Here is a 57,671-nt window from a genome sequence, read left to right as displayed (position 1 = left end):
CGTAACTTCTTAGATACAGAAGAGTTCTTAGAAGTAGAAACACCAATTTTAACGAAAAGCACGCCAGAAGGAGCTCGTGACTATTTAGTGCCAAGTCGTGTACATGATGGTGAATTCTATGCATTACCACAGTCACCACAGTTATTTAAACAGCTTCTTATGGTCGGCGGATTTGAGCGTTACTATCAAGTAGCACGTTGTTTCCGTGATGAAGATTTACGTGCGGATCGTCAACCAGAATTCACGCAAATCGATATCGAAGCTTCATTCTTAACACAAGATGAAATTTTAGATATGATGGAGCGTATGATGACGAAAGTTATGAAGGATGCAAAAGGTGTAGAAGTGAGTGCACCATTCCCTCGTATGAAATATGCTGATGCAATGGCTCGCTACGGTTCTGATAAGCCAGATACACGCTTTGAAATGGAACTAACAGACTTATCTGAGTTTGCTGCAGGTTGTGGCTTTAAAGTATTTACAAGTGCTGTAGAAAGCGGCGGACAAGTAAAAGCAATTAATGCAAAAGGTGCTGCAAGTAAATATTCTCGTAAAGACATCGATGCATTAACTGAATTCGTGAAAGTATACGGTGCAAAAGGTCTAGCTTGGCTTAAAGTTGAAGAAGACGGACTAAAAGGACCGATTGCGAAATTCTTCGGTGAAGAAGATGCAAATGTGTTAATGAGCACATTAGAAGCTACTGCTGGCGACTTATTACTATTCGTAGCAGATAAGAAGAGCGTTGTTGCAGATAGCTTAGGCGCACTTCGTTTACGTCTAGGTAAAGAGCTTGAGTTAATTGATGAAAGTAAATTTAACTTCCTATGGGTAACTGATTGGCCACTTCTTGAGTACGATGAAGATGCAGATCGTTACTTCGCAGCTCACCACCCATTCACAATGCCATTCCGTGAAGACGTTGAGTTACTAGAAACAGCACCAGAAAAAGCACGTGCACAAGCATATGACCTTGTATTAAACGGTTATGAGCTTGGTGGTGGATCACTTCGTATTTACGAGCGTGACGTACAAGAAAAAATGTTCAAAGCACTTGGATTCTCACAAGAAGAAGCGCAAGAGCAATTCGGATTCTTATTAGAAGCATTCGAATACGGTACACCACCACACGGCGGAATCGCATTAGGTTTAGATCGTCTTGTTATGTTACTTGCAGGCCGTACGAACCTTCGTGATACAATTGCATTCCCGAAAACAGCAAGCGCAAGCTGCTTATTAACAGAAGCTCCAAGCCCAGTTGCAGAAGCGCAGCTTGAAGAACTGAACTTAAAATTAAGCTTGAAAGAAGAGAAGTAAGAATAGGGTCTAGATGGTTATACTATAACCGTCTAGACTTTTTTTGAGAGGTTGTTTAAAAAGTCCGGTTTAGATAACTGTCGCATCCCATCGTTGCTTCGCCAGTCCGGTGCTCGAGTAGTATTTCTACACTGCGCTCCTCCTGGCTTCAGCGCCTCAATCTGCTCGGTTCTCTAAATCCTCCTTTTTAAACGTGTATTTAGGAAGAAATAAAATTCTGGTCTATGTTTTCATTCTCGAAATATGTATTTTTAGGAATTCTATAACTTTTTCTATACAAATAGTCGGAAAAACGCTAGAATACATGGTAGACCATTTTTGTAATAGGAGTGTAGAGCTGAATGTTACATCAATTTTCACGTAATGAATTAGCCTTTGGTAAAGAAGGACTTGAAATATTAAAAAATAGTACAGTCGGTATTTTAGGAATTGGCGGCGTAGGTTCTTTTGCAGCTGAAGCGTTAGCACGTTCTGGCGTAGGACGTCTCGTATTAGTTGATAAAGACGTTGTAGATATTACAAACGTAAACCGTCAAATTCACGCTTTAGTATCTACTGTAGGACGTTCAAAAGTAGAATTAATGAAAGAGCGTATCGCGGACATTAACCCAGAGTGTGAAGTAATTGGACTAGAAATGTTTTATACAGATGAAACATATGAAGAGTTCTTTAAGTACGGTTTAGACTTCGTAGTGGATGCATCTGATACGATTACGTTCAAAATTCATTTAATTAAACAATGTTTACGTCGTAAAATTAAAATTATCTCAAGTATGGGTGCAGCAAATAAAATGGACCCAACTCGTTTCCGTATTGCGGACATCTCTAAAACACATACAGATCCAATTGCGAAAGTCATTCGTACGAAGCTTCGTAAAGAGGGTATTAAAAAAGGTGTAAAAGTTGTCTTCTCTGACGAAAACCCAATCGTAATTCGTGAAGAAGTACGTAAAGAAATTGTACCAGACGAGAATGCAAAAATTCGTAAGGCGAAACTACCGCCTTCATCAAATGCATTCGTACCATCTGTGGCAGGCTTAATTATGGCAAGTCACGTTGTACGTGAACGCATTAAAAACGTAGAAGTGAAACGTGTAGGGCAAGAATAAAAGAAAAGCATATATCCATTTTGGATATATGCTTTTTTATATGTATTAAAGAAATATGAATATTTGCATCACTACTAGTTCAAATGTAAGTAAGGTTAGTAAGCAATAATCATATTTATCTGATTTATAGGCGGATGTCTTTTTTAGACTGTTAATGGTGAAAAGAGCTAAAGTTAGGACGAGAAGGCCAAGAGTTATTTTGAAGATTATTAATGAAATAGCAACCATCTCCCTTTAAAGGTATATGTTTATAATAACATTTTAGTAAAAAATATCTAATCTGTTGTAGGAGTTTCCTTGTATGACAAGGAGGAATGTTATTGTCAATCTTTGTCGTTAAATCGATATCCTTTATTGAATCGTTGATATATTGTAAGTTGTGATAGATAAATTTGAAAAATCGTTGATATATTGTAAGTTGTGATAGATAAATTTGAAAAATCGTTGATATATTGTAAGTTGTGATAGATAAATTTGAAAAATCGTTGATATATTGTAAGTTGTGATAGATAAATTTGAAAAATCGTTGATATATTGCAAGTTGTGATAGATAAATTTGAAAAATCGTTGATATATTGTAAGTTGTGATAGATAAATTTGAAAAATCGTTGATATATTGCAAGTTGTGATAGATATATTCGAAAAACCGTTAATATAATTTCATTTACCGATATCTATATATGGTTCACCGAAAACAAACAGGGATGTCACTCGGTTAAAAAAGTGACATCCCTGTTTTTAATTCTCTGCAGAATAAATAATATCTAAATTCCCATTTTGATCGGTTTTGAAAATTGGGGCAATTTGCTCTTCTTGCTCTTCGACTGAAACAAGTTTTCGAGCACGATCCATAATTCGAACAAGCATCGCGTAATCTTCTTCGATTGCTTGTTGTTTTTTTGTGAGTACTGCTAATTTCGTTTCAAGTTCATGATTCGTTTTTTGCAGAGAGGTGAGTTGAGCTTGTAATACATCATTTTCAGTTTGCAACTTTGCAAGTGAAGGATTGTTATGTTCTAAATTTTGTAAAAATGAAATGACATTTTGCATTGTAAGATCTTGTTTACTTGACGTAATATCTTCTGAAAAATCGGCGTCAATTACGAGTTGTTTCGTTTTCGTGAACCGATCTTTTTCTATATTAGCTTCAGAACGTTTTAATTCTTTACGTTGTTTTTTTGCAAGCTGCACCGCATCTTCGTAATTCGGTCTTACTTCAGCATTCCATCTAAAACCACAAGCTGCGGAAGTGCGGTTTAAAGCGTCGCCAACTTCATCAAACGCTTTTATTTGTGTACTTCCGCTGCGAATATGTCGCAAAACAGTTTCTGCTAAAAGGAGATCATCTTCTTTTGTCCATGCATCTTGACGTGTTTTCATAAGCGAAGCCTCCATAATGGTGACGTTTTCGTTTATGTTACCCTTTATTTTTCGTTTTATTCGAAGTTTGTAATCTTTCATAAACAGTAGAAAGTGCTTGCTCAAATTTTCCTGTCGTTTTCGGTTTATAATATTGCTTGCTTTTTATTTTATCAGGTAAGTATTGTTGCCTTACCCAGCCGTTTGGATGGTCGTGCGGATATAAATATGCAATACCTCTTCCAAGTGATTCTGCGCCTTTGTAATGACTATCTTTTAAATGGCTTGGAATGTCACCTGTTTGACCGTTGCGTAAATCGTGTAATGCAGCATCAAGTGCTTTATAAGCTGAATTTGATTTTGGTGATAAGCATAGCTCGATAACGGCATTTGCAAGTGGGATGCGTGCTTCTGGGAATCCAACTCGTTCAGCTGATTCAATTGCAGCTAGTGTACGTGGTCCAGCTTGTGGGCTAGCAAGTCCAATATCTTCATAAGCCATAATAAGAAGGCGTCTGCCAATACTTTGTAAATCACCTGCTTCAATAAGGCGTGCTAAATAATGGAGCGCTGCATTTACATCACTTCCGCGCACTGATTTTTGAAATGCTGATAATACGTCATAATGAGCATCGCCGCCTTTGTCGTGAACGAAGCTCTTTTTTTGTAAGCATTCTTCTGCAATCTCGAGTGTGATTTCAGCCGCTTGATCGTCTGTAGTAAAGCTAGATAATACAGCAAGCTCAAGTGCGTTATAAGTAGAACGCATATCACCACCAGAGGCGTTTGCAAAGTGATGTAGTGCTTCATCTGTTACCGTTACAGCATATTCTCCAAGGCCTTTTTCTTTATCTTCTAAAGCTCTTTTTAACCCAATTAAAATATCATCTTCTGTTAGTGCGTGTAATTCGAAAATTTGACACCTGCTTCGAATAGCGGAGTTTATTGCATGGAATGGATTACTTGTCGTTGCGCCAATTAAAGTAAGAAGTCCGCTTTCTAAGTGAGGTAATAGAAAGTCTTGCTTTGCTTTATCTAGACGGTGAACTTCATCTAAAATTAAAACGAGGTGTCGATGCATCTTCGCTTCTTGTACGACAACTTCCATATCTTTTTTATTGTGAGTAACAGCATTCAATAGACGAAACGGGGTACCGGTACTTCCAGCAATTGCACTGGCAATGGATGTTTTTCCTGTACCTGGAGGACCGTATAAAATCATAGATTGAAAATGATTGGCTTGGACCATTCGCCATAAAATCTTTCCTTCACCAACTAAATGTTGTTGCCCAATAATTTCTTGAATATTTGTAGGGCGCATTCGATGTGCGAGTGGTTGTTTCATTTGGACCGTCTCCCTTAATATATAATCTCGTTCTATCGTATCATTTTTTTCTACGAAATTTGAAATAGGATGCTGTTTTATGGGAAAAATAAAGGGTAATATTTTCATTTTTCTTTCAATTGTAATAATTCCCGAGTTTTTCAATGTGATTTTATGTTATCATTTTGATACACAAGTTGAAATTTCTTATAATACTATATTATGCTATAATTTCATAGGATTTTAAATTGTGTTCTTTTTATAAATAAGATATAACCAATAGAAGTGAAAATTTGAAAAGAGGTGCAAAATAGATGAAAATTTCAACGAAAGGCCGCTATGGCTTAACAATTATGATTGATCTTGCAAAAAAGTTTGGTGAAGGTCCGATTTCATTAAAATCAATTGCGCAGGCGCATGACTTATCCGAGCATTACTTAGAGCAATTAATTTCACCACTTCGTAACGCTCGTCTTGTAAAGAGTACGCGCGGGGCATATGGCGGATATGTATTATCTGATCAACCGGCTAACATTACAGCTGGGGATGTAATCCGTGTATTAGAGGGACCGATTAGTGTTGTAGAAATGATAGAAGAAGAAGAGCCAGCGCAGCGCCAGTTATGGATGCGTGTTCGTGATGCGGTGCAAGAAGTGTTAGATAGTACAACGTTAGAAGATTTAGTACGTTATGAGGAAGAAAATCACGGGGGCTATATGTTTTACATTTAATTCCTTGTGAAACGATTTGGAAAGAAGGAGATTTAATGGAACGCATTTACTTAGATCATGCTGCGACATCTCCGACTCACCCAGAAGTGGTCGAAAAGATGATTCCATATATGACAGAAATATTCGGGAACCCGTCTAGTATTCACTTTTATGGACGTCAAACTCGTCACACAGTAGATGAGGCGAGAAGAGTGTGTGCACGCAGCATTCATGCGAATCCGAATGAAATTATATTTACGAGCGGTGGTACAGAAGCTGATAATTTAGCGCTTATCGGTGTAGCACGTGCGAACCTTCATAAAGGTAACCACATTATAACGACGCAAATTGAACATCATGCGATTTTGCATACGTGCGAATTGTTAGAGCGTGAAGGGTTTGAAGTGACATATTTACCTGTCGATGAAACAGGGCGCATTCAAGTTTCTGACATACAAAAGGCATTAACAGAAGAGACGATTCTTGTATCTGTTATGTTTGGGAATAATGAAGTAGGGACGATGCAACCGATTGTGGAAATAGGAAAGCTGTTAAAAGAGCATCAAGCGTATTTCCATACAGATGCGGTACAAGCTTACGGTTTAGTAGAAATTAATGTGAAAGAGTTTGGTATTGATTTATTATCAATTTCAGCTCATAAAATTAACGGGCCAAAAGGTGTAGGTTTCTTATACGCTGGTGCAAATGTGAAATTTGAACCGTTATTAATAGGCGGAGAGCAAGAAAGAAAACGCCGTGCTGGTACGGAAAATGTGCCTAGTATTGCTGGGCTTCAGTATGCAATTCTTATAGCTGAAAAAACTCGTGAGCAAAAAAATGCCCAATATGAAGAGTTTAAAGATATAATGGTATCTGTCTTCAAAAATGAAGGCATTACTTTCGAGGTAAACGGAAACTTAGAACATCGCTTACCGCATGTACTTAATGTAAGTTTTACAGGAATGAACATTGAACCTTTCCTTGTGAACTTAGACTTAGCTGGCATTGCAGTATCAAGTGGTTCTGCTTGTACAGCTGGTTCGATTGATCCATCACATGTATTAGTAGCGATGTTTGGAAAAGACTCCGATCAAATACGTTCATCCGTACGCTTTAGTTTTGGACTTGGAAATACGAAAGAGCAAATTGAAAAAGCGGCGTACGAAACAGTGAAAATCGTGAAGCGATTAACACAAAATTAGCATGGGAGGTGACATGATGAACAAACTACCTCACGAAACACGCGTTGTCATCGGAATGTCCGGTGGCGTCGATTCATCTGTAGCAGCACTTTTATTAAAAGAGCAAGGTTATGATGTAATCGGAATTTTTATGAAAAACTGGGATGATACAGATGAGAATGGTGTCTGCACAGCAACAGAAGATTACAATGATGTAATTGAAGTGTGTAACCAAATTGGTATTCCGTATTATGCAGTAAACTTTGAAAAACAATACTGGGATAAAGTATTTACGTACTTCTTAGATGAGTACCGAGCTGGTCGTACACCAAACCCAGATGTAATGTGTAATAAAGAAATTAAATTTAAAGCATTTTTAGAGCATGCAATTGCGCTTGGTGCGGATTATGTGGCAACAGGCCATTATGCACGCGTTGCTTATATGGACGGCGAATATAAAATGCTTCGCGGTGTTGATGACAATAAAGATCAAACATATTTCTTAAATCAATTAAGCCAAGAGCAATTATCAAAAACAATGTTCCCATTAGGTGAATTAAAGAAACCGCAAATTCGTGAAATGGCGAAAGAAGCTGGCTTAGCGACAGCGGCGAAAAAAGATAGTACAGGTATTTGCTTCATTGGTGAGCGTAACTTTAAAGATTTCTTAAGTAACTACTTACCGGCACAACCAGGTGTAATGCAAACATTATCTGGTGAAGTGAAAGGGAAGCATGACGGTTTAATGTATTATACAATTGGACAACGTCATGGCCTTGGAATTGGTGGTAATGGTGATCCATGGTTTGCTGTTGGGAAAAATCTAAAAGAAAACATTTTATATGTTGATCAAGGATTCCATAACGAACTTCTATATGGTGATGAAGTTATTGCTACGAATGTAGGATGGGTAAGTAACAAAGAAAAAGAAACAGAATTTAAGTGCACGGCGAAATTCCGTTATCGTCAAGAAGACAATAAAGTAACGGTTCAAATCGTTGATGAAAATACAGTTCGTATTCTTTGTGATGAGCCAATTCGTGCAATTACACCAGGACAAGCAGTCGTTTTCTATGATGGAGATGAGTGCTTAGGCGGTGCTACAATTGATGAAGTGTACCGTAGTGGTAAGAAATTGGATTATTTAGGATAAATGAGAAGCCTCTGCCGATTAGCGGTTAGAGGTTTCTTTTACATAAAGCGAATTTTCGTTCGCTTGGAAAATACATTCTTTGTTATAATTTGTTGTAGAGGTGAAGGACATGTCAAACAAACTTGAAACAGGTATTCAATATATGCAAGAAGGAAACTGGGAAGAAGCAGCTAAAAATTTTACAGAAGCAATCGAAGAAAATCCGAAAGATGCGCTTGGGTACATTAATTTTGCAAATTTATTAGACGTATTAGGTGATAGCGAGCGAGCGATTTTATTTTATAAACGTGCACTAGAGTTAGATGATAAATCTGCAGCAGCCTATTATGGTTTAGGAAATGTATATTATGGCCAAGAGCAATTTACTGAAGCGAAAGCTGTATTTGAACAAGCAATGCAAGCTGGATTACAATCAGCTGATGTAACATTTATGTTAGGTATCACACATGTACAGCTTGGAAATGATCGTCTTGCACTACCATTCTTACAAAGAGCAACAGAATTAGATGAAAACGATGTAGAAGCTGTATTCCAGTGCGGACTTTGCTTCGCGCGATTAGAACACGTTCAAGAGGCGAAACCTTATTTTGAAAAGGTATTAGAAATGGATGAGGAGCATGCAGATGCGTATTACAATTTAGGTGTTGCGTACGTATTTGAGGAAAATAATGCGAAGGCTCTCGCTTTATTTAAGAAAGCAACTGAAATTCAGCCAGATCACTTTTTAGCGGGTAATGGCGTTCGTTTATTAGAGCAAGAAGCTGAATAAGATAAAAATATAGTTTAATGGGTAGTTATCCCTCATCTAAAAAGGTGGGGGATGTACTGCTCATTAAAGTGAAAATACCGGAAAGGAGAGGAAAAATGGGAAATCAACATGCAATGGATTTGTTTGAGGAAGAGAAAAAGTTTATAAAAGCGCAAGTTCTTCATACCATTTTCCACAACGAAGAAAACCTCTATTCCGTTGTCAGTATGAAAGTCATTGAAACGAATGAAACGTATGACGAAAAGAAAGTAATGATAAACGGTCATTTTCCCCGCATGCATGAAGATGAAGTGTTTACATTGACAGGTCATTTTAAGGACCATCCAAAGTATGGAAAACAATATATGGTTGAAACATTTAAAAAAGAATTGCCGCAAACAAAAGCAGGTATGGTGCAATATTTAGCGAGTGATTTATTTAAAGGGATAGGAAAGCGTACAGCTGAAAAAATTGTGGACCATCTCGGAGAACATGCTATTTCTAAAATTATGGATGACCCTGAGGCATTAAATGGTGTTGTTAATAAACAAAAGGCTCAGGAAATATATGAGACAATTGTTGAACATCAAGGGCTAGAGAAAGTAATGAGCTTTTTAAATGGCTACGGTTTTGGAACGAAACTTTCTATTAAGATTTACCAGCAATATAAAGAGATGACATTAGAAGTGATTCGTAATAATCCGTATCAACTTATCGAAGAAGTGGACGGGATTGGTTTTGGAAGAGCGGATGATATAGGGCGTGCGTTAGGGATATCGGGTAATCATGACGACCGTGTACGCGCAGGATGTTTTTACACATTAGAGAATGTCTCATTACAACTTGGTCACGTTTATATGAGGAAAGATCAACTTGTAAGAGAAACGATGTCACTTTTAAACAATCAAGAAGGAAGAGTGACTGAGGAAGATATTATAGGTTGTATTGAAACGATGCAAAGTGAAGGGAAAGTCATCATAGAAGAAGAACGAGTGTATTTAGCAACGTTATTCTACTCTGAGAAAGGTGTTGTAAAGTCTATTCGCAGGCTTATGAATCAAGAAGAAACACCTTCATTTCCAGAAGCAGAAGTGTTAAAAACGTTAGGTGAAATTGAAGAACAACTGAACGTACAATATGCACCGTTTCAGCAAGAAGCAATTCAAACGGCACTTCATAAACCGATGATGTTATTGACAGGTGGACCAGGAACAGGGAAAACAACAGTTATTAAAGGGATTGTTGAAATGTATGCATCACTACACGGATTATCGTTAAATCCGAATGAATACAGTGATGATAATCCATTTCCAATACTATTAACAGCTCCAACAGGAAGAGCGGCGAAGCGGATGAGTGAATCGACAGGACTTCCAGCTTGCACAATTCACCGTTTACTTGGTTGGACGCCAGAAGGATCTTTCCAGCGTAATGAAACGGATCCTGTCCAAGGTAAGCTCCTTATTATCGATGAATTTTCAATGGTTGATATTTGGCTTGCAAATCAGCTATTTAAGTCGTTGCCGACGAACATTCAAGTTATCGTTGTAGGTGATGAAGATCAGTTGCCATCTGTAGGACCTGGACAAGTATTAAAAGATTTATTAAATGCAGGCGCAGTTCCGACAGTGAAGCTTACTGAAATTTATCGTCAAGCGGAAGGCTCATCAGTGATTCAACTTGCCCATGCGATAAAAAATGGAACTCTACCACCAGATTTAGCACAAAATCAAAAAGATCGTTCATTTATCGGCTGTACAGGAGCTCAAATTGTTGAGGTTGTGAAAAAAGTTTGTGAAAATGCTAAAACAAAAGGCTTTAGCGCAAGAGATGTACAAGTATTAGCACCGATGTACCGCGGGCCTGCTGGTATTAATGTATTAAACGAAGCGCTGCAACAAGTATTTAATCCGAAGAGGGAAAAGAGTAAAGAAATTGCTTACGGTGATGTTGTGTACCGAAGAGGCGATAAAGTACTGCAACTCGTGAATCAGCCGGAGAGCCAAGTGTTTAATGGTGATATTGGGGAAATTGTTTCGGTGTTTTATGCGAAAGAAAACGTTGAGCAACAAGATATGATTATCGTTTCATTTGATGGAATTGAGGTAACGTATACGAAGCCCGATTTAAATCAAATTACGCATGCATATTGTTGTTCCATTCATAAATCACAAGGTAGTGAATTTCCGATTGTTATTATGCCAATCGTGAAAAGTTACAACCGTATGTTACGTCGTAATTTAATTTACACGGGCATTACAAGAAGTAAGAAGTTCCTTATTATTTGCGGAGAGGAAGCAGCTTTCCAATCTGGTGTAAATCGCCTTGATGATGCAATGCGTCAAACAACCTTAGCTAGTCGCTTGCAAGAATCACAAGGAGAAGTACAGATGGTCACAGTTAATGGCGAGGAAATGGACGTGGAAAACATTTCACCGTATGATTTCATGTAACAAGGTGAAATTATATAGTGAAACTTTCAAACGCATAGCGTTGAAAGGCTCCAGTAAAATGTATAAATGAATGCAGTTTGGACATAATGGCGAATAGAATCTGGGAGACTGTAAGGAGATGAAAGCCATATGTTTATTTGTCCAAATTGCAAAGGGAAAGACATTGGAAAAATAGGTGTCAACCAATTTTATTGCTGGAATTGTTATATCGAATTATCGGTTTCAAAGGGGAAAATCCATACGCATCAAGTTGAGGAAGATGGTTCACTAAGCTCTCTTGATGATTTATTTGATGAGAATGAAAGAACGATCGGATAACGAAAAGGGGGATTTACTTTGAATCTACGCAATTCATTAATCGCATTAGGTGTTGGAGCTGCAGCATATCAATATGCTCGTAAGCAAGATGTATTTTCAAAACGCAATATGAAAAAAGCACGTAAGATGATTAAGTCTTACTTATAATCATTTCGATAAAGTGAAAAACTCCCTTGTAGACAAGGGAGTTTTTTTATGCACCCATATGCAAATAAAAAAGTCCGATCTCTGAGAAAAGATAAGATAGACCGTAGCAGCCAACGCCAAGTATTCCATACTGCCATAATTGCTTCGCTTTTTCTTTACGTGAGGAATGAATAAAGAACCCCTTCCAAATACCGAACCCGATACAAATCCATTCAAGAATCATAAAAAGTGCTGATAATCCAAGCATAAATAAAACCATAATTAGCCCTCCTGATTATATTAATTCATGCTGTATTCTCAGGGGTGGTTGTCCTTGTTATGTTATTTATATGTACGTCTTTAAAAAACAGTATGGTCCGTATGAAAAGATTTTAAAAGTTTCGCACATAACCTACCCCATTTATTTTCAAAATAAAGGTGGAGGAGGTTTTTCATGTGAAGAATCTTAAAATCATTTGGATATATCGTTTAGGATTATTGTTACTTGTTTTTCTTTGTCTGCTCGTCTTTTTAAAAATTAAGCCGCTATGGGCACCGATTATTTTTGTATTTAAAGTAGCAATCACGCCGTTTCTTATCGCGTGTTTTATTGCGTATTTATTGCACCCTTTAATTGAAAAAATTCATAAGGAAGGGATGCCTCGTACACTTGCCATTTTGCTCATTTATATCCTTTTCTTTGGCGGAATTGGTTATGGGATTTATAAAGGAACACCAGTCGTTATTAAACAGTTACAAGAGATTAATGAACAATTTCCCCAGTTTACAAAGATGTACGATTCGTGGATGGATGGCGTTACAGAACAAACAGCGAATTTCCCTTCGTTCATTCATGAAAAGGTGAAGCAACTTTTTGTGGGTGTGGAAACGAAGATTCAAGCGCTTTTAAATAAAGTGATGAGTACAGCTCGTGGTGTACTCGATTCATTGCTCATTATTTTCTTAATACCGTTCATTGTATTTTACATATTAAAAGATTATGGTGAGTTTTATCATATCTTTTGGAAACTAGTCCCAAGTAAATGGCGAGGTACGGGGCAAATGCTTGCGAAAGAAATTGATAAGTCACTTGGAAGCTATATTCGAGGACAGTTATTTGTTTGTTTAGTATTAGGGGGAGTATCAGCTCTTTCTTTTTGGTTTATCGGTATGAAATATCCATTATTGCTTGGCATTATTATTGGGGTAACGGATATAATCCCATACTTCGGTCCTATTTTAGGAGCGATCCCGACGTTAATGATTGCAGCAACAGTATCAACGAGTTTACTTATTAAGGCGGGGATCACGATTGCGATTTTGCAATTTGTGGAGAGTAACATTTTATCGCCTTACATCGTTGGTAAGTCACTTCGTATGCATCCCGTTATTATTATGCTTGCCTTACTAGTTGGGGGAGAGGTAGCTGGGATTGTAGGGTTACTAATATCTGTTCCGATTTTAGCAGTTATTCGCACTGTCATTGTTCATGTGAGACCGCTCTTGAAAAAAGAAGATGTGTAAGTATAGAAGCCCTCTATGTAAGAAATAGAGGGCTAATCATATATTTATTTAGAAAGCTGCTCGTGTATCTTTTGAACGAGGGAGCTCACATCATTTGTTTGAATATGTTTTATTTTTTTCCATTCGTTATCATACATAAATATAATTTGATTGTTGAAAAGACGCTTTTGTTCTTTTAGATTAGAAATTTTTGCGAAAGAGTACTCTTCAAATATTGGACTCTTACTTACATCTGGCCCATAAAAGAATAGTCTTTTGTTCGTTAAAATTAGCAATCCTGGCCTTGCGACGGAACGATAAATAAATATGTCTAATGAACATGCTGCGTAAAATAATATCGTTTCGTCAGTCGCTAATATGTTTTTAGCTTTGCTAAGTAAGGTTGTCATTGTGATCGCTCCTTTATTTTATTAACAATAATTTAATTATAGCGAAAAAAGTAATATTTAGAAATTTTTATAAATCATTCTTATAAGGAGATTCCGATTTGTTAATAAATGCATACTATATGAAAAGGCTGTTAAGAATGAATAGTAGAATACCTATGATAAATAAGCAATTAATACAATATAAATGATTATCTACATTGACAAACTTAAGAGAATTCTATTATATTTAGTCATATAATACATTAAATCAATGACGGAACAAGTACGTTACAGTCCATTTCTAGAGAGAAGCTTCCATATGGCTGAAAGAAGCTTTAGATGAAGGGTAACAGAAAGCTAATCCTGAGAGCAGCTAATCACTGCCGTCTTGCCACGTTACGGCACCATGAGGTGATGAATTGATTGTTATTGTAATCAATTCATAATTAGGGTGGTATCGCGAGTTAACTCTCGTCCCTTTTATAGGGACGGGAGTTTTTTATATTTAAGGAGGAAAATACAATGAAACAACTAACAGGCGCACAAATTCGTCAAATGTTTTTAGACTTTTTCCAAGAAAAAGGACATGCAGTAGAACCTAGTGCATCACTAGTTCCGCATGAAGATCCATCTCTTCTATGGATTAATAGTGGTGTAGCTACATTAAAAAAATATTTTGATGGACGTGTAATCCCACAAAATCCACGTATTACAAATGCTCAAAAATCAATTCGTACAAACGATATTGAAAACGTAGGGAAAACAGCTCGTCACCATACATTCTTTGAAATGTTAGGAAATTTCTCAATTGGTGATTACTTCAAAGAAGAAGCAATTACATGGGCTTGGGAATTCTTAACGAGCGACAAATGGATCGGATTCGATAAAGAATTACTATCAGTTACAATCCATCCAGAAGATGAAGAAGCATTCACAATTTGGAATGAGAAAATGGGCGTTCCAAAAGAGCGTATTATTCGCTTAGAAGAAAACTTCTGGGATATCGGTGAAGGACCAAGTGGACCGAATACAGAGATTTTCTATGACCGTGGAGAAGCTTACGGTAATGACTTTAGTGACCCAGAATTATATCCAGGCGGAGAAAACGAGCGTTACTTAGAAGTATGGAACCTTGTATTCTCTCAATTTAACCATAATCCAGACGGTTCATATACACCACTTCCTAAGAAAAACATCGATACAGGGATGGGTCTAGAGCGTATGACATCTATCGTTCAAGATGTGCCTACAAACTTCGATACAGACCTATTCATGCCGATGATTGGTGCAACAGAAACAATTTCTGGTGAAAAATATCGTAATGGCGATTTAGAAAAAGATATGGCATTCAAAGTAATTGCTGACCATATCCGTACAGTAACATTCGCTGTTGGTGACGGTGCTCTTCCATCTAACGAAGGCCGTGGTTATGTATTACGTCGTTTATTACGCCGCGCTGTTCGTTATTCGAAGAAATTAAACATCAATCGTCCATTTATGTTTGAATTAGTACCGGTTGTTGGAGAAGTAATGAAAGACTTCTATCCAGAAGTACTTGAAAAGAAAGATTTCATTGCGAAAGTTGTGAAGAACGAAGAAGAGCGTTTCCATGAAACACTTCATGATGGTGAAGCGATTTTAGCTGAAGTAATTGCAAAAGCAAAAGAAGAAAAAACAACTGTTATTTCTGGAGTAGATGCGTTCCGTCTATATGACACATACGGTTTCCCAATTGAATTAACAGAAGAATATGCAGAAGAAGCTGGCATGACAGTTGATCATGAAGGCTTTGAAAATGAAATGGAAAAACAACGTGAGCGTGCACGTGCTGCTCGTCAAGACGTTGATTCTATGCAAGTTCAAGGTGGTGTCCTTGGAGAAATTAAAGTAGCGAGCGAATTCGTTGGTTACGGTACAGTTGCAACAGAAAGTAACGTTGTTGCACTTGTGAAAAATGGCGAATACACAGACAGCTTACAAGCTGGTGAAGAAGGACAGTTAATTCTTGATGTAACACCATTCTATGCTGAGAGCGGTGGACAAATTGCAGACCGTGGTTACCTTCTTGCTGATGGCGTGAAAGTTCTTGTAAAAGACGTACAAAAAGCACCAAACGGCCAAAACTTGCATAAAGTTGTTGTTGAAGAAGGAACATTAACGAAAGATGCGGCTGTAAAAGCTATTATCGATACGAAAAATCGTAGTAGCGTTGTAAAAAATCACACAGCAACTCATTTACTACATCAAGCATTAAAAGACGTACTTGGAACACACGTTAACCAAGCAGGTTCTCTTGTAACTTCTGAACGTCTACGCTTTGACTTCTCTCACTTCGGTCAAGTACAAGCTGACGAATTAGAAAAAATTGAGCGTATGGTAAACGAGAAAATTTGGGAAAGTATTGATGTTGAGATTTCTCAAAAAGCAATCGAAGAAGCGAAAGAAATGGGTGCAATGGCATTATTCGGTGAAAAATACGGTGATGTTGTACGCGTTGTACAAGTTGGCGATTACAGCTTAGAGCTTTGCGGCGGTTGTCACGTTGATAACACAGCTTCTATCGGTATTTTCAAAATCGTTGCTGAGTCTGGTATCGGTGCAGGAACTCGTCGTATTGAAGCAGTAACTGGTAAGTCTGCATACGAATTAATGAACGATCAAGTAGGTTTATTAAAAGAAGCAGCAGGAAAAATGAAAACAAATCCGAAAGATATTTTAACAAGAGTTGATGGTCTATTTGCTGAAGTGAAACAACTGCAAAAAGAAAATGAATCTCTTGCTGCGAAATTAAGCAATATCGAAGCTGGAAACTTAACTGATTCTGTAATGACAGTTGATGGTGTGAATGTATTAGCAGTGAAAGTAAATGTTGCAGATATGAATAACTTACGTACGATGATGGATGATCTGAAAAATAAATTAGAGTCAGCAGTTGTTGTATTAGCGTCTGTTAATGACGATAAAGTAAACATCCTAGCAGGTGTAACGAAAGACTTAATTAGCCAAGGTTACCATGCTGGTAAACTTGTGAAAGAAGTAGCTTCTCGTTGCGGCGGTGGCGGTGGCGGCCGTCCTGATATGGCACAAGCAGGCGGTAAAAACCCAGCTCAAGTCGAAGAAGCTTTAGCATTTGTACAAGAGTACGTTAAATCTGTTTCAAAATAAAGAGATAGTAGTGTACAATGGTAGGGAGAGGAGAAGTTCTTCTCCCTATACTTACTATATAAGTGAGGTGCTTGAAATGGACGGTTTTGATAAAACAATGAAGTTTAGCATTCAAGATGAAAAACAGAGTGTCCATGTAAATGATGTACTTTTAACTGTGTATGATGCACTTCAAGAAAAAGGCTATAATCCGATTAACCAAATCGTCGGTTATTTATTAAGTGGAGACCCAGCATACATACCTCGCCATAAAGATGCACGTAGCATCATTCGCAAGCTTGAACGTGATGAGTTAATTGAAGAGCTTGTGAAGTCTTACTTGAAACATCATCGTGAGGAGTAGTTTATGCGGATATTAGGTTTAGATGTAGGTACAAAAACAGTCGGAGTTGCAATTAGCGACGAAATGGGCTGGACAGCACAAGGATTAGAAACAATTAAGATTAACGAAGAACGAGGTCACTTTGGTTTTGATCGTATTTCTGAGTTAGTAAAGCAGTACAATGTGGACAAAATAGTAGTAGGTTTACCTAAAAATATGAATGGTACAATTGGCCCACGTGGCGAAGCGTGCCAACAATTTGCAGAAAACCTACGAGAGCTGTTACAATTAGACGTTGTAATGTGGGACGAGCGTTTGTCAACAATGGCAGCGGAACGTCTACTCATTTCAGCTGATGTAAGTCGTAAGAAGCGAAAACAAGTAATCGACAAGATGGCTGCAGTCGTAATCTTACAAGGATTTTTAGATAGAAAATAAGAGGTGACCAAAATGGAAGAACGTCAAATTACAATTGTAGACGAAAAAGGTAACGAACATTTATGTGAAATTATTTTCACTTTTGATGCTGACAAATTTGGTAAAAAATCATACGTAATCTTCTCTCCAATCGGTGAAGTAGATGAAGATGGAGACCCAATTTATGATGCAATGGCTTATGAGCAAAATGAAGAAGAGGGCGGAGTTTTACTTCCAATCGAATCAGAAGAAGAGTGGGAAATGGTACAAGAAACGTTTAACACTATTGCTGATGAGCAAGAAGCTGAATAATAAGTACTGAAAAGATGGACGACATACAGTCCATCTTTTTTTGTATTTATATGTAAAATGAAAGATTTTTTGTCGAAACTGTGTAAGTCTTTGTAGTATAATGAGACGGATTGTAGAAAAATAAAGTGTCAATTAAAAAAGATAAGTGAATTTGTTGCGTTTTTACATCGTGCTGTATAGAAAGGTGTACATACGGTCTACAATTAAGTAAGGAGGAAATGTTTTGATAGAGAATCAAGTGAAAAAGAAGCGTAGACGCATCTTTTTATTTTCGATTATTGCACTGCTTTTAGTTTGTGGTTCAGTCTATGCGTATATTTCATCCGCATTAGGACCAGTTGATAGCGGGAATAAAAAAGAGATTGAAGTAGAAATTCCGAAAGGATCATCTACAAGTAAAATTGGAGAAATTTTAGAAGAAAAAGGCGCTGTAAAAAACGGTACAGTTTTTAGTTTTTATACAAAGGCTAAATCGAAAAGTTTACAAGCAGGTACATATTTATTAAATCCTTCAATGAATGCTGAAGATGTGATCGAACAAATGTCAGCTGGCAACGTGCATCGTCCAGCTCTTTATAAAGTGACGATTAAAGAAGGGGCGCAAGTAACTGAAATTGCAGAAACGATTGCGACAGAACTAAAGTGGAATAAAGATGATGTTACGCGTCAATTAAACGATAAAGCATTTATTCAAAAAATGCAGCAAAAGTATCCGAAGTTATTAACGGATAAAATCTTTGATAGTAATATTAAATACCCATTAGAAGGTTATTTATATCCTGCAACGTATTCGTTTTATAAGAAAGATACAACGTTAGAAGAAATTGTAATTCCAATGCTTGAGAAAACAAATGCAATCATTGTTCAAAATGAGGCGAAAATGAAAGCGAAGAATTGGGATGTTCATCAGCTTTTAACATTATCTTCACTTATTGAAGAAGAGGCAACTGGTTTTACAGATCGTCAAAAGATCTCTAGTGTCTTTTATAATCGTTTAGCAAAAGGTATGCCGCTTCAAACGGATCCAACGGTATTATATGCACTTGGAAAGCATAAACAACGTGTATTATACGAAGATTTAAAGGTCAACTCACCGTACAATACGTATGTTGTAAAAGGATTGCCGGTAGGGCCAATCGCAAACTCTGGTAAACATTCAGTAGAAGCTGCGTTAGAACCTGCGCAAACAGATTATTATTATTTCTTAGCTGCACCAAGTGGTGAAGTGTACTATGCGAAAACATTAGAAGAGCATAATGCATTAAAGCAAAAATACATTACGAAAAAACAGTGAAATGGGGAGGGATAGCGAAAAAAGTCGCACATCCCTCTTTTTTGTGGTAAAATATATCGGGTTAAAAACTGGCAGAAGAATCGTTTTTAATATCAAAACGGGACGTACAAGCTAAGGATAAAGCTGGCTTGTATTTTTATTGCATTCTATGTGTGAAAAGACGTCATAGAGGCACTTCTCCATGTAAATAAGGAGGACCATTTATGGAGGATGCAGTTAACGAGTACCTATTATCATTTATTGATCCGAAAGATAAATTAATTCTTGAAATGGAAGAATATGCAACAGAAAATCATGTGCCGATTATGGATCGACTTGGGATGGAATTTATGCTGCAATTTTTACGTTTAATTGGACCGAAAAGCATTTTAGAACTTGGAACAGCAATCGGTTATTCTAGTATTCGTATGATGCAAGCTATTCCAAATTCACGTATTGTGACAGTTGAGCGCAATCGTGAGCGATATGAAAAAGCACTTGAATATATAGAACGTTCCCCAGTAACAGATCGTATTTCAGTTATTTACGGTGATGCGTTAGAGACAGGTGAACAAGTAAAAGAACACGGGACATTTGACGTTATTTTTATTGATGCAGCAAAAGGACAGTATCGTCGTTTTTTTGACTTATATGAACCGTTATTAAATCCTGGTGGCGTAATTATTTCAGATAATGTTATGTACCACGGTCTTGTAACGACAAAAGAGAAAATTGAAAACAGACGTACACGTGGTTTAATCCGTCGTATTAAGACGTACAATGAGTGGCTTATGAACCATGAAGGATATGATACAACGATTTTCCCAATTGGTGATGGAGTAGCTGTTAGTAAAAAGAGAGGGTGACCAAGGTATGAAGAAACCTGAATTGTTAGTAACGCCAAGAGCGGTGGCGGATATCGAACAACTTGCGAAAGCAGGAGCAGATGCGGTAATGATCGGTGAGCAAAAGTTTGGTTTACGTTTAGCAGGAGAGTTTTCACGTGAAGATGTAAAACAAGCTGTGAAGATTGCACATGAAAATGGTGTGAAAGTATACGTAGCCATGAACGCTATGTTCCACAACGATAAAGTAGAAGAATTAACAGATTACGTTTCATTTTTAAACGAAGTAAATGTAGATGCAATTGTTTTCGGAGATCCAGCGGTATTAATGGCTGTTCGCGAAGTAGCACCAAATATGCAGTTGCACTGGAATACAGAAACGACAGCAACAAACTGGTTCACTTGTAACTACTGGGGACAAAGAGGAGCGAAGCGCGCTGTATTAGCTCGTGAGCTGAGCTTAGATGAAATTGTTGATTTAAAAGAAAATGCTGAAGTGGAACTAGAAGTACAAATTCACGGTATGACTTGTATGTTCCAATCGAAGCGTTCATTAGTAGGAAACTACTTTGAGTATCAAGGACGTAATCTTGACATTGAAAAGAAAAAATATGAAGAGAATATGTTCTTATATGACCCAGAGCGTAACAATAAATATCCAATTTATGAAGATGAAAATGGTACTCACATTATGAGTCCCAACGATATTTGTTTCATCGATGAATTAGAGGAACTAATCGAAGCTGAAGTTGATAGCTTAAAAATCGACGGTGTACTAAAAAGCTCTGAATACATTATTGAAGTAACGAAGAAATATCGTCAAGCGATTGATTTATGCGTAGAAGATCGTGATGCATATTATGACGTGAAAGATGATCTATATAAAGAAATAGAAGAAATGCAACCAGTAAATCGTCCGTTAGATACAGGATTCTTCTTTAAAGAAACGGTTTACTAAACGAGGAGGGTGTAGGAAATGACTGTACAAGAAATTTCACGAGTGATCGATGGCAAACGTGTTATTGTGAAGAAACCTGAACTGTTAATCCCTGCGGGTAACTTAGAAAAATTAAAAGTAGCTATCCATTACGGGGCAGATGCTGTATATTTAGGTGGACAAGAATTTGGTCTTCGTTCGAATGCAGGTAACTTTACGCTAGAAGAAATGGCAGAAGGCGTTGAGTTTGCAAAGAAGTATGGAGCAAAAATATACGTAACAACAAATATCTTTGCGCATAATGAAAATATGGACGGGCTAGAGGAATATTTAAAAGGGATTGAAAAAGCTGGCGTAACGGGAATTATCGTTGCTGATCCGCTTATCATTGAGACTTGTAAACGCGTAGCGCCTTCTGTTGAGGTGCATTTAAGCACACAGCAATCACTATCCAACTGGAAAGCAGCACAGTATTGGAAAGAAGAAGGTTTACATCGTCTTGTATTAGCTCGTGAAGCAAGCTATGAAGAAATGAAAGAAATTAAAGAAAAAGTGGATATTGAAATTGAAGCATTCGTACATGGTGCAATGTGTATCGCATATTCAGGAAGATGCACATTAAGTAACCATATGACAGCGCGTGATTCTAATCGTGGTGGTTGTTGCCAATCTTGCCGCTGGGATTATGATTTAGTTCAAACAGTATCACAACATAAAGATGCAAAAGAGCTTCCTCTATTCCAAGAAGGAGATGCTCACTTTGCGATGAGTCCAAAAGATTTAAATTTAATTTTATCCATTCCGAAAATGATTGAAATCGGAATCGATAGCTTAAAGGTAGAAGGACGTATGAAATCAATCCATTACGTAGCGACTGTAGCAACTGTATATCGTAAAGTAATTGATGCTTATTGTGCGGATCCAGATAACTTTGAGTTTAAACAAGAATGGTTAGATGAGCTTGATAAATGTGCAAATCGTGATACAGCTCCTGCATTCTTTGAAGGGGTTCCAGGACATCAAGAGCAAATGTTTGGAAATCATAGTAAGAAAACAACGTATGATTTTGCTGGTTTAGTGTTAGATTATAATGAAGAAACGGGCATCGTAACGATTGAGCAACGTAATCATTTCAAACCAGGACATGAAGTGGAGTTCTTTGGACCAGAAATAGAAAACTTTACGCAAACGGTGGAGAAAATTTGGGATGAGGATGGAAACGAATTAGATGCAGCGAGACATCCGTTGCAAATCGTGAAATTCAAAGTGGATCAACGAGTGTATGTGAATAATATGATGCGCAAAAGCATACTTCAATAAGAAAGAGTGATAGTCGAATGGGGACGAATAAGCCTGTTGTAATTGGAATTGCTGGTGGTTCGGGATCAGGTAAAACGAGTGTAACGAAAGCGATTTTTGACCATTTTAAAGGTCATTCTATTTTAATCTTAGAGCAAGATTATTATTACAAAGATCAAAGCCATTTACCAATGGAAGAGCGTTTAAAAACAAATTATGATCATCCGCTTGCGTTTGATAATGATCTGTTAATTGAACATTTGCAGCAGTTGCTTGCATATGAGCAAATTGATAAGCCTGTATATGACTATACATTGCATACGCGTTCAGAAGAAATTATTCCAGTTGAGCCGAAAGATGTAATTATTTTAGAAGGAATTCTTATTTTAGAAGACCCACGTCTTTGCGAGTTAATGGACATTAAATTATTCGTTGATACGGATGCTGACCTTCGTATTCTGCGCCGCATGCAGCGTGATATTAAAGAGCGCGGTCGTACGATGGATTCAGTTATTGATCAGTACGTAAATGTTGTACGTCCAATGCACAATCAATTTATTGAGCCTTCTAAGAAATTTGCGGATATTATTATCCCTGAAGGTGGACAAAACCACGTTGCAATTGATATTATGGTGACAAAAATTGCAACAATTCTTGAACAAAAAGTAAATTTGTAATAGCATAGTAAAAGATATACGGTAGGAAGGGATTTTTTCCCTTCTTATCGAATACAATGAAACATGCAACCTCATCTATATATAGGTGAGGGCATATTTATATCAACTTTCCATACATATCTTCTTTATATAAAGAAGAATTGGAAATACGGGGTTGTATGTGACAACTCCGCTAGTGCAAGGGTACTAGAAACCTCCGCTAACAATGGAAGCGGAGGAGTTTTCATATGGAACTCCTCTTTTTTTCAGGGGATTGGTATATAAAAGGAGTGGAAAATATGTCAACAGAAAAAACATACCCTATGACGCAAGAGGGTAAGCAAAAACTAGAGAACGAACTTGAGCAATTAAAAACAGTAAGACGTAAAGAAGTAGTAGAACGTATTAAAATCGCACGTAGCTTCGGGGACCTTTCTGAGAACTCTGAGTACGATGCAGCGAAAGATGAGCAAGCGTTCGTAGAAGGACGTATTACACAATTAGAAAATATGATTCGTAACGCAGTTATCATTAAAGATACTGGCGAAGTATCAACTGTTGTTACATTAGGTAAAACAGTAACATTTAAAGAATTACCAAACGGAGATGAAGAAGCGTACACAATCGTAGGTAGCGCGGAAGCTGATCCATTCGAAGGAAGAATTTCTAACGATTCTCCAATCGCAAAAAGCTTATTAGGTAAGCAAATTGGTGAGAAAGTAACAATCCAAACACCAGGTGGAGAAATGCAAGTAGAGATTGTCTCTGTAAAATAAAAAAAAGATTCTCCTATCGGGAGAATCTTTTTTTTCTGTAGAATGAAAAAAATTGTGTAAACCTTAGAGTGATTCGACAAAAAATGTCAAAAAAACACTTTAAGCTTTGATATCATAATTAGAGACCATAGGTTTTAAAAGGGAAAAGGGGCTAATTATGAAACATAAAATCTTTACAGGATTGGTTTGTAGTATCTCCATATTAGGACTTGCTGCATGCGGAACGAATGAAGAAACTACATCATCAAAGGGAGAAAAAGTAAAGCAAGAAGAAAAAAAGGATATTAAAGCAACTGAGAGTTCAAAAGCCTTAGAAAATCCACAAGATAAAAAGGAATTTAATGATTTTGATGTAGCGTATCAATTAGCAATTGTCATGAAAATATTTCAAGATGTAACGATTAAGTATGATTACGCAATTGGGAATCCAGATTATTTATTGCGAGATTCGATGGATCAAAAAACAATAGATGATATGAAGAATATGTTACAAGAACAGGCGAAGAATAATGATAAAATTTTAAAAGATGAAGTGAATCAAGCATATACATATTTAAAACAATCGAAAGTAAGTAATAAAGATGATATTCAAAAAATAATAGATGCACAAAATAATTATTTACATATTGTAGATAAGATGATTACTTGTATTGATTCTGTAACAGTTGAGAATGCCAAAGAAAAAAGAAATGAAATGGATAATTTCAGTAAGGACTATTTAAAAGTAGCGGCTAATGTAACAACTACTGTAATTGAAGTTGCTAAAAACACTGGAGTGAATGAAACTGAATTTAAATCGCTTCTTACGAAATTTTTAGAGAAGCCAAAAAAACAATAATAGCTTTATATAATATCTATTTTTGTTTTGGAGCTTGTATAAATAAAATAGTACCTCGTCTAAACTACAATAGACGAGGTGTTTTTTTATGAAAATAAAACGGAGAATTACAATTGTTTTAATTTGTTTTATGAGCGTTATGTTTGTATTGCTTTGTCGTTTAATCCAAATTCAAATTATAGATACAGAATCATTTACTGATCGCAAAATAAATTTAATTGAAAAAAGTGTTACGCAACGTACACAATCCATTACAGTAGACGATGGACGTGGGCAGTTTATAGATCGTAATGGTAAAGAAATAGGTGAGGAAAAATATCCTGTTTTAATTATTTTTCCATTTTTACAAATAAAAAATGACATGTTAGAGAAAATCGCGCATATCATTGGTGTGTCGAGACAAGAGATTAGAAGACAAATGAAAAATAACAAAAATGCATTTACCCTACAAGGAGAAACTGCTCCATTTCGAGTGACGCGAGAGCAGATGGAGAAGGTAAATGAATTACATGTATTAGGTATTGTAGCAGCTGAAGTGCGATTAAAACAAACTGGAGAAATCAGTCATTTAATTGGTGATGTAGGGGAGAACGAAAGGGAGTTTCAAAAGCGATATGGAGAATTGAAAAAAATTTCAAAACAAACGCCGATAGGTATTTCAGGATTACAGCAATCATTTGATGAATTTCTATTGACTGATGGAGAGGCAAAAGTATTATATCAAGTAGATCGGCAAGGAGAACCAATTTTCGGAAAGCAAGCGAAATACACTTCACCAGGAAATCCGTTTTATCCAGTTAGGGTTCAAACTACTTTACATAAAGAGTTGCAGCAAAAAGCAGAAGAAGTGATTGAAGCAAACGAAATAAAGAAGGGGGGATTAGTATTACTTGATGTAAAGACAAATGAAATATTAGCGATGGTTAGTAAGCCGTCTTTACAAGTAAGGGATGAGAATTTATATAAAACTACACTTGAAAATCAAATGTTAACGCCACATTTTCCAGGCTCTGTTTTTAAAACAGTAGTTGCAGCTGCAGTCATTGATCAAAAAGTAAATTTGTTTAATCGGACATTTAACTGTAATAAAGATTTATATGGTGAAAACGACCCGCAAGTTAGGATGGGTACGCTTAACTTTAAAGAGAGCTTTGCTAGGAGCTGTAACAGGACATTTTCCGAGTTAGGTAACGAGCTATTACAAAAGGATAGGACGGTGTTAGAAACATACGTAGCAGCTCTAGGAGCAAATGAAAAGGTTGGATGGAAAGGTTCTGTATTTCATACACCTCATTTTGAGCAAATGTCAGAAGAGAAAGGCACTACTATTTGGGGAAATGAAGAAAATAAAAGTAATAAAAAAGCGGTAGAACAAACAGCGATTGGACAGAAAGATGTACGTATATCACCTCTAGCAATTGCCAATATGATGGCGACGATTGCGAGGAATGGAGAAAAGATGGAAGTGAAAGCTGTTGAAAAAATAGTATATAAAAATGGAGCGGATTTTTTTACATTTGAGAGCCATACGTTAAATGGAAAACAGCTTTCGTATGAAACAGTGAAAACATTACAAGAGTTATTAAGAGGCGTTGTAACAAGGGAGAAAGGAACAGGAACGGCATTCCGTTCGTTGCCACTAAGTGTCGCTGGAAAATCCGGGACAGCGCAAACGGGGAAAGGGACGAGGGTGAATCGCTGGTTTGCAGGTTATTTTCCGTATGAGAATCCAAGATATGCTTTAGTTGTTGTTGATCTAGAGACTGATAGCAAAGTGAATAAAGTTACACCTATTTTTAAAGATATGGTGGGAGCAATCTATCAATTGGAGAATGAAAAGTAATCTTGCAATTTATAGTGAAATGTCTTCATTTCATGAAAATATCATTGTAAATGTTCAACCTTTCTAGATTTAATGTTACAATAGCAATTAGGAAAAACTGCATGGAGGTTTGGAGAATGGCAGGAGGATCAAGATTCCAACAGAAACAACAAAAACGTCGTCAAAACGGTGTTTTAAATATTGCAATCGCTATTGTATTACTATTAGTAGCTATTGTAGCATATCAATTGTTCGTTCCTAGTACGAAAGAGCAAGCATCTTCTACTGATAAGAAAGTCTCTCAACAAACAACAAAGAATGAGAAAGCTGGAAAATCAGAAGATAAAGAATCTGCTAAGAAAAAAGAAAAAGAACAAGAGCAAGCAGAAGCTAAGAAAAAAGCTGAAGAAGAGAAGCTAAAGGCTGAAGAAGAACAGAAAAAAGCTGAAGAAGAAGCGAAAGCTAACGAGAAAGTATCAGCTGAAAAAACTGTATCTAAGGCAAAAGAGGCTTACACAAAACCTTCTTGGAAAGCTGTAGGAACAGAACAAGGTTCATCACCGGCGATGACGTTTAAACAAGGATCATCAGATTGGAATGAGATGCAAAGTGCAATTGCTGCAGGTGTTGAGATACCGAAAGAGCAATTAGTATTCCATTTTGTTGGAAGAGACAAAACTGGAAAGAGCAAAGCTTATGGTGATGTTCAAGATAAGCAAAGTGGCAAAAGATATTACGTAAATATTGATTGGGTAGACAATGAGGGCTGGAAACCAGTACTTGTTCAAACTCTAAACTAAAAAAGAGAAGCTCCTTAGGAGCTTCTCTTTTTTGTTAACGCAATTTCTTTAATTTAAAATGAACAACCGCGCTATAATAAGGTCTTTTGCTTTCAGGATCCATGACCATTTGATGAGAGATGTGATGAACTTCAAGCATAAGTGCTTTATTATTATCAATTTGTTCACTAATTTTTCGTTCTAAAGAAGCTAAGTCTCCCGCTTCAAAAAACTCTACTTTATCTTCTAACATTTCAAAGGTAAATGACATGAAGACGGCCCCTCTCCTATGTAATCAACTATAGTGTAACAAAGAAAAGAAGGAAATACCATGTACATTTCAATTGACATTTTTAGAAAGAGGGAATATCATACTGATAAAACCGATAAGAAAAAGGGGAATTTTTATGGGTACAGAATTTAATGGTTTATTTGATGAGTGGGCTCATACGTACGACTCATTTGTACAAGGCGAAGATATACAATATAAAGAAGTTTTCGCCCATTATGAGGACATTCTAGAGGATGTAGTTAACAAGTCATTTGGTAATGTATTAGAATTTGGTGTCGGTACAGGTAATTTAACAAATAAATTATTACTTGCTGGCCGCACAGTTTACGGTATAGAACCGTCGCGTGAAATGCGCATGATTGCAAAAGAGAAATTGCCAAAAGAATTTTCAATTACAGAGGGTGATTTTCTTTCGTTTGAAGTTCCAAATTCAATTGATACCATTGTAAGCACCTATGCATTTCATCATTTAACAGATGATGAAAAAAATGTAGCGATTGCGAAGTATAGTCAATTGCTAAACAAAGGTGGTAAAATAGTGTTTGCTGATACGATATTTGCAGATCAAGATGCATATGATAAAACTGTTGAAACAGCAAAAGAAAGAGGTTTCCACCAGTTAGCAAACGATCTGCAAACGGAATACTATACACGTATTCCAGTTATGCAGACTATTTTTGAAAACAATGGCTTCCATGTAACGTTCACGAGATTAAATCATTTCGTTTGGGTAATGGAGGCAACTAAGCAATAGAAAGAGGGATTAGATTGAGAATTGCTGTAATTGGAGCAATGGAAGAAGAAGTACGTATTTTACGTGACAAATTAGAACAAGCAGAGACAGAAACGGTTGCAGGTTGTGAATTTACGAAAGGGCTATTAGCAGGGCATGAAGTAATCTTGTTAAAGTCTGGTATTGGTAAAGTAAACGCAGCGATGTCAACGACAATTTTATTAGAAAAATATAAGCCTGAAAAAGTAATTAATACTGGCTCAGCTGGTGGATTCCATCATTCTCTAAACGTTGGTGATGTAGTTATTTCCACTGAAGTTCGTCACCATGACGTAGATGTAACAGCATTTAACTATGAATATGGTCAAGTACCAGGAATGCCGCCTGGATTTAAAGCTGATGAGGCGTTAGTTGCATTAGCTGAGAAATGTATGCAGGCTGAAGAAAATATTCAAGTTGTAAAAGGTATGATTGCAACAGGTGATTCATTTATGAGTGATCCGAACCGTGTTGCAGCAATTCGTGATAAATTTGAAAATCTTTATGCGGTAGAAATGGAAGCAGCAGCTGTTGCACAAGTATGCCACCAATATGAAATTCCGTTTGTTATCATTCGCGCACTTTCTGATATTGCTGGTAAAGAATCAAATGTTTCATTTGATCAGTTTTTAGATCAAGCAGCTCTTCATTCTACAAACTTTATCGTAAAAGTGTTAGAAGAGTTAAAGTAATGTAACAAAAAGGCAACTGTCTCATATAAAGAAAATACATACAGTTGCCTTTTCTTTATTGGCAAACAAGGGGGAGAACACGATGAATGTATATCGTGGAGTTCATGAGTTAATTGGTCATACACCAATTGTAGAAATTACTCGTTTTTCACTTCCGAAAGGGGTCCGTTTATTTGCAAAGCTTGAATTTTATAACCCAGGCGGAAGCGTTAAGGATCGTTTAGGAAGAGAATTAATCGAAGATGCGCTAGAAAAAGGGCTTGTTACCCAGGGTGGAACAATTATTGAACCGACTGCTGGGAATACTGGTATTGGACTGGCACTTGCAGCATTAGAGCATGATTTACGTGTTATTGTTTGTGTACCAGAGAAATTTAGTATTGAAAAACAAGAATTAATGAAAGCACTAGGTGCAACGGTCGTGCATACACCGACTGAGCAAGGAATGACCGGTGCAATTGCTAAAGCAAAAGAGTTAGTAAATGAAATACCGAATTCATACTCTCCAAGTCAGTTCGCAAATGAGGCAAATCCTCGTGCATATTTTAAAACATTAGGACCTGAACTGTGGGACGCATTGAATGGAGAGATTAACATATTTGTTGCTGGAGCAGGAACTGGCGGTACATTTATGGGGACTGCATCTTATTTGAAAGAAAAAAATATAGGTATTAAAACAGTTATCGTAGAGCCAGAAGGATCTATTTTAAATGGTGGTAAGGCTGGTTCACATGAGACCGAAGGAATTGGACTGGAATTTATCCCGCCATTTTTGAAGACATCTTATTTTGATGAAATTCATACGATTTCTGATCGAAATGCATTTTTACGAGTGAAAGAATTAGCGCAAAAAGAAGGACTTCTCGTTGGGAGCTCTTCAGGAGCAGCATTTCATGCGAGCTTACTTGAGGCAGAGAAGGCAGCACCAGGTACAAATATTGTAACCATTTTTCCTGATAGCAGTGAGCGCTATTTAAGTAAAGACATATACAAAGGATGGGAATAAAAAATGAGAGCAAAGACAAAGTTAATTCATGGTATTCGCATAGGAGAACCTTCAACTGGATCTGTAAACGTACCGATTTATCAAACAAGTACGTACAAACAAGAAGCAGTTGGTAAGCATCAAGGATATGAATATTCACGTACAGGTAACCCAACACGTGCAGCTTTAGAAGAAATGATTGCTGTATTAGAAAATGGGCATGCTGGATTTGCATTTGGTTCAGGAATGGCTGCTATTACAGCGACAATTATGTTGTTCTCAAAAGGTGACCACGTTATTTTAACAGATGATGTTTATGGCGGAACATACCGCGTTATTACGAAAGTATTAAACCGTTTCGGTATTGAGCATACATTTGTAGATACAACAAACTTAGAGGAAGTTAAAGAAGCGATTCGTCCAAATACGAAAGCAATTTATGTGGAAACACCAACGAACCCACTACTAAAAATTACTGATATTAAGAAAATATCTACTCTTGCTAAAGAGAAAGACTTATTAACAATTATTGATAACACATTCATGACGCCATATTGGCAGTCGCCGATTTCTTTAGGAGCAGATATTGTGCTTCATAGTGCAACGAAATATTTAGGAGGTCATAGTGACGTAGTTGCAGGTCTAGTAGTTGTAAATAGCCCACAACTAGCAGAAGATCTTCACTTTGTACAAAACTCAACAGGAGGTATTCTTGGGCCGCAAGATAGCTTCTTACTACTTCGTGGTTTAAAAACATTAGGAATTCGTATGGAAGAACATGAAACGAATTCACGCGCTATTGCTGAGTTCTTAAATAATCATCCAAAAGTAAATAAAGTATATTACCCAGGTCTTGAATCACATCAAAACCACGAATTAGCAACAGAACAAGCAAATGGTTTTGGTGCTATTATCTCATTTGATGTAGATAGTGAAGAGACATTAAATAAAGTACTTGAGAAATTGCAGTATTTTACACTGGCTGAAAGTTTAGGAGCAGTAGAAAGTTTAATTTCTATTCCATCTCAAATGACACATGCATCAATCCCAGCTGATCGCCGCAAAGAATTAGGAATTACAGATACATTAATTCGTATTTCTGTCGGTATTGAAGATGGTGAAGATTTAATTGAAGATTTAGCACAAGCGCTAGCATAATAAAAAAACGCACTGCTAATATAGAGCAGTGCGTTTTTTTATTACATTATTTTGTGAAACATTTCACAAAATAGACATACACAAACGAAATGATTTCATGTATATTGAATTCAGGAAATGTTACTCACGAACAAACTTGTGAAACATTTCACAAACAATGAAATTCATGTAGGAAAGCATCTCTATTTTTTTATGTTAATTGGGACTTATTTTGACCTATAGGGACATATAAGGACCGTGATAGTAGAATAGGAGGAAATTTACATGGTAGTCAAAGAGAAAGTTGTAAATGAAATGCAGGAAGTAAAAAAGATGATTGATACACTAGTAAATAATGGTCAACAAGCTTTACAAGCATTAGAAAGTTTTACACAAGAGGAAATTGACAACATTGTTCATGAAATGGCATTAGCAGGTGTTGATCAACATATGCCGCTAGCAAAATTAGCAGTTGAAGAAACTGGCCGTGGTGTATATGAAGACAAATGCATTAAAAATATTTTTGCCACTGAATATATTTGGCATAGTATAAAGCAAGATAAAACGGTAGGAATTATTCACGAAGATTCTCATGAAGAAATAATAGAAATCGCGGAACCTGTCGGTGTAGTAGCTGGGGTAACGCCAGTAACGAATCCAACGTCGACAACAATGTTTAAAGCGTTAATTGCGATAAAAACAAGAAATCCAATTATTTTCGCGTTTCATCCTTCCGCACAAAAATGTTCTGTGGCAGCGGCGAAAACAGTATATGATGCAGCGATGAAAGCTGGTGCACCAAAACACTGTATTCAATGGATTGAAAGACCGTCTGTTGAAGCGACGAAACAATTAATGAACCATGATGGTGTAGCACTCGTTCTAGCAACTGGAGGCGCTGGTATGGTGAAATCAGCTTACTCTACTGGAAAACCAGCGTTAGGCGTTGGGCCTGGTAATGTACCGTGTTATATAGAAAAATCAGCACATGTAAAACGAGCTGTTAATGATTTAATTTTATCGAAAACATTTGATAACGGTATGATTTGTGCATCGGAACAAGCAATCATTGTCGATAAAGAAATCTATGATGATGTTAAAACAGAAATGATTGAAAACAATTGTTACTTTGTAACAGAAGAAGAAAGAAAAAAATTAGAAAAGCTTGTTATAAATGAAAATACATGTGCAGTAAATAGTGATATTGTAGGGAAATCAGCACAGTATATTGCCGATTTAGTTGGGATTACTGTTCCTGAACATACAAAAATGCTTGTAGCTGAAATTCAAGGTATCGGAGCAGCATATCCGTTATCTCGTGAGAAACTGAGTCCAGTATTAGCTTGTGTGAAGGCGAATTCATTAGAAGAAGGATTTACATATTGCGAAGAAATGTTGAACCTCGGTGGTTTAGGACATTCAGCAGTTATCCATTCTACAAATAAAGATGTGCAAAAGCAATTTGGATTACGTATGAAAGCTTGCCGTCTCATTGTAAATGCACCTTCATCACAAGGTGGAATAGGTGATATATATAATGGATTTATTCCATCACTTACACTTGGTTGTGGTTCATACGGAAAGAATTCAGTTTCCCAAAATGTAACAGCCACTCATTTATTAAATATAAAAAGGCTGGCAAATAGAAAAAAGAATATGCAGTGGTTCAAATTGCCACCAAAAATTTATTTTGAAAAACATGCTACAGCTTATTTAGCAAATATACCTAACATTTCACGTGCATTTATTGTAACGGACCCTGGAATGGTTGAACATGGCTATGTCGATACAGTCGCGCACTATTTAAACAAGCATGCAAATGATGTGAAAGTTGAAGTTTTCTTTGAGGTCGAACCAGATCCATCAGATGAAACTGTTTTTAAAGGTGCGGAAATGATGAGAAGCTTTAAGCCAGATGTAATTATCGCACTTGGTGGTGGTTCAGCTATGGATGCAGCAAAAGGAATGTGGTTATTCTATGAGCATCCAGAAACGACATTCTATGGCATTAAACAGAAGTTTTTAGATATAAGAAAACGTACATGTAAATATCCGGAATTAGGAAATAAGGCGCAGTTTGTTGCGATTCCAACGACATCAGGAACGGGATCAGAAGTGACACCATTTGCGGTTATTACAGATAAGAAAAATAATATAAAGTATCCGCTTGCAGATTATGAATTAACACCAGATGTAGCAATTGTTGATCCGCAATTTGTAATGACAGTACCACCACATGTAACAGCAGATACTGGTATGGATGTTTTAACACATGCAATTGAGGCGTATGTGTCTGTTATGGCAAATGACTATACAGATGGATTAGCATTAAAAGCTATTGATCTCGTATTCAAATATTTACCGAGAGCATATAAAGATGGAAATGATGAAGAAGCAAGAGAAAAAATGCATAACGCTTCTGCAATTGCAGGTATGGCATTTGCAAATGCTTTCCTCGGTATTAATCACAGCTTAGCACATAAAATTGGACCAGAATTCCATATTCCGCACGGACGCGCAAATGCCATTCTAATGCCGCATGTAGTCCGCTATAATGCTATTAAGCCAAGAAAACACGCATTGTTCCCAAAATATGAGCACTTTGTGGCAGATGAAAGATATGCACATATAGCGAGAATGCTCGGGCTTCCAGCAAGCTCGGCAGCAGAAGGGGTGGAATCACTCGTCAAAGCAATTATTGAGCTTGGAAAAAGCTTAAATATTAATATGAGTATTGCAGGACAAGGAGTAGATAAAGAGCAATTTGAAGAGGTTGTTGGAGTATTAGCAGAAAGAGCTTTTGAAGATCAATGTACAACTGCTAATCCAAAGTTGCCGCTTATTTCAGAACTGAAAGAAATTTATATGGAAGCATATAAAGGTGAATAATGATTACAAAAGAGCCGCAGTAAAGCGCTCTTTTTTTATTGGAAAACATCTCCCAGAATGGCTGTATTTACTGGTCTTTCAGTTTCATAGAATATGATACAGTGAAATGGAGGAGTGAGAATATAATGAAAGAATTAAAAGGAAAAATAGAAGACTATACTCGGTTCGGACAAATTCTTCTCGCTGTAAGTACATTGTTAATGGTTGGCTTGTTGATTCCGAATGGAGCAAAAGAGACAATCCAATTTTTTGTTATGATGGGGAGCATCGTTATATTTTTAAGTTTATCGTTCTTTTTCTTTCAGCGTGTGAAAGTGATGCGTGACCAGCTAGAGGAAAATGAATGTGAATAATATTGTTAACTAGAGCGCGGCGAAAAGAAAAAATCTTTTTGTCACGCTTTTTGTTTTTTGTAGAAAAATGTATGCGTTTCGTGTTGACAATGATAATCCTTATCAATTAAAGTAGAATAGTAGTTAATGATTATCATTATCAATTAGAGGTGAAGGAATGAAAAAATCTATTACGCTATTTACAGCGATTTTATCTATTTTTTTCTTGTTAATAGGTTGCAGTGCCAAAGGGGACGAAAAAGCGTCTGCAACCAAAACAGAAAAAGGAAAAGAGAAAATCGAAATTACCGACCTATCAGGAAGAAAGGTAACATTCGATAAAGTGCCAGAAAATTTTGCAACATTAAGTATGGGGGACATGGATATTATTCATGCTTTAGGTGGAAAAATAGTAGGTCGCCCGGATACGAAATTAACTCTTCCAGAGGAGTTAAAGAAAGCACAAGTAATTGGGAATGCACATCAACCGAATTTTGAGCAAATTGCTAGTTTAAAGCCCGATGTACTTGTTGCTAACAATGGATTCCAAAAGAATGTGCCAACGGTTGAAGGACAAGGAACGCAAGTTATCATTTCTTCTGCGAATTCTGTACAAGATATTCAAAAGAATATTGAATTATATGGAACGGTAATGAAGAAAGAAGATAAAGCAAAAGAAATTAATCAAAAAATGAATGATCAAATGAAGAAATATGAGAAAAAGAGCGATGTGAAAGCATTGCTAGTGTATGGCGCACCAGGTACTTATTTAGCGGCATTACCAACATCTTTATCAGGTGATATTTTAGAAAAAACAGGCGGAAAAAATATTGCTTCTGATTTTCCAGAAACGAAAGAATATCCGCAATATGCACAGCTAAGTGTAGAACGTATTATTGAGGCGAATCCAGATGTGATTTATTTAATTACACACGGAGATCCAAAAAGTGTGAAAAAAGCATTCGAAGGCGAAATGATGAAAAATGAAGCGTGGAAAAATTTAGAGGCAGTAAAACAAAACCGCGTAGTTATTTTGCCACCTGATTTATTTGGATCTAATCCTGGTACAAAAGTTACAGAAGCAATGGATTTTATGTATAAAAGTATACAAGATGTAAGGAAATGATACGTATGGAAAGTAGTGAAGTAGTAAGAGAAAAGGAACATCCTTTTGCGAAAAAAAGATGGATAATAGCAGTTACTTTAGTTGTATTAACAATCCTAGGTCTCTTGTACGGTCTTTTCGCAGGAAGTTTATCCTTTTCTATACGAGATATTTTAACAGGTATACAAGAGGAAGGTTCGACAGTTCATCGAATTGTATGGGATCTTCGCATACCGAGAGTGCTTATTGGGTTTATAGTAGGAACATGTTTAGCTGCATCTGGTACACTGCTACAAGGGGTTATGAGAAACCCTCTTGCAGATCCTGGTATTATCGGAGTTTCATCTGGAGCAGGCCTTGTAGCAATTGTCATCATGATTTTATTCCCACAGCATCTAGCTTTTTTACCACTAGGGGCGTTTTTAGGAGCTTTCATAACAGCGATGGTTATTTATGCTTTATCATGGCAAAAAGGGGCACCACCTTCAAGAATCGTCTTAGTAGGGGTGTCGATCAATGCATTAATTGGTGCAGCAACGTCAGCATTAATGTTATTACATAGTGACAAAGTACAATCGGTGTTACCGTGGTTAGCGGGCGGTATTGGAGGTGTAAGTTGGGCACATTTAAACATGATTATTTATTATGCAATATTCGCCATTATATTAGCTTTCTTTGGTATTAAGCATATTCGAGTGTTAATGCTTGGAGATGAAATGGCAAAGTTATTAGGACATAATGTGGAAAAAAGTCGGTTTTATTTAATCGTAGTAAGTACATTATTAGCTGGAATTGCAGTAAGTGTGTCTGGTCTTATTGGATTTGTCGGTCTTGTCGTACCACATATGCTACGTTTATTAGTTGGAAATGATTATAGATATTTGCTACCTTTATCATGCCTTGGCGGCGGGGTATTACTTGTTTTTGCGGATGCAATAGCTCGAAGTTGGTTTGACCCAATCGAATTGCCTGTTGGTATTTTACTGTCCTTCTTAGGTGGTCCGTTCTTCTTATATTTAATTCATAGAGGAGGAAAACAAAGTGATTTCCGTTAACAAAGTGTTTTACGCACACTCTGAAAGATTTCAAATGCAAAATATGAATGTACATATTAAGGCTGGAGAAATCGTTAGTTTAATTGGTCCGAATGGATCGGGAAAATCTACTTTGCTTCGTTTAATAGCAAGGCTACTGAAACAAAGCGAAGGGGACATCATTTTAGATGGGAAAAATATTCATATGATGAAGAGTGCTGATGTAGCGAAGCAATTAGCAATGTTACCGCAAATGCATGATCATCAATTAGATTTAACAGTGAAAGAACTAATTGAGTTCGGAAGAGGTCCACATAAATCATGGAGTAGCCGCTTAAATAAAGAAGATGAAGAAATTGTTGATTGGGCATTGTCTGTTACAAATCTTGAAGGGTATGAATATCGTCTTTTACATTCTTTATCAGGAGGGGAACGGCAACGTGCTTGGATTGCGATGACGTTAGCGCAACGTACAAATGTCTTATTATTGGATGAACCAACAACCTTTTTAGATATCGTTCACCAGTTGGAAGTAATGGAACTTGTGAAACGATTAAATGAGGAGTTTGGAATGACAATTATAATGGTTTTACATGACATTAACCAAGCTGCTCAATATAGCGATCGTTTACTTGTATTAAAGCGAGGAAAGATTCAGTATGATGGTATACCAGAAGAAGTACTATGCCATGAAATGTTTCAACATGTATTTGGCATAGATGTAGATATTTTTCAAGGAAGTGACAAGCCTTTTTTTACACCGAAACGAATTTCTAAAAGGGGAGAAGAGCGATGCAAACAGAAGAGCGTATTACCACGGAATTAGTAAGAGAATTTGTTATGGCAGCTCACGGGGATTTAGAGAAAGTACAAGAGCTATTGGTTGAATCACCAAGCTTACTTCACGCCTCTTATAATTGGGGTGGATCAGATTGGGAAAGTGCGTTAGGCGCATCGGCACATGTAGGTCGTAAAGATATTGCTCTTTATTTACTAGAAAAGGGTGCTCGGATGGATATTTTTGCAGCAGCTATGCTTGGTGAATTAGAAGTTGTACAAGCTATTTTAGTAGCTCAACCAGAAGCATTGCGTGCATCTGGCCCTCATGGTATTTCTCTTCTTCAACATGCACGAATGGGTGGAGAGAAATCTAAGCGTGTATATGATTATTTAGCAATACTATCTTAATGAACGAAGGAAGTTCTTATGTGCGGTAAACTTTTCACTTGAAACAATTGGAAAGTTTACCGCCCGTTAGAACGGGATAAGTATCTAGTATATTTGAAAATCCTACCCCCCCTCAATTGTAGTTTTCTTTATGCTAGTTATGATATGGATGCAGTGGACAATATTTGTCTACTGCTTTTTTTAGTTATTTAGAATGAATATTCTGTATTTTATCGTTGGTTCATTTATCCCGCTATTTTCCAGGCAGTAAGACTCTCGCCTAAAAATTCAGTTAAAGAAAAGAAGTTAGACGGGAGATCCACTGCCTGTAAACGTCGGATTGGTAAAGGCTAATAATCAGTGGGGTGAACAAAATTCCCCACTGATTAAAGTTTCACTTTATAATAAATAGTAACATACTGTATACATACAAAACATGATCGTGAAATGAAGAATAAATTAGTGGAAAGGAGTGCCAGCATGTTTCATACAGAACGTTTACAAATTCGCAAATATACAATGGATGATTTACAGTTCTACGCTTCACTATGGGGGAACGAGAAGGTAATGCGTTATATTGGAAATGGGACATTAAAAACATATATACAGTGTAAAAAAAGTCTGGAGGAATGGGTGATTCCTAGCTATAAAAACGGTCTCGGTTTATTTGTATTGATTGAAAAGGAAACGGGAACAAGAATTGGTCATGCAGGGCTGGTAAAGCAGAAAATAGATGGAAAAGAGGAAATTGAAATTGGTTATTGGTTACTTCCTCAGTATTGGGGAAAAGGGTATGCAAAAGAAGCGGCGGCAGCATTTCGTGACTATGGTTTCCAAGCATTACGAATGAATAAATTAATTTCTCTTATTAATCCGAATCATCCCGCCTCAATATTTGTTGCTAGAAAAACTGGGCTCAGCTACGAGAAAACAACGTCATTTCATGGAATCGATGCTCTAGTTTATTCTATTAAGCGTGTTGGATGAAAAAATTACTTTTTTAAAGGTAAATTGCATTTTTTGAAGAATGGTATATGAAAATAAAGGGAGGGGTTACATGTACATTTATCATAATGGACTTATTATTCGTGAGGGAACGAGTAGTGTACCAGCATATGCAATTAAAGCTTTATTTGAAGATGCCGGTTGGAGTAATGATAATATCCCTTCTTGGCAAATTGAAAAATTTACGATAGCATTCGAAAATTCAACATGGGCTTTCACAATTTGGGATGAGGAAGAGATGATTGCGATGGTTAGAGTCATTTCTGATGGAATTATGATTGCGAACATAGTAAATTTAGTTGTGAAGTGTGAATATAGAGGGAAGGGATTAGGTAAGAAGCTTGTAGCTCTTTGCCTGCAAAAACTTCCCCACGGTGATTGGTTTGCGCATACATCAGCGAACAATTTTGATTTTTATAGAAGCTGTGGATTTGAAGTTAGAGAGCTATCGAGAAATGGAACATGTGCGTATTATGGATATCAAGTCGCAAAAAGAGATGGTCACCGATAAATGAATGGAAAGTAAAAAAGTATAGCGAGGTAATTTTGAGACTTTTGATAATAGAGAATGGATTGAGGCTCGTTTTATGATAAAATAAAAGAAAATTCTGTTTATTATTAGGGGGATAAAAATGAGTGTAAAAGCTGGGGATGTATTTAAATATGAAAGAAGATTTACTGAGGAAGAAGTTTTTGAATTTGCAAATATTACCGGTGATAAAGGTAGACACCATGTGGAATACGATGAAAATGGAAGATTAATGGTTCATGGTTTATTGACTGCTAGCATTGGGACGAAAGTGGGAGAAGAGTTACATTACATAGCAAGAGAATTAGTAAGTGAGTTTATTAGACCAGTTTTCACAGGAGATACGATCACTTGTGAACTAACTTTAACAAATGTTGAGCAAATGGAAGGCTATAAAAAAGTTTCAATCGAGTCAGTTTATCGCAATCAGCATGAGAAGACTGTACTAGTTGGGACAAGTTATGGAATTATAAGGGGATAAAAAGAAGCCTGTTTAACAGGCTTCTTTTTTATTATTTAGTAAACACGTTTTCGATTTTCTGCATAACTAGAGATGAGTAATAATGCAGTTTCTTCTCCTATATTACGAACAATATGAGGAACGCATGCATTCCATGAGAAAGAATCACCTTCTTCTACAATTGCAATATCTTCACCGTGCTGAACTTCTAATTTTCCGCGTAATACAAGGTGACATTCTTCCCCTTCATGGGCATTTGGTGAATTTTCTTTCGGGAATCCAGTAGGGATTTCTACTAAAGATAGGCGAAGGCCCCCTTGCTCCGCAACATGTTCAATTCTTTGCTCATCTTTGCCGTATACACTGTATTTCCGTTCTTCTTTTTTGACAATTTTTAATCGATCTTTTTGCTCTAACAATAAATAGGGAAGGGGAACGTTTAAAAAATTGGAGATCGTTTCTAAAGTTGAGATAGATGGTGATGTTTTATTATTTTCAACCTGACTCATAAATCCTTTAGAAAGACCTGTTCCCTCGCAAATTTGTGCAATTGTTATGCCTCTACGTTGACGAATTTCACGTATTGCAGAACCAATATTCATAAAATCAAGCTCCTTTTTGTAAACAACTATTTGTATCATAGCAAAAAAAATATATTTTTTCCCAGTGAAAATGAATTGACGAATAAAAAAAATTAGTGTATGTTTTGTAATGTAAATAAAAGTTTTGTATAAGAAAACTATAAAGGAGAGAATGAAATGAATCAACATATTGGTAACTTAATTATTCGTATCGTGTTAGGGGTAACATTCTTCATGCACGGTTTAACAAAATTCCAATCAGGAATTGACAATATTGCAGGATGGTTTACAAGTATTGGTTTACCAGGAGGACTTGCATACGGTGTAGCAACGTTTGAATTAGTTGGAGGTCTATTATTAATTCTAGGTTTAGGTGTAAGATATATTGGATTATTATTTGCACTTGTTATGGTTGGAGCAATCGTAAAAGTGAAATGGTCAGCTGGTTTATTGGGAGATGGAAAAAATCCTGGTTTCGAATTAGAACTTGCATTATTAGCAATGGGTGCATACTTATTTGTTGCAAAAGCTGATGGCTTTGTAGATAATTTCTTAAAAGAAAAAATGTCAAAGAAGAACTAATTTAAATGGGGGGGCTAACAAGATGAGTTTTCAACTTCATCCCGATACAACACTTGATGTTGTTCATTTATACGTATCTAATGTAAAGAAATCACTAGAGTTTTATACGGAAGTACTAAGTATGAAGGTGCTAAGAGAAGAAGAAGCAGTCGTTACATTTGGGAATGAAAATGATGAACCCCTTCTTATCATTGAAGAAAAGAAAGAAGCTTTTCCGAAGCAAAGAGGAAGAACAGGGTTATATCATTACGCAATTTTATTACCAAGTAGGCAGGATTTAGCGAATGTTCTTCGTCATCTTGTAGAAATGGTATATCCACTACATGGCGGGGCCGATCATTACTTTAGTGAAGCTCTTTATTTAGCTGATCCAGATGGAAACGGGATTGAAATTTATCATGATCGACAAAAAGAAGTTTGGCGTGATGAGAATGGAGAGCTCCCATTTGTTAGTAACCCGTTAGCTGGTGAAGAATTATTGCAGCAAGGAAGTACATGGAGTGGATTTCCAGCTGGTACTGTGATGGGGCATATTCATTTCCATGTAGCTGATTTAGAGGAAGCGAAACGTTTCTATGTTGATGGTCTTGGTTTTGAAGTAACAATCCCAGCTCGTAATGGAGCGTTGTTCGTATCAGCAGGTGGCTATCATCACCATATCGGTTTAAATACATGGCAAGGTGAAGGGGTACCACCGCAAATGCCAGGTTCTGTTGGTTTGAAATATTTCACAATTGTATTAGCGGATGAAAAACAAAAAGAGCAAGTATGTGAAAGCTTAAAAAATATTGGTAAGATTGCTACGTACAAAGATGGAATATTACAAGTCGAGGATCCATTTGGACATTGTATCCATTTCCAAATAAAAGGAGAAGCCTAAAAAGGCTTCTCTTTTTTATTTTCTAATAATTGCATTTTCATTTTGTAAAAATAGTTCATCAAATTGTTTTGCAAGCTCAAAATCTAGTTTCGTTAAACCTTTTGCATTCCAAGATGACAAAGTAATAATAACTGCTTTATACTGGATAAGGATAAATGGATGGTGATTATGTTCTTCTGATAGTTTGGCGGCTTCAGAGACAAATTCGACTCCTTTTAAGTAGTCGGAAAACATATATTTTCGTTCAATCCATTTCTCATCTTTTACCATCCATTTATCTACCTTCAATAATTCTTCGTGAACTTCTTCTTCAGTTAATCTTAGCATCATTTTTCACATCCTTTACTGGAAGTAACGCAAGACCATTGTTAATAAGGCGTGTTACAGCTTCGTCAGTTGTGAAAGTAGAAAGTTGATGTAGTAATGCTGCCGATGTTTCATGCCCTTTGTTATGCTCTAAAAGTAACTCTAATACTTCAAGGCGCAGTAACCATTCTTTCGCATAAAATTTATTTAATACTTCTTGAATTGCTACTAATTGATCGATATGCGCGTCGTGTAAAATCCCCTCACTTCGAATATCTCGAACTGTTTGATACATACGTTCAAGTTCATTCAGTACAAGTGGAGCAGGAATTTCGTGAACTTCTTCATCCATTGGGAAAAATGCTGTGGCATCTGCGGCACCTGGGAATACTGAAGTGATTTGTGAGCCAACAGCCATATCAAATGCGCCCCATGAAGCATCAAATAAAACGCGGGCGTTATAAGTAACTGTGCAATCGATAAAGGAAATAAGAGCAATTTTCTTATCGTTTTTTACAATATCTGTTACTGTTCCTTTTACATGAATACCACTTGCAAAAGTAAACTCAGCGATAGTTCCAATTGTAATTCCTAATGATTGTAGTTGTTCGTCTGTACAATTTTCTAATGCAATATTTTCAGTGAGTAATCCAATCGGTGTTCCAAATCCGTCACTGTGTACAGAAGTAGAATGATTCGCTAACTGTTTATTATGAAGTGCTAATGCCGTTGGCGAATTTGTTCGCATGTAAATTAATTCACCTGCATCGTTTTCAATTGTCTCGCTAAATGTACCTGTAATTTGTAATCCGCTATTTAGCTCAGCTGTTGCATAGTTCTCAGAGCGAATTGCTTTTTCTAAACCTTCTTTTCCACCTGTTTTAAAGGCCATTGTTTTAGAAAATGTTTCAAGCGCATCTGTTAATTCTTCAAAGGATTCACAAACAAATAGTTGTGGTTGCATTTTTGTTACGTCATAAGTTGTCCCTATACATGCTTCGATAGAAAATGGAACCTTTTCTACAGCGTCTGTTAAGCAATGTTTGCTTTCGCCAACAGAAGAAAGGAGACCAGCACCATATATCTTTGGATCATCTATATTTCCGATCAATCCATATTCTACTGTCCACCAGAAAAGACGTGAAATTTGTTCAGCTTCTGATAAACCAGAAACTAAGTTTTGTTTTTCAATTACAGCATTTTCAGCAGCCTTAACTTCATCAGGAGTAGAAGTAGGGCTTTCTTTCACTATCGTTAATGTACGAACAGCTTCAAATGCATCATGTTCTTCTTTTGTAGAGAAAGCTTTTGCACCAATTTGCCCAAAACGTTTCACATATTTTGCATATGTAGGATCAAGTAAAATCGGTGCGTGTCCTGCGGCTTCGTGTACGATATCTGGAGCTGGTGTGTACTCGATATTTTCTACTTTCCGAATATCTGTTGCGATCGGTAGTAATCCGTGTCCTTGAAAATCGAAGAATGCTACGCCGGGAATAAGTCCGTCAATCGTTACAGCGCCCCAGCCACTTGGTGCCAAACACTCATTCATTTCTTCTACTTTTGGAATTGCATCTATATTAATACCAGATGATTGTAGTCCGTTCACATAGGCTGGATGAGCAACGTCTTTTAAGAAGCTATGATTTTGTCTCATAATGTAACGCCACACAGCGTGATTCACCGGTGTGTATTGATCATAATGTTGTGTGGATACGAATGGTTTTAAATGCGATGGAATTTCTGTTTTCTTTGTCATTTAGACATCCTCCTTTTTTTCTATAAAATTGAATATCGATTTCGTATAGCTTGTATCACCTCCCTTCATTATTTGTAAGCGCTTATAAAATTTTATCATAAGATTCGGAATTATTTAACATCTGTTTCTGTGAGAAATAGAAAAAGCCCCTATCGGAAAATCCGATAGGGGCGAAAGAATCGCGGTACCACCCTATTTGTAAGTGAAAATATACTTACATCTCAATTAATGATAACGGAAAAATTCCGTCTTTTCCTTCATGCATAAAAGCACTACGAAAAAGAAGCTCCAGAATTGTAATTCATACTTATATATGTGCTAATTTCCACCGACCATTAGCTCTCTGTAACAGGGATATAAGATACTACTGCGATTCTTTCAACGCGTATATATGAAATTGTGTAAGAGGATGGACGCAAAAAAGTCCCTATCGGAAAATCCGATAGGGACGATAAAAATCGCGGTACCACCCTATTTGTAAACAACTAATTGTTTACCACTCACTTTACGATAACGGAAAGATCCGTCTTTCTCTTCATGCATAAAAAGCATTACGGGAAAGAAGCTCCAGAATTGTAATTCACGCTTGTATATGTACTGATTCGCACCAACCATCAGTTCTCTGAGACAGTGATATAAGTCGCTACTAGTATTCCTTCAAAGCCGATATATAATTCGTTCAACTAAACTATGTTTTGTATTATAAAACTATATTAAAAAAATTGTCAACAAAAATTTTTTATCCCGTGTTAATGAGCAGTAAAATTCCTACCTCAAAATTCGGTTGGAGCAAAGAAGTGAGATGGGAGATTAACTGCCCGTAACTCCCGATTGGTGAAGGCTAATAATCAGTGGGGATGAACGAAATCTCCACTGATTAAAATTTTACTTTATTTCACTTCTAAATTAACAGTTAAATTAGAGGTATTGCCAGCTGCATCAGTTGCTACAATGTGAATAGTATTTTTTCCTTCTTGTAATTGAGTGCGATCGAAATAAATGTCATAGCTTTTCTCCCAAGGGTTCAGGAATGCCTGTTCCCATACACCATTTCCGTTAATTTCATATTGCATTCTCACTGGAATACCAGGTGCTATCCAACCAGATTCTGACATCCAATCTAGTAGAATATCATCAACTTTTCCTCTAATTACGAGATTTTCTTGGTCAACCTCGTGTGTTAACTTAGGTGCAGTTCGATCAAGAAATACAGCAGCTGTTTGCTTTGTTTCCCCGCCAGAATTAGAAGCAACTGCTTCAATTTGATATAGCCCATCAGTTAAAGGAGTGCCATCTGCTTTTGTACCATTCCATTTGAAAGATTTATACCCAGGAGTTGCATTTTTAGCTTGATGGATAATCCCTTGATACGTTACACGTTCTTTCGTAACTAAATTTGCATGCAATGTGATATCATCCACAGGCGCAACTAAATAGTAGTTGATGAGATTATCATCTAGTACGTGGTCGCCATTTGGGCTAAAAGTAGAATTAATAATTTCAAGTCCATCGATACGTTTATAATCTTTAGGATCGATACTAAATGTGAATGGAATTCGAATTTCTTCTTTTGCCCCTTGTTCTTTTACATATACATTTCCAGTATACACACCTTGTTGTAGTGAGCTATCTACAGTGATAGTAAATGGTTTTTCGGTACTACTATTCGGTTGAATGCTAATCGATGAAGGGACAGAAGCTTTTACTTTTGTTTTTGTGTTTGCATCTAGTAATTCCACACGAGTTGAAAAACTTTTCTTTTTACTAGAAAGGTTTTGTAATGTAACATTTTGCGTCAGTTTTACTTTTCCGCTATTGGGCTTAATAAGACCGAAGCTGACATTGTTAGGTTTTACTAATACATTTGTTTGAGCTGCTTTCGGAATGTTAATTAAACCAGATCCTTGTGCCATAACAGGGTATGTATTTTCATTGACATCATGTAATGTTTTGGCATTGTTGGCAAGAGCCGCTTTCAATTGTTCTGTCGTCCAATCAGGATGCATTTGACGCAAGAGGGCAACCGCTCCAGCTACTTGCGGAGCAGCCATACTTGTTCCGTTATGCGATTCATAGCCGCCTCGCGGTACTGTACTAGTAATTTGTACTCCAGGTGCAACAACATCAGGCTTTATTAGCCAACTTCCTTGTGATGGTCCTCTTGAACTAAAGTTACCGATAAGTTCTGTTTGCTTTGGTTGTCCAATTTTTATATTTTTCTTTCGTTTTGTAATTAAAGTTTTTAATTCTTCCCCATTTGTATTTGATAATTGCATTACTGGGACAGCTAGATGTTCACGCGAAAAATATTCCGGCATCATATTAATTTCTTTTTCGCTAGAGATTAATAACACACCAAGTGCACCAGCTTGCTTCGCTTGTTCTGCTTTTACTAATGTACTAGAAGTACCTTGTAAAATAAGTGCGAATTTCCCTTTCACATCTTGTTTTGCATAATCACTTGGATTGCCATAACCAACATATACAAGAGGAGAATCATTTTCTATTGGAAAATCGGATTTTGATAATGGTAACCCTTGATATGTTTTGCTGGAACCAGTTACTTGGAATGTTGGAAACGGGATAGAAACCGTAGATGCTCCAACAGAAATGACACTACTTGCGTTACCGGGAGCATCAACAGACCAAGGTTTTGGTCCGTCATTTCCATTTGAAACGACAGCAGTAACACCAAGTTTCGCTGCTCGTTCTAACGTTAATGTTACAGGCTGATCAGGTACATTTAAATCCTGCCCAAGGGAGAGGTTTAACACATCCGCACCATCTTGAATTGCTCGCTCAATTCCTTGGATAATATCATCTGTTGTACCAGTTCCACCGTCATTCATTACACGATAGGCTAGAATAGAAGCGTTTGGAGCAACGCCTTTAATTTTTCCGTTACCCGCAATAATTCCAGCTACATGAGTACCATGTACGTTACCATCCATTGGATCGTTATCTTCATCAACCGTGTCATATCCACCGATATAATTTGCCTTTAGGTCAGGGTGTGTATAGTCTACGCCAGAGTCGATAATGGCTATTTTCATGCCTTTTCCATCAAGCGGTTTGCCAAATGGATCTTTTAAATTCCACGCTTCAGGTGCACCAATTGTCGGTCCACCGATATTTGGTGCTTCTTCGTTAATAGCACTTTTTGATGTTTCATGTAATTTATATGTTAAGTTCGGATAGACTGCTTTTACTTCAGGTAAAGAGGCAAGAGAGGTAATTTGATCTCCAGGAATTGAAATAGAGAATCCGGAAAATAACGTATTATACACTTCTTTAATTTTTGCACCAGGTGCTTTTTCTTTTATTTTCTTAGTCGTATCTTCTTGTGCTTTTTTGAGCTCAGCATGATAAGACTGTGCATTACTATTTTGTAAATCTGGAGCATGCTGAATATTACTTTGAGCAGCGAGAGGTGCATGTTGTAATTCTACAATTACTGATATTTCTTTTGTTGTTTTCGTTTCAACATTTTGAGCGATTTTATGTTCTCCCCACTGTTCAATCGTTGTTTTTAATTGTGGACTAAATTGCTTCTCCTTTTGTAGTGATTCAGCATGAGCACTTAAAGCTCCAAAACTAGAAAAGACAAGCGCCATGCTTAATAGTGTAGATGTAGTTTTTTTCATTGATACTCCCCCTAATAAAAAGTGCCAATATTCAGAAATAAAATCTTGCATTTTAGTTAGAAATTATACATATAAATGTTGGTTAAACTATACTTTCGACATAATTCATACCAATCCTCTATGGATTGAAAATTTCTTGGGAAATTTTTTCTGATTATGTCGAATCGATATTTTTCACATATTGTAGGGATAAAGTGAGGAATGCTATGAGGGAAATGGAGTGATGGTATGAAAAGGCTAATAGTAAGTAGTAGTGTAGTGTTGTTTATGTTTTTATGTTCTATCACTATTACTAGTGCAGAAAATAATAGTGTGAAAGTTGCTTTTATTCGTCATCATAATCTTTGGATTAAAGTTGATGGGAAAGAAATACAGATTACAAAAGGAGAGTACATAACAGGGCCGAAGTGGTCATATGATGGGGAATGGCTAGCGTATGTAAAAGGGAAGAAACAAAGTATTCTTGAGTTATATCGGCTGAAAGATGGAAAGAAAGTTACGCCGTTTCACTCAGAAGCATCGAATTATCAATGGTCACCAACAGAAAATATAATTGCATTTATATTTACAGGTACATTAAATACATTTGATGTAGAAAAAAAGAATGCAGATTTTGAAAATGTATCGGCTGGTGTAGGGGATTATGCATGGTACCCCGATGGAAAGAACTTTCTTGTATCCTCTGAAGCGCACTTACTTCCAACAGGATGGACAGGGGCTCAGCTATATGAAGTGCAAAAAGATGCACATATGAATCCTCACAAAATGAAGCATTTGTATGCATTGCCAAATGAACACGATGATTTCCTAGCGCTAGTAGCAAGTGGCTTTAAGTGGTCACCAGATCAAAAGTGGATTTCATTTTTAGCAGTACCGACAGCTTCATGGTCAGCTGATAGTAATACGCTTTGCTTAGTTCGTGCAGACGGCAGTCGGTTTGAAAAAGTAGATCAAATGTTATTAAACGCACAATGGTTTCAATGGGCACCATCAAAAAATATATTAGCTTATATTGAAGGGAGCGGAAGAGTTGCATTAGAAAATAAACATTTAAAAATAAAGGAATTGCCAGCACTTCAGCAGAACATATTTACGCCGAAAGGATATGTTGATTGGGATTTTGTATGGAAGAACGATAGAGTAATTATCGTTTCACGAGCAAAAGAGGCAGGGATAGAAACTCCACCAGAAAAAAGGCCACTACCATCTTTATATGAGGTCGATAGTACAAGTAATGCACAGCATCAAATCACAAAGAAAACGAACAAGCAAGGGGATTACCACCCGATCTTCATGAAGAAGAGTAATCAATTAATTTGGATACGTTCAGACCGTAAGAAAGCGGATGTATGGCTTGCTCATAAAGATCGGAAGCAGGAAAAGAAGTGGATTGAAAATATAGATGTACCAGCGTGGTATTATGAGAAATGGAATTGGGGAAATGTTATCTCGGTGAAAGAAGAATAAAAAAACTGCCTAAAAAATCATTTTAGGCAGTTTTAATTGTTATTTATGTGTTTTATTTGGCTTTTTTTTCGCTGGGTTTCCGTTCCCTTGGCGCTTTCTATTTTGTTCATCTTTTGCTTGTTTTTCATGTAGTGTATCTAAAAATTCATTCGAGTTACTCATGTTTATATCTCTCCTTTCATTTTGTCATGATTACTATAACCATTTAGGAGGATAATCATGAGTTAGAAGTTAGGCACTTAATTTTCTTCGATAATGTAAGTAAAATATTCCATACATAACAAATAGCATGAGTAAAACTTGTAACTCTACATTTTCTTTTAAAATAGCTGCGATAGTGTCTGGTAAGTACGGTGATTTATCGTTTGTGCTTAAACCTAACCATTTATTTAAGAGGCTAATGGTACAAAACATAAAAACACCGGACCAGCTTGCCGTAATTGCTTTTTGCTTAATTTTTGTTTCACGTTCATCATCTGTAATCCAAGGATTAGCAGTTTTATCACTACTAAAGAAGCCGTTTATATATCCCCATACAATCATTCCAATAAAGACAATTATCCATTTCATATATGTAATTCTCCTTTATATGTAAAAAGTTTTTTACATATAATATTGTAATATTTTACAAAGTTTCATGTCAAATGTTTTTTACATATTGGTTTTCATATAGCAGGAATAAAGTATGAGATAGGGAAGAAATATGTAAGAGGATTTCATAATGAGAGGAGGAAGGGGATGAAAATCGTCTTTGTTCGGCACGGGGAAGGAGAACATACAAGGGATTTGCCATCAAGTTTAAAAGTGCTTCATCCGCCATTGACGGATGAAGGAAGGAATCAGGCTAAATTACTTCAATGCAATGTGCCATTACAAGAGACGGATATATTAATTGCTAGTCCTACACTTAGAACTTTGCAAACGGCGACAATATGGAGTGCGAAAGTTGCTTGTCAAAAAATCGTTCATCCATATGTATCTCCGCGTATTTTTCCTTATCGAGAAGAAGCGAGAACATTACCGTGCGATTATATAGTAGATCAGGGAATGATAACAAAGTTATTTCCGCATTTTTCGATAGAGAAAAGCTCAAATAATCAGTTATGGAAGGAAGGTATAAACACTATTTCAGAGAATAGTTTTCAGCAAATAGTAGATAAATTTCTTCTTTGGTGTTATGAACTGGGTGCTGAAAGAATTTGCATTGTATCTCACGATGGAACAATTACAGCATATAGGCAATATTTACAGAAAGTCGTTTTAACTAGATCAGATTTTTTGAAAGAAACGGGCATATATGAAATGGATTTATCCCATAAAATTCTGATTGATAAGGGCTAATTATAGGATGGGGGTTGTATGTTGAATATTGCATTAGTAGTTGGTTTTAATTCGGATTTAGAGGCGCAATCAATCCGAGCATCTCTTGAATATTTTGGTGCAAGGGTTGTGACATATTGGATTGGTAGACCGAAAGATTTTGTGGAAGTTCTTTCTGGAAAGAACTTATTTAACGATATTAATTATATTATTTTTTGCTTTCATGGTGAAGAAGGGAAGTTTGTCATGGAAGAGTTAGGCGAAGAAGTATATGAACAAGATGAACCGAGAGGGTATTTTGGTACAGAAGAAATTTATAAATATGCAAAATTGCATAATACACATATTGTAAATAGCGGGTGCACGTTAGGGGAGCAAAATCTAGCAAAATCTTTTTTACATAGTGGTGCGAAATCATATATTGGATCGATTGATTATGTAGATGGAAATGCAGCACTTATGTTTACTATACGCTTATTTTATGGGGTTATTAACCATGGGAAAACGTTAGAAGAAGCGTTTCAAGAAGCGAGTTTAATTGATGAGGAGACACATACATTTCGATTCTATAATTAGTTTGAAACACGTTTATTCTATATTCGAATAAACGTGTTTCACATTTAACTCACATTTTTTTTACATTTTTTTCAATGAAAATGGTTATCACTTGTGGTATGATATGTTCAAGTTTTTACAGGTAATAAAAGTTACTATATAAACGTTAGTTTTTAATGTTTCATACGCATGTCACGGATTATTCATAATTAACGTTTGAAAAATAAGTAACTAATGTTATTATATTATCTGTAACTAACTTAATTACAACTTTAGGAGGAAGATATGGTTATTCAATTTTTAAGAGAAAACAAAGCAGTTTCTTTTGCATTAGCAGTAATTCGAGTATATCTTGGTTACACATGGTTAATGGCTGGAATCGGTAAACTACAAGGAAAAGGATTCGATGCAACAGGTTATTTGCAAGGGGCAATTGAAAAATCTAAAGGTGCACAACCGGCTGTTCAATCTTGGTGGGCATCATTCTTACAAGAATTTGCAATTCCAAATGTAGATTTGTTTAATACACTTGTAACATGGGGAGAAATTTTAGTCGGAATTGGTTTAATTGTAGGCTGTTTAACAAAAACAGCGGTCTTTTTTGGTCTTGTAATGAACTTTTCCTATATGTTTAGTGGGTCAATTGGTGTGAACCCTGAGATGGTTATCTTATCTATGTTTGTTCTTGTTTCCGGTATGAACGCTGGGAAATTTGGAATGGATGGCTTCGTTATCCCGAAAGTATTAGGATCAAAAACTCCAAAACGCCAAAAGCAAGCTGCTTAATATATGAAAACGGGTATCTCATTTTGAGATACCCGTTTATGTTATTTTTCAACTTTAATCGGATTGTTCTTAAAGAAATCTTTTACATACCCGACAAATTCTTGTGGTTCTTGGCGAAATGGTGCATGATAACCTTTTTCAATAATATGTAAAGTGCTATTTTTTAAGAATTGATGATACGTTTCTCCTTCTTTCCAGGAAACGCTACTATCATTTCTGCCCCATATAATTAAAGTTGGCTGTTTTATTTCATTTGCATTAATTTTAAGACGTCTAGGCCATAATTTCATTTTATTATAATGCTCTTCATCATTACGTTTGAATTTCACTTTGCTTTCATCATAATCTGTAATAGAAGAAACGGCATTTAAATCAGTCGACAATTGTGGTTTTGGTGAGCCGTGTTTATTAACGAATGTATGAGGGCCACCTGTAGCATCAGTTAAAATAAGGTGAGTAACTGCTTCAGGATATAAATATGTTAAATTTAGAGAAATTTCTCCCCCCATGGAATGCCCCAGTATTGCGAATGAATCATACCCTAGTTTTTTCATTAATTTATAATACAAATTTGCATGAGTTGGAAAAGAATAATAAAAATCCATTGGCTTAGATGAGCGTCCGAATCCTAAAGCATCTACAGAAATAATTGTATGATCTTTTGCTAAATCGGAGTAAATCTTTTGAAAACCATCTGATGACCCTCCAAAGCCATGAATCATAAGTAAAGGTGGTTTTTCATTACCAATCTTTTTAAAGTAAATGGTTTGACCATCTATTTCTACCATTTTTTCCTCGGTAGCTAGTTTCGCTGTAATTGTATTTTTAACTTGTTTTACTTGTTCTACTGGCTTTTCTGCTGCACTACATCCTACTAATAGTGTAAGAGTAAGACAACCTACCATAAAATAGCTAAATCGCTTCAATTAGGTGTCTCCTTTCTAACATAACGCTGTATCTATCATAGCAAATAGCATATTACGATTTCCAGGAAGTTGGCTACCATTTTTTATCATAAGAGGTGAAAGGAGCGTTTCTTGGAAATTTTCTGTTTGAAGAAATTGACGAAATGTAAATTGTGAGTGTGGAACATCAATTCGTACTATACCATTCCAACATTCACATATCTTTTTTAATAATTGGATAGCATCTTCTTCTTGCTTGGCGATAAGTGGATTGATACATAATATATTGCCCTTTTGTATGCATAATGAAAAAGCTTCTATACAGTTATTTCTTTCAATTTTAAAAGAGTATACGGCCCTTGGTAATAGCAAAGAGTAAAGTAGAGAACGATTCATACCAGTTGCAATTTGATCCAGAGAAGTAAGAGATATAAGGTCTTCTTCTTGTACTTGTTGTAAGTGAGAAGGATACGTCTTAATAGTCTGCTTTTCAAAACGATGAATCGTTGTTGCTGTTTGAAATCCACATGATGTGTATAGAGGTTCGCCAGCTTTTGTCGCAATAAGTGCAATGGGTTGTTTTGGATGAATTTGTTCCAAGCAATGATTTAGCAACATGCGCCCTAATCCGCGTCCTTGAAAATTAGGGTGAACGATTAACATACCAATGGAAGCGAAGTTACTTGGAAAGGGAAATACTCCTCCAGTCGCAATGAGTTTGTTTTCATGAATGTAACCTACAAGTGTGCCGATAGAAAGATACATTTTGAATTGTTTTTTCATAAAAATTTCATCGTGTAACCATCCAACAGATTTGCAAAGATTAAGTAATTCAAAAATAAAAGACTCATTTAGCTTTACTATTTTCATAAAGGCTCACCGCATTTCTATTTATTTTCATAAAAATAGAGTCAAAATGTAAAAAAAGAGATTTACGTTAAATGAAATCCAACTTGTTTATATTTAAATTGTAAAGGGCGGGATGATTGATACAAAAAGACAAAGTTATACAAATTATAACTGATATTTACATAAGTTAACAAAAAATTTACATACAGCTAATTTTCTCTTAATAGTCTTCCATTAAATTTGATAGTGGGAAATGAATAACCTAATTAGGGGGACAAGACAGTGAAAAAGTTTGTGAAAAAAGCATGGCCATTTGCAGTTGTGGCATCATTAGCAGTTACTTCGGTAGCAACATGGAATTTTACTCGTTCTAGTGAGGTTAATGCAGATGAGAACGGAAGCAATGCAAAGATTAAAAATGTTATCGTATTAATTGGGGATGGTATGGGCCCTTCATATATGACGGCTCACCGTTATATGAAAGATAATCCAAAAACCTTTGAAATGGAATCTACAGAATTTGATAAGCATCTTGTAGGAACACAAAAAACATACCCAGAAGATGAACATGAAAATATTACAGACTCTGCATCGGCAGCAACAGCTATGTCAGCAGGGATTAAAACATATAATGCTGCAATTGCAGTTGATAATGATAAAGCGGAAGTGAAAACAGTTCTTGAGCAAGCGAAAGAAAAAGGGAAATCAACGGGACTCGTTGCAACTTCTGAAATTACACATGCAACACCAGCTGCTTTCGGTGCGCATGACATTAGCCGTAAAAATATGGACGCAATTGCAAATGATTATTTTGATGAGAAAATTAAAGGGAAGCATAAAGTAGATGTTATGCTTGGCGGCGGCGTAAAGAACTTTGTTAGAAAAGATCGTAATCTTACAGAAGAGTTCAAGAAATCTGGTTATAGCTATGTAACGGATCGAGATCAATTGTTAAATGATAAAAATGATCAAATTCTTGGTTTATTTGCACCAGGTGGATTAGATAAAATGATTGACCGTAATGAGAAAACACCTTCATTAGAAGAAATGACTAGTGCAGCAATTGAGCGTTTGAACAAAAATAAAAATGGTTTCTTCTTAATGGTGGAAGGAAGTCAAATCGACTGGGCTGGACATGATAATGATATTGTTGGTGCAATGAGTGAAATGGAAGACTTCGAAAAAGCTTTCAAAGCAGCGATTGAGTTTGCGAAAAAAGATAAAAATACGTTAGTTGTTGCAACGGCAGATCACGCTACTGGTGGATTATCTTTAGGTGCCAATGGCGAGTATAACTTTAAAGTAGATCCAATTAAAGCTGCAAAGCGCACACCAGACTTTATGGCAAATGAGATTGCAAAAGGTGCAAATGTAGAAGAAACATTGAAAAAGTATATTGATTTACAATTAACTCCAGAAGAAATTCAAGCTGTAAATGATATAGCTCCGTCAAAAGATGTAACAAAGATTGATAATGCAATTGAAGATATTTTCAATAAGCGTTCGGTTACAGGCTGGACAACGGGTGGACATACAGGGGAAGATGTGAACGTATATGCATTTGGTCCAGGTAAATACTTGTTCTCTGGCGTTCAAGAGAATACAAATATAGCGAAACGTGTCTTTGATATTGTTGGTGGTGGCGATCCGAATAAAGGAAGACGCTAATTAAGAGCGAAAGTGAGGCGAAATGCCTCACTTTTCTTTTTAGGAGTTGGGAATATGAAAAAGTTATTTAGGAAATTAAGATTCCTTTTAGTATTTGTAGTATTACTAGTTGGATGTCAACAAGAAGAGAATAATGTAGAACAAAAATCTACTACTAAAAAAACTGAGGAAAAGGTACAAATAACAAAAGAAGAAGAGAGATCTATTCAAGATGTTATTCATACATTTGTGCGAACGACGAATGAAAAAAATCTTGCAGAACATATGGAGTTATTTTCAAAGAAGATGCCTAGTGCTGAAGACTTAAAAACACAAAAAGAAGCCGCATTTCAAAAGGGAAATAAGAAAATTGAATTGGAACATATAGATATGAAAGTTAGTAAAGTAGGGTATGTTATTGTTGAAACGAAAGAAAAGGAAGTAGACGACAGTATCACTCTTCAAAAGAAAGTACAGTATGCTCTTGGGAAAGAAGATGATAAATGGAAGATTGAAGAGGTTCGAACGATAGAGAAAAAATAAAGTGAAACTTTAATAAGTGTGGAGTCGTACTTCCCAAAAATGATAGAAAAAAGGTTCTCATTGGCGAGAACCTTTTTTTATAGTGGTAGCATAATTTGATTTGAACATGCCTCAATATCATCAATATCTTGACGAATTGTGGCCATTTTATTATCCAGATCTTCAGCTTTCATTGCTGCATCATGTAGTTCATCTTTTAAATACTCCGGTATTTTCCCTTCATATTTATAATAAAGTTTGTGTTCTAAACTTGCCCAAAAGTCCATTGCCAGTGTACGTAACTGAATTTCTGCAAATACATCTTTTGTACCAGAATTTAGTGATAAAGGGTATTTAATAATCATGTGTAAACTTTTATATCCGTTTCGTTTTGGGTTAGCGATATAATCTTTTACTTCTATGACTTCCATATCTTCGCGTTTTTGAATGACTTCTTTCAAATGATAGATATCTTCTACGAAGCAACATGTAATACGAATACCAATAATATCTTGTAAATGCGTTTGGGCATTTTCAACTGTCGGTAATAAATTTTTACGTTCAAGCTTTTTAATAATACTTTCAGGTTGTTTTAGTCTTGTTTTTATATGTTCAAACGGGTTGTAATCCTCTAGAAATTGAGCTTCCCGGTTCATAATTTCAAATTTAGTTTTTAACTCTTCTAAAGCAAATGTATATGGTAATACAAAAGCTTTCCAGTAGTTAACTGTTGATTGATTATATTCCATTTATATACACACCTTTTCCTATTTACAAGTGAGGTTGTTATTATACTAAATACCAAATCATATAAGCACAAGCAGCAAATGATGAGATCATAAAGCGATATTTAGTTTTCATACTTTCAACTCCTTCCGAGTAAGATTCTATATAAATAAACGTGATTGTTAATAAGTTCACTATGTACAGTTTCTATAGTAATAGATTCGTGTGAATTTCGTATGAACTAATTGTTTCAGCTTTTTGTCTTTTTGGCTGTTAATCATAATTATTATTCGGATTTAAAGTGTTTTTATTTGATTTATCTATTTGTATAAATTAATGTATATTTAAATTTATAGTTATTGAGGAGGATATATGGTGAACTTTGAAGAATTAGCAATTGCTAGACGTTCTGCAATGAAATTTATACAAGGTATAGAAATCCCTGATGAGGATTTTAAAAAAATATTTGAGTTAACTAAGCTTTCTCCATCTTGCTATAATTTGCAGCACACACATTATGTTGTAATTCGTGATCAAGAGCGAAAAGAAAGATTAAAAGAATTAGCTTTCGGTCAATATAAAGTATCGAGTGCATCAGCGGTAGTGCTCGTTTGTGGTGATAAAAAAGCATACCAAAATGTTGAAAATATTTACTTCGGTATGAAAGTTTTAAAAATGATTGATGAATGTGAATATGAAGATACAATTAGGCAAACGAAAGGTTTATATGAAGGAAAAGGAGAGCGTTTCATGGAGGATGAAGCGATTAGAAATGCTTCGTTAAGCGCGATGACTTTTATGTACGCAGCTAAATATTATGGCTATGATACATGTCCAATGATTGGTTTCGATGAAAAAGCAGTACAAAGTGAATTAAATATGCCGGAGCATATAGTACCTGTTTTAATGATTACGATAGGAAAAAGTGATACGACTAAAACTCGTCCACGAGGATATCGAAAGCCGATTAGTGAGTTTGTTACATACGAATCGTTTTAATAAAGTGAAACTTTAAATCAGTAGGGGTCTTATTGGCCGTTAATGCGGGACAAAATTTATTTAACTATAAAAAACAAGGGGATTCTAAATGGAATCTTCTTGTTTTTGCAATTGACAAATAGAATGAAGTTTTATAATATATAAATCGTAATCATTACGTTTTAGTTGCAATCTTTGAAAGAAAGGAGAATTAAATATGCGTGTAAATATTACATTAGCTTGTACGGAGTGTGGCGATCGTAATTACATTTCTAAAAAAAATAAACGAAACAATCCAGAACGCATCGAACTAAAAAAATATTGTCCACGATTAAAGCGAGTAACGTTACATCGTGAGACGAAGTAAAAGACTAGAGATATCTCTAGTCTTTTTTTTATAGTTCTTTGGTTTTGTTTGTTATAATTACCTTAAAATGTAATAAAGGGAGCGGTATGATGAATCAAAAAGATAAAGAAAGAAAAGAGCGAGTGGCTCATATTATTAACATTCCAGATGAATATAGTCTTGTTGTAGATGATCAAGAAGGGGTTGATGACCCGTATCATCTATTATGGTGGGAGCATAAAGAGGATCAGGAGAGAACGATACAAATTACATTGAATAGACATACTG

The 57,671-nt window shown here is 36.2% G+C and carries 60 protein-coding genes, 1 pseudogene and 3 other annotated features (2 of these 64 cut by a window edge); of the genes and pseudogenes, 47 read left to right on the top strand and 14 right to left on the bottom strand.

Annotated features, from left to right (window positions below):
• Positions 1–1,317 carry the 3' portion of an aspartate--tRNA ligase gene (aspS, locus tag NST90_RS20830; protein WP_000840898.1) on the top strand. The gene continues 459 nt to the left of window position 1, outside the view, so only the last 1,317 of its 1,776 coding nucleotides appear in the window; its start codon lies beyond the left edge, outside the window; its stop codon occupies positions 1,315–1,317.
• 341 nt (positions 1,318–1,658) lie between these two features.
• Positions 1,659–2,426 (top strand): tRNA threonylcarbamoyladenosine dehydratase, encoded by a 768-nt coding sequence (locus NST90_RS20825; protein ID WP_000903179.1) that lies wholly within the window; start codon positions 1,659–1,661, stop codon positions 2,424–2,426.
• 738 nt (positions 2,427–3,164) lie between these two features.
• Here the strand turns inward: NST90_RS20825 and NST90_RS20820 are convergent.
• Entirely contained in the window at positions 3,165–3,806 is a 642-nt protein-coding gene (locus NST90_RS20820) for an RsfA family transcriptional regulator (RefSeq protein WP_000857710.1), read from the bottom strand.
• Positions 3,807–3,843: 37 nt separating this feature from the next.
• Positions 3,844–5,130: a replication-associated recombination protein A gene (locus tag NST90_RS20815; protein WP_242321022.1), complete on the bottom strand. Its 1,287-nt coding sequence runs from the start codon at positions 5,128–5,130 to the stop codon at positions 3,844–3,846.
• Positions 5,131–5,423: 293 nt separating this feature from the next.
• Here NST90_RS20815 and NST90_RS20810 point away from each other — a divergent pair, with 293 nt between their 5' ends.
• The 7 genes from NST90_RS20810 to NST90_RS20780 all read left to right on the top strand — a co-directional run bounded on the left by NST90_RS20810 (position 5,424) and on the right by NST90_RS20780 (position 11,819).
• Positions 5,424–5,840: an Rrf2 family transcriptional regulator gene (locus NST90_RS20810; RefSeq protein WP_000704116.1), complete on the top strand. Its 417-nt coding sequence runs from the start codon at positions 5,424–5,426 to the stop codon at positions 5,838–5,840.
• Positions 5,841–5,875: 35 nt separating this feature from the next.
• Positions 5,876–7,021: a cysteine desulfurase family protein gene (locus NST90_RS20805; protein WP_242321020.1), complete on the top strand. Its 1,146-nt coding sequence runs from the start codon at positions 5,876–5,878 to the stop codon at positions 7,019–7,021.
• A 16-nt stretch (positions 7,022–7,037) separates the two neighbouring features.
• Positions 7,038–8,153 carry a tRNA 2-thiouridine(34) synthase MnmA gene (mnmA, locus tag NST90_RS20800; RefSeq protein ID WP_001038010.1) on the top strand — a complete coding sequence of 372 codons (1,116 nt, stop codon included), beginning with the start codon at positions 7,038–7,040 and terminating at the stop codon, positions 8,151–8,153.
• 109 nt (positions 8,154–8,262) lie between these two features.
• Positions 8,263–8,922: a tetratricopeptide repeat protein gene (locus tag NST90_RS20795; RefSeq protein WP_088867923.1), complete on the top strand. Its 660-nt coding sequence runs from the start codon at positions 8,263–8,265 to the stop codon at positions 8,920–8,922.
• A gap of 95 nt (positions 8,923–9,017) precedes the next feature.
• Positions 9,018–11,354 (top strand): ATP-dependent RecD-like DNA helicase, encoded by a 2,337-nt coding sequence (locus NST90_RS20790; protein WP_000528086.1) that lies wholly within the window; start codon positions 9,018–9,020, stop codon positions 11,352–11,354.
• A 129-nt stretch (positions 11,355–11,483) separates the two neighbouring features.
• A complete protein-coding gene (locus NST90_RS20785; protein ID WP_000469281.1) occupies positions 11,484–11,672 on the top strand; it encodes a hypothetical protein in 189 nt (62 codons plus the stop codon).
• A gap of 18 nt (positions 11,673–11,690) precedes the next feature.
• Entirely contained in the window at positions 11,691–11,819 is a 129-nt protein-coding gene (locus tag NST90_RS20780; RefSeq protein WP_001053553.1) for a YrzQ family protein, read from the top strand.
• A gap of 46 nt (positions 11,820–11,865) precedes the next feature.
• On the opposite strand, the gene NST90_RS20775 is transcribed toward NST90_RS20780, so the two are convergent.
• Positions 11,866–12,078, bottom strand: coding sequence for a hypothetical protein (locus tag NST90_RS20775; RefSeq protein WP_000242535.1), 213 nt, complete (start codon positions 12,076–12,078; stop codon positions 11,866–11,868).
• Positions 12,079–12,254: 176 nt separating this feature from the next.
• On the opposite strand from NST90_RS20775, the gene NST90_RS20770 reads away from it, so the two are divergent.
• Positions 12,255–13,322, top strand: a complete 1,068-nt coding sequence (locus NST90_RS20770) for an AI-2E family transporter (protein WP_000793128.1) — start codon at positions 12,255–12,257, stop codon at positions 13,320–13,322.
• Between the two features lie 44 nt (positions 13,323–13,366).
• On the opposite strand, the gene NST90_RS20765 is transcribed toward NST90_RS20770, so the two are convergent.
• Positions 13,367–13,711: a PH domain-containing protein gene (locus NST90_RS20765; RefSeq protein ID WP_000209581.1), complete on the bottom strand. Its 345-nt coding sequence runs from the start codon at positions 13,709–13,711 to the stop codon at positions 13,367–13,369.
• A 241-nt stretch (positions 13,712–13,952) separates the two neighbouring features.
• Positions 13,953–14,172 (top strand) — a binding site (T-box leader).
• A 40-nt stretch (positions 14,173–14,212) separates the two neighbouring features.
• Between NST90_RS20765 and alaS the strand changes: the two genes are divergently transcribed.
• The 13 genes from alaS (at position 14,213) to NST90_RS20700 (ending at position 27,152) form a co-directional block, all read left to right on the top strand.
• Entirely contained in the window at positions 14,213–16,855 is a 2,643-nt protein-coding gene (gene alaS / locus NST90_RS20760) for an alanine--tRNA ligase (RefSeq protein WP_000811827.1), read from the top strand.
• 76 nt (positions 16,856–16,931) lie between these two features.
• Entirely contained in the window at positions 16,932–17,198 is a 267-nt protein-coding gene (locus NST90_RS20755; RefSeq protein WP_000348590.1) for an IreB family regulatory phosphoprotein, read from the top strand.
• Between the two features lie 3 nt (positions 17,199–17,201).
• Positions 17,202–17,615 carry a Holliday junction resolvase RuvX gene (ruvX, locus tag NST90_RS20750; protein WP_001221192.1) on the top strand — a complete coding sequence of 138 codons (414 nt, stop codon included), beginning with the start codon at positions 17,202–17,204 and terminating at the stop codon, positions 17,613–17,615.
• Positions 17,616–17,627: 12 nt separating this feature from the next.
• A complete protein-coding gene (locus NST90_RS20745; protein WP_000392730.1) occupies positions 17,628–17,906 on the top strand; it encodes a DUF1292 domain-containing protein in 279 nt (92 codons plus the stop codon).
• 223 nt (positions 17,907–18,129) lie between these two features.
• Positions 18,130–19,200, top strand: a complete 1,071-nt coding sequence (gene mltG, locus NST90_RS20740) for an endolytic transglycosylase MltG (RefSeq protein ID WP_000572131.1) — start codon at positions 18,130–18,132, stop codon at positions 19,198–19,200.
• Positions 19,201–19,403: 203 nt separating this feature from the next.
• The gene (locus NST90_RS20735) at positions 19,404–20,045 is read left to right on the top strand and encodes an O-methyltransferase (RefSeq protein WP_000389102.1); all 642 of its coding nucleotides are present in this window, start codon (positions 19,404–19,406) and stop codon (positions 20,043–20,045) included.
• A gap of 7 nt (positions 20,046–20,052) precedes the next feature.
• Positions 20,053–20,982, top strand: coding sequence for a peptidase U32 family protein (locus NST90_RS20730; protein WP_000742806.1), 930 nt, complete (start codon positions 20,053–20,055; stop codon positions 20,980–20,982).
• A gap of 18 nt (positions 20,983–21,000) precedes the next feature.
• Positions 21,001–22,281 carry a U32 family peptidase gene (locus tag NST90_RS20725; RefSeq protein ID WP_000217974.1) on the top strand — a complete coding sequence of 427 codons (1,281 nt, stop codon included), beginning with the start codon at positions 21,001–21,003 and terminating at the stop codon, positions 22,279–22,281.
• Between the two features lie 17 nt (positions 22,282–22,298).
• Positions 22,299–22,937: a uridine kinase gene (gene udk, locus NST90_RS20720; RefSeq protein WP_000537078.1), complete on the top strand. Its 639-nt coding sequence runs from the start codon at positions 22,299–22,301 to the stop codon at positions 22,935–22,937.
• Between the two features lie 278 nt (positions 22,938–23,215).
• Entirely contained in the window at positions 23,216–23,692 is a 477-nt protein-coding gene (gene greA / locus NST90_RS20715; RefSeq protein ID WP_000102591.1) for a transcription elongation factor GreA, read from the top strand.
• A 157-nt stretch (positions 23,693–23,849) separates the two neighbouring features.
• Positions 23,850–24,530 (top strand): hypothetical protein, encoded by a 681-nt coding sequence (locus NST90_RS20710; RefSeq protein WP_000680877.1) that lies wholly within the window; start codon positions 23,850–23,852, stop codon positions 24,528–24,530.
• 88 nt (positions 24,531–24,618) lie between these two features.
• Complete coding sequence (locus NST90_RS20705; protein WP_000695153.1) at positions 24,619–26,373, top strand: penicillin-binding transpeptidase domain-containing protein; 1,755 nt, start codon at positions 24,619–24,621, stop codon at positions 26,371–26,373.
• A gap of 116 nt (positions 26,374–26,489) precedes the next feature.
• Positions 26,490–27,152, top strand: a complete 663-nt coding sequence (locus NST90_RS20700; protein WP_000897098.1) for a YrrS family protein — start codon at positions 26,490–26,492, stop codon at positions 27,150–27,152.
• A gap of 34 nt (positions 27,153–27,186) precedes the next feature.
• Here NST90_RS20700 and NST90_RS20695 read toward each other — a convergent pair whose 3' ends face one another.
• Positions 27,187–27,402: a YrzA family protein gene (locus NST90_RS20695; RefSeq protein WP_000010984.1), complete on the bottom strand. Its 216-nt coding sequence runs from the start codon at positions 27,400–27,402 to the stop codon at positions 27,187–27,189.
• A gap of 136 nt (positions 27,403–27,538) precedes the next feature.
• Between NST90_RS20695 and NST90_RS20690 the strand changes: the two genes are divergently transcribed.
• From NST90_RS20690 to NST90_RS20630, 13 genes are all read left to right on the top strand, one after another.
• Complete coding sequence (locus NST90_RS20690; RefSeq protein ID WP_000536320.1) at positions 27,539–28,177, top strand: class I SAM-dependent methyltransferase; 639 nt, start codon at positions 27,539–27,541, stop codon at positions 28,175–28,177.
• A gap of 14 nt (positions 28,178–28,191) precedes the next feature.
• Complete coding sequence (gene mtnN / locus NST90_RS20685) at positions 28,192–28,887, top strand: 5'-methylthioadenosine/S-adenosylhomocysteine nucleosidase (RefSeq protein WP_001217024.1); 696 nt, start codon at positions 28,192–28,194, stop codon at positions 28,885–28,887.
• Between the two features lie 82 nt (positions 28,888–28,969).
• On the top strand, positions 28,970–29,893 hold the full coding sequence (locus tag NST90_RS20680; RefSeq protein WP_001103878.1) for an O-acetylserine dependent cystathionine beta-synthase: 924 nt from the start codon (positions 28,970–28,972) through the stop codon (positions 29,891–29,893).
• Between the two features lie 3 nt (positions 29,894–29,896).
• Positions 29,897–31,030 carry a bifunctional cystathionine gamma-lyase/homocysteine desulfhydrase gene (locus tag NST90_RS20675; RefSeq protein ID WP_001201917.1) on the top strand — a complete coding sequence of 378 codons (1,134 nt, stop codon included), beginning with the start codon at positions 29,897–29,899 and terminating at the stop codon, positions 31,028–31,030.
• Between the two features lie 264 nt (positions 31,031–31,294).
• Entirely contained in the window at positions 31,295–33,898 is a 2,604-nt protein-coding gene (adhE, locus tag NST90_RS20670; RefSeq protein ID WP_000260507.1) for a bifunctional acetaldehyde-CoA/alcohol dehydrogenase, read from the top strand.
• 125 nt (positions 33,899–34,023) lie between these two features.
• Complete coding sequence (locus NST90_RS20665; protein ID WP_000661263.1) at positions 34,024–34,251, top strand: YrhC family protein; 228 nt, start codon at positions 34,024–34,026, stop codon at positions 34,249–34,251.
• Positions 34,252–34,408: 157 nt separating this feature from the next.
• Entirely contained in the window at positions 34,409–35,356 is a 948-nt protein-coding gene (locus tag NST90_RS20660) for an ABC transporter substrate-binding protein (protein ID WP_000748452.1), read from the top strand.
• Positions 35,357–35,361: 5 nt separating this feature from the next.
• The gene (locus NST90_RS20655) at positions 35,362–36,390 is read left to right on the top strand and encodes an iron ABC transporter permease (protein ID WP_002024813.1); all 1,029 of its coding nucleotides are present in this window, start codon (positions 35,362–35,364) and stop codon (positions 36,388–36,390) included.
• Positions 36,377–37,195, top strand: coding sequence for an ABC transporter ATP-binding protein (locus tag NST90_RS20650; protein ID WP_006926759.1), 819 nt, complete (start codon positions 36,377–36,379; stop codon positions 37,193–37,195). The genes NST90_RS20655 and NST90_RS20650 overlap by 14 nt, the downstream gene beginning before the upstream one ends.
• Positions 37,162–37,557: an ankyrin repeat domain-containing protein gene (locus NST90_RS20645; protein WP_001192766.1), complete on the top strand. Its 396-nt coding sequence runs from the start codon at positions 37,162–37,164 to the stop codon at positions 37,555–37,557. Before NST90_RS20650 ends, NST90_RS20645 begins: the two co-directional genes overlap by 34 nt.
• Before the next feature lie 426 nt (positions 37,558–37,983).
• On the top strand, positions 37,984–38,523 hold the full coding sequence (locus NST90_RS20640; protein ID WP_139848815.1) for a GNAT family N-acetyltransferase: 540 nt from the start codon (positions 37,984–37,986) through the stop codon (positions 38,521–38,523).
• A 70-nt stretch (positions 38,524–38,593) separates the two neighbouring features.
• Positions 38,594–39,052, top strand: coding sequence for a GNAT family N-acetyltransferase (locus NST90_RS20635; RefSeq protein ID WP_000276126.1), 459 nt, complete (start codon positions 38,594–38,596; stop codon positions 39,050–39,052).
• Positions 39,053–39,173: 121 nt separating this feature from the next.
• Entirely contained in the window at positions 39,174–39,551 is a 378-nt protein-coding gene (locus tag NST90_RS20630; protein WP_000111564.1) for a MaoC/PaaZ C-terminal domain-containing protein, read from the top strand.
• A gap of 35 nt (positions 39,552–39,586) precedes the next feature.
• On the opposite strand, the gene NST90_RS20625 is transcribed toward NST90_RS20630, so the two are convergent.
• A complete protein-coding gene (locus NST90_RS20625; protein WP_001020693.1) occupies positions 39,587–40,132 on the bottom strand; it encodes an XRE family transcriptional regulator in 546 nt (181 codons plus the stop codon).
• 156 nt (positions 40,133–40,288) lie between these two features.
• Here NST90_RS20625 and NST90_RS20620 point away from each other — a divergent pair, with 156 nt between their 5' ends.
• Positions 40,289–40,693, top strand: coding sequence for a DoxX family protein (locus tag NST90_RS20620; RefSeq protein ID WP_001071553.1), 405 nt, complete (start codon positions 40,289–40,291; stop codon positions 40,691–40,693).
• 22 nt (positions 40,694–40,715) lie between these two features.
• Entirely contained in the window at positions 40,716–41,573 is an 858-nt protein-coding gene (locus NST90_RS20615) for a VOC family protein (RefSeq protein WP_048536265.1), read from the top strand.
• Positions 41,574–41,588: 15 nt separating this feature from the next.
• On the opposite strand, the gene NST90_RS20610 is transcribed toward NST90_RS20615, so the two are convergent.
• The 3 genes from NST90_RS20610 to NST90_RS20600 form a co-directional block, all read right to left on the bottom strand.
• The gene (locus NST90_RS20610; protein WP_000979538.1) at positions 41,589–41,903 is read right to left on the bottom strand and encodes a 4a-hydroxytetrahydrobiopterin dehydratase; all 315 of its coding nucleotides are present in this window, start codon (positions 41,901–41,903) and stop codon (positions 41,589–41,591) included.
• Positions 41,884–43,638 carry an aromatic amino acid hydroxylase gene (locus NST90_RS20605; RefSeq protein ID WP_048536266.1) on the bottom strand — a complete coding sequence of 585 codons (1,755 nt, stop codon included), beginning with the start codon at positions 43,636–43,638 and terminating at the stop codon, positions 41,884–41,886. The genes NST90_RS20610 and NST90_RS20605 overlap by 20 nt, the downstream gene beginning before the upstream one ends.
• Before the next feature lie 163 nt (positions 43,639–43,801).
• Positions 43,802–44,029 (bottom strand) — a binding site (T-box leader).
• Between the two features lie 50 nt (positions 44,030–44,079).
• Positions 44,080–44,308 (bottom strand) — a binding site (T-box leader).
• 220 nt (positions 44,309–44,528) lie between these two features.
• Positions 44,529–47,282, bottom strand: coding sequence for a S8 family serine peptidase (locus NST90_RS20600; protein ID WP_097862316.1), 2,754 nt, complete (start codon positions 47,280–47,282; stop codon positions 44,529–44,531).
• Between the two features lie 228 nt (positions 47,283–47,510).
• On the opposite strand from NST90_RS20600, the gene NST90_RS20595 reads away from it, so the two are divergent.
• On the top strand, positions 47,511–48,749 hold the full coding sequence (locus NST90_RS20595; protein ID WP_074618784.1) for a PD40 domain-containing protein: 1,239 nt from the start codon (positions 47,511–47,513) through the stop codon (positions 48,747–48,749).
• 39 nt (positions 48,750–48,788) lie between these two features.
• Here NST90_RS20595 and NST90_RS20590 read toward each other — a convergent pair whose 3' ends face one another.
• Positions 48,789–48,911, bottom strand: a complete 123-nt coding sequence (locus NST90_RS20590; protein WP_000071866.1) for a DUF4023 domain-containing protein — start codon at positions 48,909–48,911, stop codon at positions 48,789–48,791.
• Positions 48,912–48,980: 69 nt separating this feature from the next.
• A complete protein-coding gene (locus NST90_RS20585; protein WP_000871150.1) occupies positions 48,981–49,319 on the bottom strand; it encodes a hypothetical protein in 339 nt (112 codons plus the stop codon).
• A gap of 168 nt (positions 49,320–49,487) precedes the next feature.
• Here NST90_RS20585 and NST90_RS20580 point away from each other — a divergent pair, with 168 nt between their 5' ends.
• From NST90_RS20580 to NST90_RS20570, 3 genes are all read left to right on the top strand, one after another.
• Positions 49,488–50,090: a histidine phosphatase family protein gene (locus tag NST90_RS20580; protein ID WP_074618783.1), complete on the top strand. Its 603-nt coding sequence runs from the start codon at positions 49,488–49,490 to the stop codon at positions 50,088–50,090.
• Between the two features lie 18 nt (positions 50,091–50,108).
• Positions 50,109–50,645, top strand: a complete 537-nt coding sequence (locus tag NST90_RS20575) for a hypothetical protein (RefSeq protein ID WP_000931925.1) — start codon at positions 50,109–50,111, stop codon at positions 50,643–50,645.
• A 264-nt stretch (positions 50,646–50,909) separates the two neighbouring features.
• The gene (locus NST90_RS20570) at positions 50,910–51,410 is read left to right on the top strand and encodes a DoxX family protein (RefSeq protein WP_000236592.1); all 501 of its coding nucleotides are present in this window, start codon (positions 50,910–50,912) and stop codon (positions 51,408–51,410) included.
• A 41-nt stretch (positions 51,411–51,451) separates the two neighbouring features.
• Here the strand turns inward: NST90_RS20570 and NST90_RS20565 are convergent, their stop codons facing one another.
• Both NST90_RS20565 and NST90_RS20560 read right to left on the bottom strand, forming a co-directional pair.
• Positions 51,452–52,336 carry an alpha/beta hydrolase gene (locus NST90_RS20565; RefSeq protein WP_080495854.1) on the bottom strand — a complete coding sequence of 295 codons (885 nt, stop codon included), beginning with the start codon at positions 52,334–52,336 and terminating at the stop codon, positions 51,452–51,454.
• 15 nt (positions 52,337–52,351) lie between these two features.
• A complete protein-coding gene (locus NST90_RS20560) occupies positions 52,352–53,185 on the bottom strand; it encodes a GNAT family N-acetyltransferase (RefSeq protein ID WP_074618782.1) in 834 nt (277 codons plus the stop codon).
• Between the two features lie 261 nt (positions 53,186–53,446).
• Between NST90_RS20560 and NST90_RS20555 the strand changes: the two genes are divergently transcribed.
• A complete protein-coding gene (locus NST90_RS20555; protein ID WP_074618781.1) occupies positions 53,447–54,832 on the top strand; it encodes an alkaline phosphatase in 1,386 nt (461 codons plus the stop codon).
• Between the two features lie 54 nt (positions 54,833–54,886).
• Complete coding sequence (locus NST90_RS20550; RefSeq protein WP_000732795.1) at positions 54,887–55,354, top strand: hypothetical protein; 468 nt, start codon at positions 54,887–54,889, stop codon at positions 55,352–55,354.
• A gap of 77 nt (positions 55,355–55,431) precedes the next feature.
• On the opposite strand, the gene NST90_RS20545 is transcribed toward NST90_RS20550, so the two are convergent.
• Positions 55,432–56,082 carry a GTP pyrophosphokinase family protein gene (locus tag NST90_RS20545; RefSeq protein WP_000456219.1) on the bottom strand — a complete coding sequence of 217 codons (651 nt, stop codon included), beginning with the start codon at positions 56,080–56,082 and terminating at the stop codon, positions 55,432–55,434.
• A 349-nt stretch (positions 56,083–56,431) separates the two neighbouring features.
• On the opposite strand from NST90_RS20545, the gene NST90_RS20540 reads away from it, so the two are divergent.
• The 3 genes and pseudogenes from NST90_RS20540 to NST90_RS20530 form a co-directional block, all read left to right on the top strand.
• Positions 56,432–57,058 carry a nitroreductase family protein gene (locus NST90_RS20540; protein WP_000245978.1) on the top strand — a complete coding sequence of 209 codons (627 nt, stop codon included), beginning with the start codon at positions 56,432–56,434 and terminating at the stop codon, positions 57,056–57,058.
• Positions 57,059–57,254: 196 nt separating this feature from the next.
• Positions 57,255–57,404, top strand: coding sequence for a 50S ribosomal protein L33 (gene rpmG, locus NST90_RS20535; protein WP_001265617.1), 150 nt, complete (start codon positions 57,255–57,257; stop codon positions 57,402–57,404).
• Positions 57,405–57,490: 86 nt separating this feature from the next.
• Positions 57,491–57,671, top strand: a pseudogene (locus NST90_RS20530) (YcdB/YcdC domain-containing protein); it runs 1,315 nt beyond the window's last position.

Source organism: Bacillus sp. FSL E2-8900 (genome assembly GCF_037966225.1).
GTDB lineage: Bacteria > Bacillota > Bacilli > Bacillales > Bacillaceae_G > Bacillus_A > Bacillus_A cereus.
The sequence above is the reverse complement of the archived record's forward strand: the minus strand, read 5'-3'. Positions and strand labels throughout refer to the sequence as shown.

What these genes read in the sequence shown, in the direction of transcription:
- NST90_RS20825 (WP_000903179.1), top strand. Translation starts at nt 1,659, where the DNA reads ATGTTACATCAATTTTCACGTAATGAATTAGCCTTTGGTAAAGAAGGA.
- NST90_RS20820 (WP_000857710.1), bottom strand. Translation starts at nt 3,806, where the DNA reads ATGAAAACACGTCAAGATGCATGGACAAAAGAAGATGATCTCCTTTTA.
- NST90_RS20815 (WP_242321022.1), bottom strand. Translation starts at nt 5,130, where the DNA reads ATGAAACAACCACTCGCACATCGAATGCGCCCTACAAATATTCAAGAA.
- NST90_RS20810 (WP_000704116.1), top strand. Translation starts at nt 5,424, where the DNA reads ATGAAAATTTCAACGAAAGGCCGCTATGGCTTAACAATTATGATTGAT.
- NST90_RS20805 (WP_242321020.1), top strand. Translation starts at nt 5,876, where the DNA reads ATGGAACGCATTTACTTAGATCATGCTGCGACATCTCCGACTCACCCA.
- mnmA (WP_001038010.1), top strand. Translation starts at nt 7,038, where the DNA reads ATGAACAAACTACCTCACGAAACACGCGTTGTCATCGGAATGTCCGGT.
- NST90_RS20795 (WP_088867923.1), top strand. Translation starts at nt 8,263, where the DNA reads ATGTCAAACAAACTTGAAACAGGTATTCAATATATGCAAGAAGGAAAC.
- NST90_RS20790 (WP_000528086.1), top strand. Translation starts at nt 9,018, where the DNA reads ATGGGAAATCAACATGCAATGGATTTGTTTGAGGAAGAGAAAAAGTTT.
- NST90_RS20785 (WP_000469281.1), top strand. Translation starts at nt 11,484, where the DNA reads ATGTTTATTTGTCCAAATTGCAAAGGGAAAGACATTGGAAAAATAGGT.
- NST90_RS20775 (WP_000242535.1), bottom strand. Translation starts at nt 12,078, where the DNA reads ATGGTTTTATTTATGCTTGGATTATCAGCACTTTTTATGATTCTTGAA.
- NST90_RS20765 (WP_000209581.1), bottom strand. Translation starts at nt 13,711, where the DNA reads ATGACAACCTTACTTAGCAAAGCTAAAAACATATTAGCGACTGACGAA.
- alaS (WP_000811827.1), top strand. Translation starts at nt 14,213, where the DNA reads ATGAAACAACTAACAGGCGCACAAATTCGTCAAATGTTTTTAGACTTT.
- NST90_RS20755 (WP_000348590.1), top strand. Translation starts at nt 16,932, where the DNA reads ATGGACGGTTTTGATAAAACAATGAAGTTTAGCATTCAAGATGAAAAA.
- ruvX (WP_001221192.1), top strand. Translation starts at nt 17,202, where the DNA reads ATGCGGATATTAGGTTTAGATGTAGGTACAAAAACAGTCGGAGTTGCA.
- NST90_RS20745 (WP_000392730.1), top strand. Translation starts at nt 17,628, where the DNA reads ATGGAAGAACGTCAAATTACAATTGTAGACGAAAAAGGTAACGAACAT.
- NST90_RS20735 (WP_000389102.1), top strand. Translation starts at nt 19,404, where the DNA reads ATGGAGGATGCAGTTAACGAGTACCTATTATCATTTATTGATCCGAAA.
- NST90_RS20730 (WP_000742806.1), top strand. Translation starts at nt 20,053, where the DNA reads ATGAAGAAACCTGAATTGTTAGTAACGCCAAGAGCGGTGGCGGATATC.
- NST90_RS20725 (WP_000217974.1), top strand. Translation starts at nt 21,001, where the DNA reads ATGACTGTACAAGAAATTTCACGAGTGATCGATGGCAAACGTGTTATT.
- udk (WP_000537078.1), top strand. Translation starts at nt 22,299, where the DNA reads ATGGGGACGAATAAGCCTGTTGTAATTGGAATTGCTGGTGGTTCGGGA.
- greA (WP_000102591.1), top strand. Translation starts at nt 23,216, where the DNA reads ATGTCAACAGAAAAAACATACCCTATGACGCAAGAGGGTAAGCAAAAA.
- NST90_RS20710 (WP_000680877.1), top strand. Translation starts at nt 23,850, where the DNA reads ATGAAACATAAAATCTTTACAGGATTGGTTTGTAGTATCTCCATATTA.
- NST90_RS20705 (WP_000695153.1), top strand. Translation starts at nt 24,619, where the DNA reads ATGAAAATAAAACGGAGAATTACAATTGTTTTAATTTGTTTTATGAGC.
- NST90_RS20700 (WP_000897098.1), top strand. Translation starts at nt 26,490, where the DNA reads ATGGCAGGAGGATCAAGATTCCAACAGAAACAACAAAAACGTCGTCAA.
- NST90_RS20695 (WP_000010984.1), bottom strand. Translation starts at nt 27,402, where the DNA reads ATGTCATTTACCTTTGAAATGTTAGAAGATAAAGTAGAGTTTTTTGAA.
- NST90_RS20690 (WP_000536320.1), top strand. Translation starts at nt 27,539, where the DNA reads ATGGGTACAGAATTTAATGGTTTATTTGATGAGTGGGCTCATACGTAC.
- NST90_RS20680 (WP_001103878.1), top strand. Translation starts at nt 28,970, where the DNA reads ATGAATGTATATCGTGGAGTTCATGAGTTAATTGGTCATACACCAATT.
- NST90_RS20675 (WP_001201917.1), top strand. Translation starts at nt 29,897, where the DNA reads ATGAGAGCAAAGACAAAGTTAATTCATGGTATTCGCATAGGAGAACCT.
- adhE (WP_000260507.1), top strand. Translation starts at nt 31,295, where the DNA reads ATGGTAGTCAAAGAGAAAGTTGTAAATGAAATGCAGGAAGTAAAAAAG.
- NST90_RS20665 (WP_000661263.1), top strand. Translation starts at nt 34,024, where the DNA reads ATGAAAGAATTAAAAGGAAAAATAGAAGACTATACTCGGTTCGGACAA.
- NST90_RS20660 (WP_000748452.1), top strand. Translation starts at nt 34,409, where the DNA reads ATGAAAAAATCTATTACGCTATTTACAGCGATTTTATCTATTTTTTTC.
- NST90_RS20655 (WP_002024813.1), top strand. Translation starts at nt 35,362, where the DNA reads ATGGAAAGTAGTGAAGTAGTAAGAGAAAAGGAACATCCTTTTGCGAAA.
- NST90_RS20645 (WP_001192766.1), top strand. Translation starts at nt 37,162, where the DNA reads ATGCAAACAGAAGAGCGTATTACCACGGAATTAGTAAGAGAATTTGTT.
- NST90_RS20640 (WP_139848815.1), top strand. Translation starts at nt 37,984, where the DNA reads ATGAAGAATAAATTAGTGGAAAGGAGTGCCAGCATGTTTCATACAGAA.
- NST90_RS20635 (WP_000276126.1), top strand. Translation starts at nt 38,594, where the DNA reads ATGTACATTTATCATAATGGACTTATTATTCGTGAGGGAACGAGTAGT.
- NST90_RS20630 (WP_000111564.1), top strand. Translation starts at nt 39,174, where the DNA reads ATGAGTGTAAAAGCTGGGGATGTATTTAAATATGAAAGAAGATTTACT.
- NST90_RS20625 (WP_001020693.1), bottom strand. Translation starts at nt 40,132, where the DNA reads ATGAATATTGGTTCTGCAATACGTGAAATTCGTCAACGTAGAGGCATA.
- NST90_RS20620 (WP_001071553.1), top strand. Translation starts at nt 40,289, where the DNA reads ATGAATCAACATATTGGTAACTTAATTATTCGTATCGTGTTAGGGGTA.
- NST90_RS20615 (WP_048536265.1), top strand. Translation starts at nt 40,716, where the DNA reads ATGAGTTTTCAACTTCATCCCGATACAACACTTGATGTTGTTCATTTA.
- NST90_RS20610 (WP_000979538.1), bottom strand. Translation starts at nt 41,903, where the DNA reads ATGATGCTAAGATTAACTGAAGAAGAAGTTCACGAAGAATTATTGAAG.
- NST90_RS20605 (WP_048536266.1), bottom strand. Translation starts at nt 43,638, where the DNA reads ATGACAAAGAAAACAGAAATTCCATCGCATTTAAAACCATTCGTATCC.
- NST90_RS20600 (WP_097862316.1), bottom strand. Translation starts at nt 47,282, where the DNA reads ATGAAAAAAACTACATCTACACTATTAAGCATGGCGCTTGTCTTTTCT.
- NST90_RS20595 (WP_074618784.1), top strand. Translation starts at nt 47,511, where the DNA reads ATGAAAAGGCTAATAGTAAGTAGTAGTGTAGTGTTGTTTATGTTTTTA.
- NST90_RS20590 (WP_000071866.1), bottom strand. Translation starts at nt 48,911, where the DNA reads ATGAGTAACTCGAATGAATTTTTAGATACACTACATGAAAAACAAGCA.
- NST90_RS20585 (WP_000871150.1), bottom strand. Translation starts at nt 49,319, where the DNA reads ATGAAATGGATAATTGTCTTTATTGGAATGATTGTATGGGGATATATA.
- NST90_RS20580 (WP_074618783.1), top strand. Translation starts at nt 49,488, where the DNA reads ATGAAAATCGTCTTTGTTCGGCACGGGGAAGGAGAACATACAAGGGAT.
- NST90_RS20575 (WP_000931925.1), top strand. Translation starts at nt 50,109, where the DNA reads ATGTTGAATATTGCATTAGTAGTTGGTTTTAATTCGGATTTAGAGGCG.
- NST90_RS20570 (WP_000236592.1), top strand. Translation starts at nt 50,910, where the DNA reads ATGGTTATTCAATTTTTAAGAGAAAACAAAGCAGTTTCTTTTGCATTA.
- NST90_RS20560 (WP_074618782.1), bottom strand. Translation starts at nt 53,185, where the DNA reads ATGAAAATAGTAAAGCTAAATGAGTCTTTTATTTTTGAATTACTTAAT.
- NST90_RS20550 (WP_000732795.1), top strand. Translation starts at nt 54,887, where the DNA reads ATGAAAAAGTTATTTAGGAAATTAAGATTCCTTTTAGTATTTGTAGTA.
- NST90_RS20545 (WP_000456219.1), bottom strand. Translation starts at nt 56,082, where the DNA reads ATGGAATATAATCAATCAACAGTTAACTACTGGAAAGCTTTTGTATTA.
- NST90_RS20540 (WP_000245978.1), top strand. Translation starts at nt 56,432, where the DNA reads ATGGTGAACTTTGAAGAATTAGCAATTGCTAGACGTTCTGCAATGAAA.
- rpmG (WP_001265617.1), top strand. Translation starts at nt 57,255, where the DNA reads ATGCGTGTAAATATTACATTAGCTTGTACGGAGTGTGGCGATCGTAAT.